General features: G+C 71.3%; 56 protein-coding genes (1 of these 56 running past the window's edge). 31 read left to right on the forward strand and 25 right to left on the reverse strand.

From position 1 onward, the window contains the following. The first annotated feature begins 355 nt into the window (after positions 1-355). On the forward strand, positions 356-883 hold the full coding sequence (locus ACFQS1_RS25510) for a hypothetical protein (protein ID WP_378972854.1): 528 nt from the start codon (positions 356-358) through the stop codon (positions 881-883). Between the two features lie 18 nt (positions 884-901). After that, complete coding sequence (locus ACFQS1_RS25515; RefSeq protein ID WP_378972856.1) at positions 902-1,318, forward strand: hypothetical protein; 417 nt, start codon at positions 902-904, stop codon at positions 1,316-1,318. A gap of 338 nt (positions 1,319-1,656) precedes the next feature. On the opposite strand, the gene ACFQS1_RS25520 is transcribed toward ACFQS1_RS25515, so the two are convergent. After that, positions 1,657-2,871 carry an ISAs1 family transposase gene (locus ACFQS1_RS25520; RefSeq protein WP_378972858.1) on the reverse strand — a complete coding sequence of 405 codons (1,215 nt, stop codon included), beginning with the start codon at positions 2,869-2,871 and terminating at the stop codon, positions 1,657-1,659. Between the two features lie 552 nt (positions 2,872-3,423). On the opposite strand from ACFQS1_RS25520, the gene ACFQS1_RS25525 reads away from it, so the two are divergent. Genes ACFQS1_RS25525 through ACFQS1_RS25540 form a run of 4 tightly spaced genes read left to right on the forward strand, consistent with a single transcriptional unit; the run spans position 3,424 to position 5,592 of the window. Next, a complete protein-coding gene (locus ACFQS1_RS25525; RefSeq protein WP_378972860.1) occupies positions 3,424-3,774 on the forward strand; it encodes a hypothetical protein in 351 nt (116 codons plus the stop codon). 4 nt (positions 3,775-3,778) lie between these two features. After that, complete coding sequence (locus ACFQS1_RS25530) at positions 3,779-4,471, forward strand: hypothetical protein (RefSeq protein WP_378972863.1); 693 nt, start codon at positions 3,779-3,781, stop codon at positions 4,469-4,471. Continuing rightward, the gene (locus ACFQS1_RS25535) at positions 4,468-4,785 is read left to right on the forward strand and encodes a hypothetical protein (RefSeq protein ID WP_378972864.1); all 318 of its coding nucleotides are present in this window, start codon (positions 4,468-4,470) and stop codon (positions 4,783-4,785) included. Before ACFQS1_RS25530 ends, ACFQS1_RS25535 begins: the two co-directional genes overlap by 4 nt. 45 nt (positions 4,786-4,830) lie before the next feature. Beyond that, the gene (locus ACFQS1_RS25540; RefSeq protein ID WP_378972866.1) at positions 4,831-5,592 is read left to right on the forward strand and encodes a hypothetical protein; all 762 of its coding nucleotides are present in this window, start codon (positions 4,831-4,833) and stop codon (positions 5,590-5,592) included. Positions 5,593-5,658: 66 nt separating this feature from the next. Here ACFQS1_RS25540 and ACFQS1_RS25545 read toward each other — a convergent pair whose 3' ends face one another. Continuing rightward, positions 5,659-6,684, reverse strand: coding sequence for a glycosyltransferase (locus ACFQS1_RS25545; protein WP_465263218.1), 1,026 nt, complete (start codon positions 6,682-6,684; stop codon positions 5,659-5,661). 157 nt (positions 6,685-6,841) lie between these two features. Further along, a complete protein-coding gene (locus ACFQS1_RS25550; RefSeq protein WP_378972868.1) occupies positions 6,842-9,889 on the reverse strand; it encodes a glycoside hydrolase family 9 protein in 3,048 nt (1,015 codons plus the stop codon). A 192-nt stretch (positions 9,890-10,081) separates the two neighbouring features. Here ACFQS1_RS25550 and ACFQS1_RS25555 point away from each other — a divergent pair, with 192 nt between their 5' ends. From ACFQS1_RS25555 to ACFQS1_RS25580, 6 genes are all read left to right on the forward strand, one after another. Continuing rightward, positions 10,082-10,303: a heavy-metal-associated domain-containing protein gene (locus tag ACFQS1_RS25555; protein ID WP_378972871.1), complete on the forward strand. Its 222-nt coding sequence runs from the start codon at positions 10,082-10,084 to the stop codon at positions 10,301-10,303. Then, positions 10,300-11,187 (forward strand): hypothetical protein, encoded by an 888-nt coding sequence (locus ACFQS1_RS25560; RefSeq protein ID WP_378972874.1) that lies wholly within the window; start codon positions 10,300-10,302, stop codon positions 11,185-11,187. The genes ACFQS1_RS25555 and ACFQS1_RS25560 overlap by 4 nt, the downstream gene beginning before the upstream one ends. Next, complete coding sequence (locus tag ACFQS1_RS25565) at positions 11,184-13,424, forward strand: heavy metal translocating P-type ATPase (protein WP_378972876.1); 2,241 nt, start codon at positions 11,184-11,186, stop codon at positions 13,422-13,424. The genes ACFQS1_RS25560 and ACFQS1_RS25565 overlap by 4 nt, the downstream gene beginning before the upstream one ends. A 274-nt stretch (positions 13,425-13,698) precedes the next feature. Beyond that, positions 13,699-15,510, forward strand: coding sequence for a serine/threonine-protein kinase (locus ACFQS1_RS25570; protein WP_378972879.1), 1,812 nt, complete (start codon positions 13,699-13,701; stop codon positions 15,508-15,510). An 89-nt stretch (positions 15,511-15,599) separates the two neighbouring features. Then, positions 15,600-16,448 carry an alpha/beta fold hydrolase gene (locus tag ACFQS1_RS25575; RefSeq protein ID WP_378972882.1) on the forward strand — a complete coding sequence of 283 codons (849 nt, stop codon included), beginning with the start codon at positions 15,600-15,602 and terminating at the stop codon, positions 16,446-16,448. 66 nt (positions 16,449-16,514) lie between these two features. Continuing rightward, positions 16,515-16,826 (forward strand): hypothetical protein, encoded by a 312-nt coding sequence (locus ACFQS1_RS25580; protein WP_378972884.1) that lies wholly within the window; start codon positions 16,515-16,517, stop codon positions 16,824-16,826. Here the strand turns inward: ACFQS1_RS25580 and ACFQS1_RS25585 are convergent. Next, positions 16,814-17,602: an isocitrate lyase/PEP mutase family protein gene (locus ACFQS1_RS25585; protein WP_378972886.1), complete on the reverse strand. Its 789-nt coding sequence runs from the start codon at positions 17,600-17,602 to the stop codon at positions 16,814-16,816. The two genes, ACFQS1_RS25580 and ACFQS1_RS25585, sit on opposite strands and share 13 nt — an antisense overlap. A 70-nt stretch (positions 17,603-17,672) precedes the next feature. On the opposite strand from ACFQS1_RS25585, the gene ACFQS1_RS25590 reads away from it, so the two are divergent. Beyond that, positions 17,673-18,617, forward strand: a complete 945-nt coding sequence (locus ACFQS1_RS25590; protein ID WP_378972888.1) for an ArsR/SmtB family transcription factor — start codon at positions 17,673-17,675, stop codon at positions 18,615-18,617. Positions 18,618-18,663: 46 nt separating this feature from the next. On the opposite strand, the gene ACFQS1_RS25595 is transcribed toward ACFQS1_RS25590, so the two are convergent. From ACFQS1_RS25595 to ACFQS1_RS25605, 3 genes are all read right to left on the reverse strand, one after another. After that, positions 18,664-20,814, reverse strand: coding sequence for a serine/threonine-protein kinase (locus ACFQS1_RS25595; protein ID WP_378972890.1), 2,151 nt, complete (start codon positions 20,812-20,814; stop codon positions 18,664-18,666). Between the two features lie 106 nt (positions 20,815-20,920). Further along, positions 20,921-21,226: a nuclear transport factor 2 family protein gene (locus ACFQS1_RS25600; protein WP_378973098.1), complete on the reverse strand. Its 306-nt coding sequence runs from the start codon at positions 21,224-21,226 to the stop codon at positions 20,921-20,923. Continuing rightward, entirely contained in the window at positions 21,223-22,416 is a 1,194-nt protein-coding gene (locus ACFQS1_RS25605) for a serine hydrolase domain-containing protein (protein WP_378972893.1), read from the reverse strand. Before ACFQS1_RS25605 ends, ACFQS1_RS25600 begins: the two co-directional genes overlap by 4 nt. Before the next feature lie 65 nt (positions 22,417-22,481). Between ACFQS1_RS25605 and ACFQS1_RS25610 the strand changes: the two genes are divergently transcribed. Beyond that, complete coding sequence (locus ACFQS1_RS25610) at positions 22,482-22,955, forward strand: hypothetical protein (protein WP_378972895.1); 474 nt, start codon at positions 22,482-22,484, stop codon at positions 22,953-22,955. Between the two features lie 13 nt (positions 22,956-22,968). On the opposite strand, the gene ACFQS1_RS25615 is transcribed toward ACFQS1_RS25610, so the two are convergent. From ACFQS1_RS25615 to ACFQS1_RS25625, 3 genes are all read right to left on the reverse strand, one after another. Continuing rightward, positions 22,969-23,385, reverse strand: a complete 417-nt coding sequence (locus ACFQS1_RS25615; protein WP_378972898.1) for a VanZ family protein — start codon at positions 23,383-23,385, stop codon at positions 22,969-22,971. A 135-nt stretch (positions 23,386-23,520) separates the two neighbouring features. After that, positions 23,521-23,856, reverse strand: coding sequence for a YnfA family protein (locus tag ACFQS1_RS25620; protein ID WP_378972900.1), 336 nt, complete (start codon positions 23,854-23,856; stop codon positions 23,521-23,523). A 106-nt stretch (positions 23,857-23,962) separates the two neighbouring features. Further along, positions 23,963-24,319, reverse strand: a complete 357-nt coding sequence (locus ACFQS1_RS25625; protein ID WP_378972901.1) for an STAS domain-containing protein — start codon at positions 24,317-24,319, stop codon at positions 23,963-23,965. Positions 24,320-24,607: 288 nt separating this feature from the next. Between ACFQS1_RS25625 and ACFQS1_RS25630 the strand changes: the two genes are divergently transcribed. Continuing rightward, on the forward strand, positions 24,608-25,612 hold the full coding sequence (locus tag ACFQS1_RS25630; protein ID WP_378972904.1) for an AraC family transcriptional regulator: 1,005 nt from the start codon (positions 24,608-24,610) through the stop codon (positions 25,610-25,612). A gap of 61 nt (positions 25,613-25,673) precedes the next feature. Here ACFQS1_RS25630 and ACFQS1_RS25635 read toward each other — a convergent pair whose 3' ends face one another. Next, the gene (locus ACFQS1_RS25635) at positions 25,674-26,039 is read right to left on the reverse strand and encodes a hypothetical protein (RefSeq protein ID WP_378972907.1); all 366 of its coding nucleotides are present in this window, start codon (positions 26,037-26,039) and stop codon (positions 25,674-25,676) included. Between the two features lie 243 nt (positions 26,040-26,282). Between ACFQS1_RS25635 and ACFQS1_RS25640 the strand changes: the two genes are divergently transcribed. The 3 genes from ACFQS1_RS25640 to ACFQS1_RS25650 all read left to right on the forward strand — a co-directional run bounded on the left by ACFQS1_RS25640 (position 26,283) and on the right by ACFQS1_RS25650 (position 28,415). Next, the gene (locus ACFQS1_RS25640; protein WP_378972909.1) at positions 26,283-26,573 is read left to right on the forward strand and encodes a hypothetical protein; all 291 of its coding nucleotides are present in this window, start codon (positions 26,283-26,285) and stop codon (positions 26,571-26,573) included. Between the two features lie 82 nt (positions 26,574-26,655). Then, positions 26,656-27,168: a SigE family RNA polymerase sigma factor gene (locus tag ACFQS1_RS25645; protein WP_378972910.1), complete on the forward strand. Its 513-nt coding sequence runs from the start codon at positions 26,656-26,658 to the stop codon at positions 27,166-27,168. Then, complete coding sequence (locus ACFQS1_RS25650) at positions 27,165-28,415, forward strand: hypothetical protein (RefSeq protein ID WP_378972913.1); 1,251 nt, start codon at positions 27,165-27,167, stop codon at positions 28,413-28,415. The genes ACFQS1_RS25645 and ACFQS1_RS25650 overlap by 4 nt, the downstream gene beginning before the upstream one ends. Here the strand turns inward: ACFQS1_RS25650 and ACFQS1_RS25655 are convergent. After that, on the reverse strand, positions 28,396-29,301 hold the full coding sequence (locus tag ACFQS1_RS25655; protein WP_378972916.1) for a Gfo/Idh/MocA family protein: 906 nt from the start codon (positions 29,299-29,301) through the stop codon (positions 28,396-28,398). The two genes, ACFQS1_RS25650 and ACFQS1_RS25655, sit on opposite strands and share 20 nt — an antisense overlap. A gap of 45 nt (positions 29,302-29,346) precedes the next feature. On the opposite strand from ACFQS1_RS25655, the gene ACFQS1_RS25660 reads away from it, so the two are divergent. From ACFQS1_RS25660 to ACFQS1_RS25670, 3 genes are all read left to right on the forward strand, one after another. Further along, complete coding sequence (locus tag ACFQS1_RS25660) at positions 29,347-29,712, forward strand: hypothetical protein (RefSeq protein ID WP_378972918.1); 366 nt, start codon at positions 29,347-29,349, stop codon at positions 29,710-29,712. Continuing rightward, the gene (locus tag ACFQS1_RS25665) at positions 29,705-30,157 is read left to right on the forward strand and encodes a hypothetical protein (protein WP_378972920.1); all 453 of its coding nucleotides are present in this window, start codon (positions 29,705-29,707) and stop codon (positions 30,155-30,157) included. Before ACFQS1_RS25660 ends, ACFQS1_RS25665 begins: the two co-directional genes overlap by 8 nt. Positions 30,158-30,320: 163 nt before the next feature. Continuing rightward, positions 30,321-30,785 (forward strand): hypothetical protein, encoded by a 465-nt coding sequence (locus tag ACFQS1_RS25670; protein ID WP_378972922.1) that lies wholly within the window; start codon positions 30,321-30,323, stop codon positions 30,783-30,785. A 55-nt stretch (positions 30,786-30,840) separates the two neighbouring features. On the opposite strand, the gene ACFQS1_RS25675 is transcribed toward ACFQS1_RS25670, so the two are convergent. The 4 genes from ACFQS1_RS25675 to ACFQS1_RS25690 are packed head-to-tail and all read right to left on the reverse strand — an operon-like array spanning position 30,841 to position 35,207. Further along, the gene (locus ACFQS1_RS25675) at positions 30,841-32,304 is read right to left on the reverse strand and encodes a glutathionylspermidine synthase family protein (protein ID WP_378972924.1); all 1,464 of its coding nucleotides are present in this window, start codon (positions 32,302-32,304) and stop codon (positions 30,841-30,843) included. A 2-nt stretch (positions 32,305-32,306) separates the two neighbouring features. After that, positions 32,307-32,714: a hypothetical protein gene (locus ACFQS1_RS25680; protein ID WP_378972927.1), complete on the reverse strand. Its 408-nt coding sequence runs from the start codon at positions 32,712-32,714 to the stop codon at positions 32,307-32,309. 42 nt (positions 32,715-32,756) lie between these two features. Further along, the gene (gene fabG / locus ACFQS1_RS25685; RefSeq protein ID WP_378972929.1) at positions 32,757-33,521 is read right to left on the reverse strand and encodes a 3-oxoacyl-ACP reductase FabG; all 765 of its coding nucleotides are present in this window, start codon (positions 33,519-33,521) and stop codon (positions 32,757-32,759) included. 48 nt (positions 33,522-33,569) lie between these two features. Then, a complete protein-coding gene (locus tag ACFQS1_RS25690) occupies positions 33,570-35,207 on the reverse strand; it encodes an alpha-amylase family protein (RefSeq protein WP_378972932.1) in 1,638 nt (545 codons plus the stop codon). 64 nt (positions 35,208-35,271) lie between these two features. On the opposite strand from ACFQS1_RS25690, the gene ACFQS1_RS25695 reads away from it, so the two are divergent. After that, entirely contained in the window at positions 35,272-35,955 is a 684-nt protein-coding gene (locus ACFQS1_RS25695) for a DedA family protein (RefSeq protein WP_378972934.1), read from the forward strand. Here ACFQS1_RS25695 and ACFQS1_RS25700 read toward each other — a convergent pair. The 5 genes from ACFQS1_RS25700 to ACFQS1_RS25720 form a co-directional block, all read right to left on the reverse strand. Then, positions 35,930-37,123, reverse strand: a complete 1,194-nt coding sequence (locus ACFQS1_RS25700; protein ID WP_378972937.1) for a chitinase — start codon at positions 37,121-37,123, stop codon at positions 35,930-35,932. The two genes, ACFQS1_RS25695 and ACFQS1_RS25700, sit on opposite strands and share 26 nt — an antisense overlap. A 29-nt stretch (positions 37,124-37,152) precedes the next feature. Next, the gene (locus ACFQS1_RS25705) at positions 37,153-38,373 is read right to left on the reverse strand and encodes a chitinase (protein ID WP_378972939.1); all 1,221 of its coding nucleotides are present in this window, start codon (positions 38,371-38,373) and stop codon (positions 37,153-37,155) included. A gap of 158 nt (positions 38,374-38,531) precedes the next feature. Further along, positions 38,532-39,941: a carbohydrate-binding protein gene (locus ACFQS1_RS25710; protein WP_378972941.1), complete on the reverse strand. Its 1,410-nt coding sequence runs from the start codon at positions 39,939-39,941 to the stop codon at positions 38,532-38,534. Positions 39,942-40,035: 94 nt separating this feature from the next. Further along, positions 40,036-40,710, reverse strand: coding sequence for a YidC/Oxa1 family membrane protein insertase (locus tag ACFQS1_RS25715; protein ID WP_378972943.1), 675 nt, complete (start codon positions 40,708-40,710; stop codon positions 40,036-40,038). A gap of 84 nt (positions 40,711-40,794) precedes the next feature. Continuing rightward, a complete protein-coding gene (locus tag ACFQS1_RS25720; protein WP_378972945.1) occupies positions 40,795-41,070 on the reverse strand; it encodes a DUF6412 domain-containing protein in 276 nt (91 codons plus the stop codon). 44 nt (positions 41,071-41,114) lie between these two features. Here ACFQS1_RS25720 and ACFQS1_RS25725 point away from each other — a divergent pair, with 44 nt between their 5' ends. The 3 genes from ACFQS1_RS25725 to ACFQS1_RS25735 all read left to right on the forward strand — a co-directional run bounded on the left by ACFQS1_RS25725 (position 41,115) and on the right by ACFQS1_RS25735 (position 46,112). Further along, entirely contained in the window at positions 41,115-42,281 is a 1,167-nt protein-coding gene (locus ACFQS1_RS25725; RefSeq protein WP_378972948.1) for a carboxylate-amine ligase, read from the forward strand. Positions 42,282-43,117: 836 nt separating this feature from the next. Further along, positions 43,118-44,485, forward strand: coding sequence for an FAD-dependent oxidoreductase (locus ACFQS1_RS25730; RefSeq protein WP_378972950.1), 1,368 nt, complete (start codon positions 43,118-43,120; stop codon positions 44,483-44,485). Positions 44,486-44,621: 136 nt separating this feature from the next. Then, on the forward strand, positions 44,622-46,112 hold the full coding sequence (locus tag ACFQS1_RS25735; protein WP_378972953.1) for a polysaccharide deacetylase family protein: 1,491 nt from the start codon (positions 44,622-44,624) through the stop codon (positions 46,110-46,112). Positions 46,113-46,265: 153 nt separating this feature from the next. Here ACFQS1_RS25735 and ACFQS1_RS25740 read toward each other — a convergent pair whose 3' ends face one another. Continuing rightward, positions 46,266-47,078 (reverse strand): Fpg/Nei family DNA glycosylase, encoded by an 813-nt coding sequence (locus ACFQS1_RS25740; protein ID WP_378972955.1) that lies wholly within the window; start codon positions 47,076-47,078, stop codon positions 46,266-46,268. A 92-nt stretch (positions 47,079-47,170) separates the two neighbouring features. Between ACFQS1_RS25740 and ACFQS1_RS25745 the strand changes: the two genes are divergently transcribed. The 4 genes from ACFQS1_RS25745 (at position 47,171) to rocD (ending at position 50,698) form a co-directional block, all read left to right on the forward strand. Beyond that, entirely contained in the window at positions 47,171-47,773 is a 603-nt protein-coding gene (locus ACFQS1_RS25745) for an ATP-dependent Clp protease proteolytic subunit (protein ID WP_378972958.1), read from the forward strand. Between the two features lie 151 nt (positions 47,774-47,924). Then, the gene (locus ACFQS1_RS25750) at positions 47,925-48,560 is read left to right on the forward strand and encodes a hypothetical protein (RefSeq protein WP_378972961.1); all 636 of its coding nucleotides are present in this window, start codon (positions 47,925-47,927) and stop codon (positions 48,558-48,560) included. A gap of 141 nt (positions 48,561-48,701) precedes the next feature. Next, the gene (ddaH, locus tag ACFQS1_RS25755; protein WP_378972964.1) at positions 48,702-49,490 is read left to right on the forward strand and encodes a dimethylargininase; all 789 of its coding nucleotides are present in this window, start codon (positions 48,702-48,704) and stop codon (positions 49,488-49,490) included. Next, the gene (rocD, locus tag ACFQS1_RS25760; RefSeq protein WP_378972967.1) at positions 49,487-50,698 is read left to right on the forward strand and encodes an ornithine--oxo-acid transaminase; all 1,212 of its coding nucleotides are present in this window, start codon (positions 49,487-49,489) and stop codon (positions 50,696-50,698) included. The genes ddaH and rocD overlap by 4 nt, the downstream gene beginning before the upstream one ends. 1 nt (position 50,699) lies before the next feature. On the opposite strand, the gene ACFQS1_RS25765 is transcribed toward rocD, so the two are convergent. Continuing rightward, positions 50,700-51,854, reverse strand: a complete 1,155-nt coding sequence (locus ACFQS1_RS25765; protein WP_378972969.1) for an FHA domain-containing protein — start codon at positions 51,852-51,854, stop codon at positions 50,700-50,702. Between the two features lie 114 nt (positions 51,855-51,968). On the opposite strand from ACFQS1_RS25765, the gene ACFQS1_RS25770 reads away from it, so the two are divergent. After that, complete coding sequence (locus ACFQS1_RS25770; protein ID WP_378972972.1) at positions 51,969-52,760, forward strand: LolA-like protein; 792 nt, start codon at positions 51,969-51,971, stop codon at positions 52,758-52,760. On the opposite strand, the gene ACFQS1_RS25775 is transcribed toward ACFQS1_RS25770, so the two are convergent. After that, positions 52,739-53,821, reverse strand: a complete 1,083-nt coding sequence (locus ACFQS1_RS25775; protein ID WP_378972975.1) for a 1-acyl-sn-glycerol-3-phosphate acyltransferase — start codon at positions 53,819-53,821, stop codon at positions 52,739-52,741. The two genes, ACFQS1_RS25770 and ACFQS1_RS25775, sit on opposite strands and share 22 nt — an antisense overlap. Continuing rightward, positions 53,821-54,669, reverse strand: a complete 849-nt coding sequence (locus ACFQS1_RS25780; protein WP_378972977.1) for a patatin-like phospholipase family protein — start codon at positions 54,667-54,669, stop codon at positions 53,821-53,823. The genes ACFQS1_RS25775 and ACFQS1_RS25780 overlap by 1 nt, the downstream gene beginning before the upstream one ends. Before the next feature lie 55 nt (positions 54,670-54,724). On the opposite strand from ACFQS1_RS25780, the gene ACFQS1_RS25785 reads away from it, so the two are divergent. Next, positions 54,725-55,028, forward strand: the beginning of a protein-coding gene (locus ACFQS1_RS25785) for a serine hydrolase domain-containing protein (protein ID WP_378972979.1). The gene runs 1,013 nt beyond the window's last position; the window shows 304 of its 1,317 coding nt (coding positions 1-304); the start codon lies at positions 54,725-54,727; its stop codon lies beyond the right edge, outside the window.

Raw genomic sequence — 55,028 nt, forward strand, 5'->3', positions numbered from 1 at the left:
GGGGCCGGGCGTCCGGATCAGGGCTCTCGCTGGGGTTCGACGTCATGCTGATGATCTCTCCTCGTGACCGTCCAGGAAGAGTATCCCCTGGTCAACGGGCTGTCTCATCTAAGCGTGACAGGGAGGGGGCCCCCGCGAAGGCTCCAACCTGCCTCCTTGGTGGGACGAACGACTACCCTGCTGATAACGACCCAGCGGACTAACTCTACGACTCCAGGAGATGCCGTCGCCCGAGGCGAGCACTGAGTGGGTTCGGCGGCTCCACTCGTGGTGCCAGCGCGTTGCTCAGCGCGTAGACCGCGGTCAGATCTGAAAATGGCTGGCCGTTCTGCGCGTTGGCGGTTCAGGGTGAGTCGTGATCACCATCCAGCGGGTACGTGTGCGGTGGAGTGCGGCAGCACCTGGCGCGTCGCAAGCAGATGCACGCCGTGGCCTGTGTCGCCCGGAGCGGCTTCCGACGGCTATGCCGACCGATGATGTGGTCATCCATGAGGTGCTCGCTGACGAAGCGGCCCGGTACGCGCGTCATGACGATGTCGTCACCGGTGGCCTTGATCGAGCTCGCGACCTCGACCTGTGGTTGTCGGTGGAGGGTTCGGCGCTGGTCGTCGACCGGTTGCCGGGCTGGGCCGCCTACCCACGGCAGCGTGGCCCTGGCCGTCTTTTCATGCTCACGCCAGGTCAGGTCGGCCGGTACCGGGCGAACTTCCGGTACACCGTCACCACGTGTGCGTGTAATCCGAGCTGGTACTACGAGGACTGGCTGACGCTTGTCGCCCATGGCGAGGTGAAGGCAGACGGGTTCATCTCCCGCGACCCGGACTACGACGTTGACCAGCGAGTCCACCTCTATGGCGGATTGAGACGGCCGGGCAGGCAGTAGCTGACTACCCTGCCGATCATGGTGCAACGGCCGACAGCAGGGTGGCGCGAGCAGGTAGACGACGAGGCGGCGCAGATCGCGGCGGGCGCCCTCGACCTCGACGACGCGTTTGCGGCCGGCCTGTTTCCTCCGGAGATGCTCGCCCAGACGGACGAGGTTCTGACACGATTCGAGCAGGACGTCGCTGAACTGGTCAGCCATCGCTGGGAACCGGCGACCGACACGGACATCTTCGCGGTCATCGAACGAACCGTGAAGGCGCTCAACGTCGTCAACGCCCGCTTCGGCGGGGCGGCGTACGAGACCGGCGAACGCGAACAGCTCTGCCAGTACCTCGAGGCGACACTGGAGGACGCCGGCCTTGATGTGGACGCGTTCGCCGGCCGCCACCGGATGACCCGCCACGACATCACCGACCAATGGCGTACATGGTAGACAGACGCCGCACGCGAAACCGCCGGCCTCGCCCCTACGGCCGCAGCCGAGGCCACCAGGACGGCCACCTCCACGCCCGCATTGGCAAGCTCGAAAGGCGCTCGACGGCCGACAGTTACGGACAGTACGGGCTGCGGCATGGCTGGTACGCGATAACAGCCGCAGATGAGTTAGCCGCACTGCCAGAGAAATCTGCCTTCGGCGCCGTCTGCCGAAACGAAGATGTAGCCGATTCCGGCATCGCCGAAGTTATGGCCCAAACGGTCGGTCAGCTGTCCGATTAGCTGCCAGCCCGGCCCAGGCGTCTCGTCACCCTGCAGCCCACGGCCGTTTCAACATCATCCGGTGAGGCCGAGGATGGTGAATGGCCTGGTCATGTCGCGGGTGGCCCAGCGGGTGGCTTCGGTGATGTCGGTGCGGCCGGCCAGGCGTAGCGCGTTGATCGCGAGGTTGCGTAGCGAGGCCAGGACGCGGGGTCCGGAGCGGGTGCGGACGCGGGAGTGGTCCTCGCGGTAGCAGGTGTCGCGGATGAAGTGCAGGGTTTCGATGGTCCACTGGCCGCGGTTGAACGCGGCGATCTCGGCTGGTCCGGCGGCTTCGGCGGGGTGGCTGGTGACGCCGAGTTGCGCTGCGGCGGATTGTTTGCCGTCGCTGGTGGTGACGTAGCGTTCGATCAGCCAGACCTGGCTGACGTGCGGGAGCGGCAGGCCGGGCGGTGCGGGCAGGACCCGGATGGTGCGGCGGGTGCTGCGACCGTGCCCTGTCTCGGTGCTCTCGTAGCCGATCGCGGTGGCGGCCCAGGGCAGGGCGTCGAGAGCGGCGAACAGCGCGGGCCGGTTCTCCTTGACCGGCAGCACGAAGTGGCCGCCCTGCTGATGGATGAGCTCGGCGGTGGCCTTCACGGTGTGCAGCGCGTCAGCGGTCACGGTCACGTCGCGTAGATCGAGGGATTCGAGGAGGGCACGGGCGGTTTCTGGTTCGCGGGTCTTGGCGCCATCGGTCGGCGCCTGAGCGATGACGACGGCGGCCGGGTCCGGGCCGGGCGTACCGGCCAGCGCGGACAGCAGATGCAGTTGTTCGCCGTCGGCGTCGACGGCGCCGCGCACGGTCTTCCCGTCCAGGCGTACCTGCGCCGGTGTATCGCTGCTGGTGAGAGCCGGTTCGTTGATGCCGGCGCGCCGGGTGGTGGTCCATTCGGCGATCACCGCGTCCAGGACGTCGCCGTCGGTGTCGGTGCATACCCGCCAGAGCGTGGAGCGTGACGGCCGGCCGGCCGGCCGGGCCTCGACTCGCCGGTACAGGCTGTCGAGGATCTCGGTGGGGACGTCGGCGACCCAGCCACTGATCGCGGTGTAGCCCTTCAACCCCGACACCGTGGCCGCCGCGATCAGAGCCAGCACGACCGCGACCGGATGATCACGGCCTTGGTCGGACCGGCCGTCGCCGACGGCGAGCAGCAAGTCGAGCAGACCGTGACACGAAGGCGTGAACGAGACGTCCTCGGGCAGCGGCGCGGGCGACCGATCAGCAAGGAGAGTGGCAGACTGCGGCACGACGAAGCTCCGTTTGCACCAGATCCGTGGAAAGACCTGGGCTCAACGGAGCTTCGTCCATATCCGACACGCCAACGCGGGCATCGTCACTCACCGCCACCATCGATCATGAAACGGCCGTGCAGTCAGGCCCGGGAGCGGCCATCACAAACGGGCTGCTCGTGCCCTTTCGTCGACATGACCGGGCGCATTGTTCTCGGCAGATCCGGAAACTTGTGAACGGCTAACGGACACAGCCGCCGTGACCGTACGTGACCTCGCGTTTCCCACCACGGACCACCAGCCGCACGCGAGACAGCCGACCGCCGGTCGACCGTCGTGGTCCTGGCGGTATGCGGCCTCGCCGGCCCGGGCTGGACACGACCACAGCCGCGCCTGTGAACACCGCCGGCACAGGGACAAGCAGCACATCCCGCTCCTGCACTTGGGTCTTCCTGCTCGCCGGTCTTGCGCGCTTACGCCTGGTACGACAGGCTGTCCACTCCTGGCTACCGAGAGTGGGGCACGGTGAGATCGGCACCGAGTACGACGCGCACCAGCGGATTCGCTTTGGTGCTGCTGTTCGTGACGGCCCTGATCGAGCTGTTCGTCGTCGCGTTCGCCAGTGCCGGCTTCGACGAGGTCGCGGACGCCTCTCCGTTCGGGCACCCCGGCACCACCGTCGCCGGCCTCGCCATCACTGTGATCGCGCTGGTGGGCGCGCTGGCCGCGTGGCGCGGCCGGACCGGGCCGCTCCGCACCATCGTCGCGGTCGCCGTGTTCACCTCGGTGGGGGTCGTGGCGGTGATGGCTCTGTTCTTCGTGGTCGCCGGGGGGACGCCGATCATCCTGGCGGTCCTGCTGGCCTTGGCAGCAGTGGAGATCGCCATGATCGGGCGAGCAGTCCTTCAGACGGGGAGCTGAGGTCATGCAACCAGACGAGCTTCGGCACCTGACCCGGCTGCAGCGCCAGGCCGCACAGCTCGCCCGAGGTCTCGCCGCCGGCCCGCCGCACCACGCGGAGGGCAGCGACTCGACCGGCACGGTCCACATCCGGCTCGGCCCGAACGGCATACCCGCCGAGATCCGTATTCGGGCCGGCTGGCGGGAACGACTTGAGCCCGGTCGACTCGCCGAGGCCGTCATGGAGGCCAACACCGATGCCGTCCGGCACGCCATGCAAGCGCTCGAGCTCGCTGCAGAGCCCAAGCCTTCCTTCGACCACGAGGAGGAAACGCAGGCGGCCCCTGACATCACCATGCCCGCCGGGCACGTCCGCGACAGCAACCAGCTCGCCGAGGACGCCATCGAGCACCTGAGGGCCGCGCAGGCGCAGTCGGCGGCAGCGCCGCCAACCGTGCAGGGACAGGACGACACCCGACACGTCACCGTCCGGCTCGCGCCGGGCGGGCTGACAGCTTGCACCATCGCGCCAGACTGGGCGAAGCACCACGACGGCCCGGCGATCAGCGCAGCGCTGGCCGCCGCCCTGCACGACGCAGCCGGCAAGCTCCCCGCCGGCCCACCGGCCGCGCTCCACCGGGACGACCTCGTCGGTGATGCCCTCGCCACGCTGATATCCCTGACCGCGACACCTCCCCGGCAAGGCGGCAATCCATGACCCATCCCCCCAGCGGCGAGCAGGTCGCCGTCGCGACCCAGGCCCTGCGCAACGAAGCCACCGAGTGGGACAGCCAAAGCGCCGTACTCGCCGGGCAGAGCAGCACGGTCGCCGGAATGGAATTCGGGCGCCTGGAAGCCGGCCTCTTCCAGCTCATGGTGGGCCCGTACAACGACGTGATCCACGCCGTCGCCGACCGCACCCGGGAAGGCGCCACCGCCATGACCGAGATCGCCGCCACCCTGCGGACCGTGGCCGACACCTACGAGGCCGAGGACAAGGCCGCCGAGCACCGCATCCGCAACATCTACTGACTTCCCGGGGGTCCAATCGTGTTTTCACAGGCACAGTACGAAGCCGTGATCCGCGAGATCGAAACCGGGATCACCACCTTCCAAGGCCAACTCGCCCAGGTCATCCCGGCCGCGAACAGCGCCACCAGTCATTGGTACGTTCCCCCGCCAGTCGCGCAGGGCTTTCGATGGATCGCCGAGAAGACCGTCGAAGTCGGTCAGGCCATCCTCGACTGGATCCTCGACCTGCTCAAAGGCGCCGCCGCCCCGATCTTCATGTTCATCGACTCCTGGAAGTGGATGGACATCAAAGGCGCCACCAACGGCGTCGCCACCGACCTAACCGCCCAAAACCTCGTCGTCGACGACAGCGACTGGTCCGGCAAAGCCCGCGACGCCTACCTCGCCGCCGCCAACGCCCAATCCACCGCCGCCGCCCGCATCGGCTCCATCGCCGGCAACACTTCGCTCAACCTGCTCGCCTGCGCCGGCGCCGGCCTCGCGTTCTATATCGTTCTGGCCGGTGTCCTCGCCAAACTCATCGCCGCCCTCGCCGTGTCGATCGCGGCGATGGGCTCCGGCATCTTCTCCGGACCCGGCATCGCGCTCTTCCTCGAAGAAGCCGGCGTCAACACGGCCATCATCGTCACCGCCGTCTCCACCCTCAGCGCCTTCGTCGCCGCCCAGGTCACCGCCATGATCACCCTGCACGGCGACGCCGTCGACCCCACCGCATTTCCCAAGGGTGCCTGGCCCAAGGCCAACACCGGCGAATACGGCGATGCGTCCGTCAGAGACGGTGATGCGGACTGGTCTCTCAAAAGGTAGACCGACCACCGCCCAGCCCTCCGCCGCACAACGGGATCTGGGCGCTGGCGCACGGGTTGCCGACGTTCAGCGATGCGGCTCCCGACGGCCGGGGCCGAGATCTGATCGCCGAGCGGCTGCGGGCCGAGGCACCCGCTGAGGGCAGGGCCGCGCCGGCCCTGGATGACCGGGACCACCTCGTCCCGCGACCCGCGCGACAGGCCGGGCGGGCAGCACCGACTCGTAGGCCGCGAGCTGGGCGGCGGCCACCGCGTCCCAGTCGAGATGGCGCACCGAGTCGGGGCCGGCCGCGCCGAGCCGGGCGCAGCGGGCCGGGTCGTTGGCCAGGGCCAGCATCGCGCCGGCCAAGGCACGTACGTCGAAAGCCTCGACCGGAACCCCCACGCCGGGCCGCACCAGGGCCCGCAGGCACGGGATGTCGAAGGCCACCACCGGCGTGCCTACCGCCAGGGATTCGGCCGCCACCATGCCGAACGTCTCGTAGCAGCTGGGCATGCAGACCAGGCGGGCCGCGGCGAGGATCTCGAAGCGGGCCGGCCCGTCGATCCGGCCCAGCCAGTGCAGCCGGTGGGCGATACCCAGGCTTTCGGCGCGGGCGCGCAGGGCGGCCTCGTCCGGGCCGTCGCCGGCGATGACCAGATCGGATCTCGTGTACGCGGCGATCTGCGCATACGCGTCGAGCAGCAGGTCCATGCCCTTCTGCGCCATCTCCAGCCGGCCCAGGAACAGCATGTGGTCGCCGCGCTGCCGAGGCCGGACGTGCCAGGCCACCGGCTCGAGGCCGTTCGGGACAGCCCGCACGTCGGCGCTCGGGTTGCGTGCCCGCAGCTCGCCCGCCAGGTCCTCGCTGACCGCGACCAGCGTGTCGTGCGCGCCGACGCCAAGCCGCTCGATGTGCTGGAACGGCAGGTGGTACTGCTTGGCCTTGTCGGCCGCGAAGAGCCACTGCACAACCCCGACCACGGGGGTACGCGTCAGATAAGGCACGGCGATGCTGGAGAACGGAGCGGCGAAGTCCTCGACGATGACGTCCGGCTGCCAGCGACGTTCCAGGCGGCGAAGGCCGGTGAGCACCGCGCCGAAATAGGCCATCAGCGACGGGAAGTGCCCGGCGCTCAGCGGCCCGAGCCGCGATGCCGGCCGGACTACGCCGTGGGCAGCGTGCCGCCGACGGGGCTGGGTCGGTAAGGCTGGGTCGGCAGGGCTGGGTGGGGGTCCGGCCGGCCGAGGGCCGGCCGGACCCGTTCGGTCAGGCCTGGGCGCAGGCGGCGCCGTTGAGGGTGATCAGCTCCGGTGCCGGGTTCGGGCCGCCGGGGGTGGTGGCGTTGAAGCCGAAGTACACCGTTGCGCCGGGCTGGATGCGCCGGTTCGTGGCGGTGTTGCGGGCCGTCACCGTGGCACCCGACTGCGTCGCCTCGGCCGACCACGCCTCGCGGAGGTGCTGGCCGCCGAGGAAGGCGAAGCGCACCGTCCAGGCGTCGATCGGCTCGGTGCCGGTGTTGGTGACGGTCAGCTGGGCGGTGAACCCAGTCTTGTCCGCCCAGTCGCCGTAGTTGGTGTAACTGGCCCGGCAGGACACCGCCGCCGGCTCGGCCCTGCCCTGGTCGGCCAGGAAGGACGCCACCCAGGCCAGGGCGGAGTTCCAGTTGATGGCGACCTCGTTCGTCGCGTACGACTCGATGTCGTCGACGTAGCAGAACATCGGCTTGCAGCCGGTGAGCAGATCTTTCGCGTACGGGTCGTCCAGCCCGGCGTTCGCGCCGCCGGCCAGCGATCCGGCCGGCGGGTGCGGAAGACTGGCGTCTTTCTCGTGCGCGTAGATCCGGGTGTGCTGGTTCTCCGACGCCTTCTCGCCCCAGCCGGTGACGTAGGACTGGTTCAGCGCGTTGCGGCCGAAGATGTAGTCGACGCCCTGCAGCGCGCCGTCGCGGTACTTCGCCGCGCCGGTCAGGTCGAACGCGGTCGCCAGCACCTGCACGTTGTTCAGGATGTTGCTGTTGCCGCCCCAGAAGTAGCTTCCCGCGTTGCCCGGCATCGGCAACCCGTACGCCTGGGCGGTCAGGGTAGCCAGATAGTTGTCCGCGGCAGTGACCACCGACTGGCGGACCCGCTGCCGGTCGGCGGCCGGCAGGGCGCTGGGCACCGTGGCCAGGTCGAGCCGGCCCAGCGCCGCCGTGCTGGCCCAGCCGAAGCCGGTGGCGGCGAATACGTCGGCGGTGTGGTGCCGGGACGCGGTCACATCGGTCAGGAACGCCGCCTCGCCGGTGGTCAGGTACAGCTCGGCCGCGGCCCAGTAGAACTCGTCGGAGACGTCGTCGTCACCGTACCCGCCACCGCCGCCGCCCAGGTCCTGCGCGATCTTGGCCGGGTTGGCCTTGGCCGCGGCGTACGCGGTGCGGGCCGCGGTCAGCAGCTTGGCCGAGAACGCCGCGTCGTACGGCGCGAACAGCCGCGCGCCCTGAGCGGCGGTGGCCGCCAGGTTGAGCGTTGCCGCGGTCGACGGCGGCTGCAGCTCGCGCTGCTCGGGGTCGTCCTCGGGCTGCATCGGCAGGCCGGTCCAGTTGGCGTCGTGGATCTTGTGGTGGGCCATCCCGGCGAACGGCTTGCCGGCCGGCACCTGCATGCGCATCAGGAACTCGAGCTCCCAGCGCGCCTCGTCGAGGATGTCGGGAACGTCGTTGCCCCGCTCCGGCACCCGCAGCGTGCTGTCCGCCAGCCCGGCGCCGTGCGCGGCGGTGACGGCGGTCTTCGTGCGTTCGAAGCTGCTCAGCAGTTGCTGGACGGCGATACCGCCGTTGACCACGTACTTGCCGTGGTCGCCGGCGTCGTACCAGCCGCCGCGCACGTCGAGCCGGTAGTCGCAGGAGTTGGCCCGGCACGGCACGTCGGTGTCGCCCTTGTTCGGGGCCACGCCCAGGTGCCCGGCCGGGCGGGCGTACTGCTCGCCGACCAGGTCGCCGTCGATCGCGATGCCGCTGCGCTGGATGTAGAAGAACTGCAGGGCGTCCGACCGCAGTTGCTGGTAGACGGTGCTGGAGATGTCGAACGGGTGGCTGGTCTCGCCGTCGGCGACGAGCGTGTAGCCGGTCCCCGCGGTGGCGTAGCCGGAGAAGTCGATGGTGTGGACGTTCTGGCCCGAGGCGGCGTCCACCCCGCGCGGCGTGCTCCGGCCCGACTTGACCACGTCACCGGCGGCGTTCTTGAGCTGCCAGTCCAGTGCGTCGGTGGCGTCGGTGACCAGGGTGGCGTTCTTCGGCCCGCCCGGCAGGTAACCGACCTGGTTCACCCGGACCCGCGGCCCGGTCTCCGGCACGTACGGCGGCTCCGGCTCGCCGCCGATCAGCGACACGTTGTCCAGGCACAGCCGGTACTCCGCGGCGGCCCCGCCGACCTGGAAGGCGACCTGGCCCGCGGTGGTGTCCTCGGACGCGGTGAACGTGAATTCCAGGTGCTGCGAGGTGGCGGTCAGCGCGACGTCGCGGCTGAAGTACGACGTGTACGGCTCGGCCCCGAGCTGGACGGCGGCCCGCACGGTGGCGCCCGGGGTGGCCGTGGCGTCGAACGAGAAGGTGTACGACGCTCCGGCGGTCAACCTGACGTTGTTCTGCCCGATGCCGGCGTCCCAGGGATTGGCCAGCCCCGCGGGCACGGTGGCGCACAGCTGCCCGTCCTCGACCCCGGTCGCCGTGGTGCCGTAGGTGTACCAGCCCGAGGCGCCGTCGGCGAAGTCGCCGTTCTCCACCTGCTCGACGCCGGTCGGCGGTGCGGCGACGTCGCTGGTCAGCGAGACGTCGTCGAGGCAGAAGACGAACGCCTCGGCACCCCCGCCGAGCTGGAACGTCAGCGTGCCGTTGGCCGAGTCCAGGTTGCCGGTGAAGGCGTACTCGAAGGTCTGCGCCTCGGTGGTCAGCGCCACCGCGCGGGACAACGCCGTGGTGTACGGATCCTCGTTGAGCTGCACGTTGGCCCGGACTGTCACCGGCGTACTGGCGTGCGCGCGGAAGCTCAGTGAGTAGGCCGCGCCGGTGACGAGCGGGATGTCGTTGTGGCCGAGGCTGACGTCCCAGGCGTTGGTGGTGCCGGCCGGAACTTCGGCGCAGAGCTCCCCGCCGGTGGCGGAAATCGGCGCGTTCTCGGTGGACCACCAACCGGTCGTCCCGGTCGTGAAGTCGCCGTTGGGAATGTGCTGTGTCGGTTCGGCGGACGCCGGTTGGACGGTCAAGGACATCAGCGCCAGCGTGGCCGCCGCGGCGGCCGCGGTCAGCACGGTGACCCGTCTACGCAGGTATGGAGTCACGGGGGTTCCTTCCCAAGTTTCGCGACGCGGTGGAATCAGTGATGGGAGCGCTCCCAAGAGCCGGTTCATTGTTACCAATGGGTTACCGCTAGTCAATCGACCGGCTTGAATGATCGGTTGCGCAATACCCCGGGAGGGTATAGCTTCTCGGTACGGATACCCGGTTGGGGTATTTCTCCTGGGAGGTTTGCGATGAGCGTCAGCGAGTTTCGGGTGTCGGGGATGACCTGCGCGCACTGCGAGATGTCGGTCCGGGAAGAGGTTGGGCGGGTGCCGGGCGTGGACGCGGTCGAGGTGAGCGCGGCGGCCGGGCGGCTCGTGGTGACCGGCACGGACGCGGGCGCGGTGGTGGACGACCGGCTGGTGCTCGCGGCCGTGGAGGAGGCCGGCTACTCGGCGGAGCGGGTCTCATGAACGCGGCGGGGAAGCTGAGTCTGTTCGCGGCGGGGGTCGCGGTGGTGTTCGGGGCGTCGTTCGCGGTGGGAGCCGTGGTGGTGCCGGACGGCGCGGTCGCGGCGCGGGAAGCGAAGACCGGCAGTGCGGGTCATGACGGCATGGCGGCGGACGGCGAGATGGCAGCGGCGGAGGACGTCCGCGGGCTCGGGGTGGCGGCCGACGGGCTGGTGTTGTCGCCGGTGGAGGCGCCGGCGAAAACGGGCGTGGACGGCGAGCTGTCGTTGCGGATCGTGGACGCGGGCGGCGCGCCGGTGACGGGGTTCGCCACGTCGCACGAGAAGCAGCTGCATCTGATCGTGGTGCGGGCCGACGGCGCGGAATTCCGGCATGTGCATCCGCGGATGGACGCCGCGGGGACGTGGACGGTGCCCTGGCGGTGGACGGCGGCGGGGACGTACCGGGTGTTCGCGGACTTCGTGCCGGCCGGGCGGGCGGACGCCGGCAGCATCACGCTGACCCGGACGCTGCAGATCGGCGGCGCCTATGCCCCGGTCACCCCGCGGCCGCACGCGACCGACGACGTCGACGGCTTCCACGTGGCGATCGACGGTGATCTCACCGCGGGCGCCACGAGCGAGCTGACCGTCACGATCACCCGGGACGGCAAGCCGGTGACGGCGCTGGAGCCGTACCTGGGCTCGTTCGGGCACCTCGTCGCGCTGCGCGAGGGCGACCTCGGTTACTTGCACGTCCACGCGGAGACCGGCGCGACGTCCGGGCCGGCCATCAGGTTCGGTGCGGAGGTTCCGACCGCCGGCCGATACCTGCTCTATCTGGACTTCAAGATCGGCGGAAAGGTGCGCACCGCCGATTTCGTCCTCGACGGAAGGAACGCCCGATGACGCGCGACGGAGGGACTCCGATGCGAACGGCCCAGTTCGTCGAGCTGGAGATCGGCGGGATGACCTGCGCGTCCTGCGCGATGCGGATCGAGAAGAAGCTGAACAAGCTGGACGGGGTCACCGCCACGGTCAACTACGCGACCGAGAAGGCGAAGGTGACGGTGCCGGACGGCTACGACCCGGCGACGCTGATCGCCACGGTGGAGAAGACCGGCTACACCGCCGCGCTCCCGGCCCCGAAAGCTCCAGAGGCGCCCGAGACCCCCGCGGCCGGGGACGGCGAGCTGAGGGACCTGCGGGAGAGGCTGATCGCCGCGGTGGTGCTGAGCGTTCCGGTGATCGCGATGGCGATGATCCCGGCGCTGCAATTCACCTACTGGCAGTGGGCGTCGCTCACGCTGGCCGCGCCGGTGATCGTGTGGGCGGCGTGGCCGTTCCACCGGGCCGCGTGGACCAACCTGCGGCACGGCGCGGCCACGATGGACACGCTGATCTCGATGGGCACGCTGAGCGCGTTCGCCTGCTCCGTGTACGCGCTGTTCCTCGGCACCGCCGGGGAGCCGGGCATGAAGCACCCGTTCGAGCTGACGCTCGCGCCCTCCGACGGCGCCGCGAACCTGTATCTCGAGGTGGCCACCGGGGTGACGATGTTCATCCTGGCCGGGCGCTATTTCGAGAAGCGGTCCAAGCGGCAGGCCGGCGCGGCCCTGCGAGCGCTGCTGGAGCTGGGCGCCAAGGAGGTGTCGGTGCTGCGCGCCGGCGCCGAGACGAAGATCGCGATCGAGGATCTCGCCGTCGGTGACCGGTTCGTGGTGCGGCCCGGCGAGAAGATCGCCACCGACGGGCTGGTCGTCACCGGCACGTCGGCGGTGGACGCGTCGATGCTGACCGGCGAGTCGGTGCCGGTCGAGGTCGGCCCCGGCGATCCGGTCACCGGGGCCACCGTCAACGCCGGCGGCCGCCTCGTCGTCGAGGCCACCCGGGTGGGCGCCGGCACCCAGCTCGCGCAGATGGCCAAGCTGGTCGAGGACGCCCAGACCGGCAAGGCCGAGGTGCAGCGCCTGGCCGACCGGATCTCCGGCGTGTTCGTCCCGATCGTCATCGCGATCGCGGTGGCCGCGCTCGGCGCCTGGCTGGGCGCCGGGTTCCCGGCCGGTGCCGCGTTCACCGCCGCCGTGGCCGTCCTGGTGATCGCCTGCCCGTGCGCGCTCGGCCTGGCCACCCCGACCGCGCTGCTGGTCGGCACCGGCCGGGGCGCCCAGCTGGGCATCTTGATCAAGGGTCCCGAGGTGCTCGAATCGACCCGCGAGGTGGACACCGTGGTGCTCGACAAGACCGGCACCGTGACCACCGGCCGGATGGCCCTCACCGCGGCGCTGCCCGTGCCCGGCACCAGCCGGGACGAGTTGCTGCGCCTGGCCGGCGCCGTCGAGAACGCCTCCGAGCACCCGATCGCCCAGGCCATCGCGAAGGCCGCCACCGGCGCCCTCCCGGCCGTGCACGACTTCGCCAACCTCGAAGGCCGGGGCGTGCGTGGCACCGTCGACGGGCACGAGGTGCTCGTCGGGCGGGAGTCATTGCTGGCCCGGCCGCTGCCGCCCGAGCTCGCCGCGGCCAAGGCGCGGGCCGAGAGCGAGGGCCGGACGGTGGTCGTGGCCGGCTGGGACGGCGCGGCCCGCGGGCTGCTCGTCGTCGCCGACACGGTCAAGCCGACCAGTGCCGAGGCCGTGGCCGGCCTCAACCGCCTCGGGCTGACCCCGGTCCTGCTCACCGGCGACAACAAGGCCGTCGCCGAGCGGATCGCCGCCGAGGTCGGCATCGACCAGGTGATCGCCGAGGTGCTGCCGGGCGACAAGGCCGACGTGATCCGCCGGCTGCAGGCCGAGGGCCGGACCGTCGCGATGGTCGGCGACGGCGTCAACGACGCGCCCGCCCTCGCCCAGGCCGACCTCGGCCTGGCCATGGGCACCGGCACCGACGTCGCGATCGAGGCCGCCGGCATCACGCTGGTCCGCGGCGACCTGCGCGCCGCCGTGGACGCGATCCGGCTGTCCCGCCGCACTCTCGCGACGATCCGGACGAACCTGTTCTGGGCCTTCGCCTACAACGTCGCCGCGCTGCCCGTCGCCGCGCTTGGCCTGCTCAACCCGATGCTCGCGGGCGCTGCCATGGCCTTCTCCAGCGTCTTCGTCGTCGGCAACAGCCTGCGTCTGCGCGGGTTCACCAGCATCACCTGAGGGTTGCGGGTGTTGCGAACGCCACATCGGCCGGGGACGGCCCGCGACAAGCCGTCAAATGCCTCATAGCCTGCCGAATCCGCGCGATTACGCTCTGTGTTGTCGGTCGGGAACATGCCAAAACCGGTGAGTAACAAGAAGACTGTGCAAAATGGTGGCTGTCACGTGGGCGCATGCGTGATTTCCGGTCGTAAGATCGGGGACCGTCCCGATCCGGAAGCCGTCACCTTGAGTGACTGTCCATCATGACCCATACGTCCCGAGAGCGCATCCCATGACGACTAGGCCCCTGCGGCCGGGCGACCCACGACGGCTCGGCGATTACCGCCTGCTCGGCCGGCTCGGCGAGGGCGGCATGGGCACGGTCTTCCTCGGCCGCGACCCGGAGGGCCGGCCCGTCGCGGTGAAGGCGATCCGGCCGGAGCACGCCAACAACTCCGAGTTCCGGGCCCGGTTCCGCAGCGAGGTGGAACGCGCCCGGCAGGTGCCGTCGTTCTGCACGGCCGCGGTCCTGGACGCCGGGACCGACGAGGTCACGCCGTATCTGGTCGTGGAGTACGTGGAGGGACCCAGCCTGCAGGAGGTCGTCGAGGAGCGGGGCCCGATGGCGCCGGGCGACCTGCACAGCGTCGCGGTCGGCGTGGCGGCGGCGTTGACCGCGATCCACGGCGCCGGTGTCATCCATCGCGACCTGAAGCCGAGCAACGTGCTGCTGTCGCTCGGCCTGCCCAAGGTGATCGACTTCGGCATCGCCCGGGCCCTCGAGGCGACCACCAAGCACACCCGGCCCGGCCGGTGGGTGGGCACGGTCGATTACATGGCGCCCGAGCGGCTCGACCCCGACGTCGGCCCGATCACGCCCGCGGCCGACATCTTCGCGTGGGGCGGCGTGATCGTCTTCGCCGGCACCGGGCGCAACCCGTTCTACGGCGACACGCCGGTGGCGACCGCCGCGCAGATCCTCACCAAGGCGCCCGAGCTGCGCGGCGTGCCCGCGTCGCTGGTCGAGCTGGTCAGTCAGGCGTTCGCCAAGGACCCGGGCGACCGGCCGACCGCCAACGAGCTACTGCAGAAACTGCTCGCGGTGAACGTCCCGCACACCGGCCCCAAGCCGAGGCGTACGGGCGGCCGGTTCGACTCGCGCGAGCTGCTCGAGCACGTGATCGCCGAGGGCCCGCAGCCGGCGCCCGCCACGCTCATCGGCCCGGCGCACTTCAACGGCTCGGCGGACTACAACGGCCGGGACCAATTCCATAACCCGGCGGAATACAACGGGTCGGCGAAAGCCAACGCATCGGCGAAGGCCGGCGGTCGATCACCGAGCCGGAGCGACCGGGCGCCAAGGCGTGGCGACCGGTCGCCGAAGAGGCGCGCGACCTCGGCCACCCGCCTGGTGACCCGCCCCTTGACGTACGCGATCGGCGCTTTGATGCTGGCGTCGGTCGCCGTCGCGACCGTCGCCTATGCCCGGACGAACGGCGACCAGGAGCCGGCCAAGGACCCCGGCCCGCAGACCAAGGTCGCCACCGCGACCACCTCGGCCCTGCGCGGCCCGTCCTTCGCCGACCCGCTGACCGCGCCGGGCCGGTTCCGGGAGACCGTCGCCGAGTCCGGCAGTTGCACCTATCGCGGCGGTCAACTACGCGCCCACGTCAAGGGCAGGTCGACCTTCCAGTGCCCGGGGCCGGAGGACGCGTTCACCGGCAACCAGTCGATTTCCGTACGCGTGGAACTGGCCTCCGCCGACGCCTGCGCGATGGTCTGGTTCCGCTATCACGGGGACCGGGGGTATCAGCTGACCGCCTGCGCCGACCACGTGGAGCTGGAGGAGCTGAACGGGGCCCTGCTGAACTCGCTGGGCCGGACCTCGTCCACCGCCCTGACGCCAGGCACGCCGCACGATCTCGACATCGTCATCTCCAACCAGCACGCCGTCGTCAGCGTCGACGGGAACGGCGGCCTCGTGGAGGGCGCCGTGACCGACCCCGACCTCGCCACCGGCCGCATCCAGCTCGGCGTCACCAATACCGGCGCGGGCAGCGCCGCCGAGGTCTCGTTCGCGAACATCGAAGCCCGCACCGGCTGAGCCGGGCGTCGTTCACCGCGAAAGGACTCCGAAACTATCGGAAAGTCGTCGCAAGTTTGCGTTGACTAACTTCACGGTGTGTATCGACAATGGGACTCGCCCGGGCGGCGCGGCAGTGGGTGGCCGCGCCGCCCGAGCCGCAAAGACGCGACTGGCCGTTGCCGGACCCGCCGCCGGCGCGGAGCGTCGAGGGCATGGAGATTCTGCTCATTCACGGCCACCCGTTCGACCACACGCTCTGGGAGCCGCAGGCGGCGGCGCTGCGCGCGGCCGGCCACGACGTCATCACTCCCGACCTGCGCGGCTATGGCGCCGCACCACCCATCGGCGAGATAACGTATTTGTCCGATTTCGCGGCGGACCTCGCGGCGACGCTGCGGACGGATCGGGCGATCATCGGCGGCGTCTCGATGGGCGGCCAGATCGCCATGGAGTTCTACCGCCAGTACCCCGACCGCGTCGCCGGCCTCATCCTCTCCGACACCTCACCCGTCGCCGAGACCGAGGAGGGCAAGAAATCCCGCCGCGACCTCGCCGACCGGCTGCTGGCCGAGGGCATGGCGGGTTACGCCGACGAGGTCCTCGACAAGATGATCACGCCGGCCCACGTCGAGGAGCTGCCCGAGGTCGCCGCCCACGTCCGGCGGATGATGCTCGCGACCTCGCCCCGGGGTGCGGCGGCGGCGCTGCGCGGACGGGCCGAACGGCCCGACTACCAAAAAGACCTTTCCCGCGTACGGGTACCGACGCTGATCCTGGTCGGCGCCGAGGACGCCTACACGCCCATCGCCGACGCCGAGCTGATCCGGGATCTCATCCCCGGCAGCGAGCTCATGATCTTCGAGAAGACCGGCCACCTGCCCGGCCTGGAACGCTCCGCCGAGGTCAACGCGGCCCTGCTGACGTTCGTCTCCGCACACTTCCCGGCCCCGGCGTGATCGACGTCATCGTGGTAGACCAGGACGGGCGGGGTATCGCAGCGTCCGACGCGAAAGGACAGCGACATGGCTAGAGACGATCTCACCACCGAAGCGGCCGAGGGCAGCCGCGACCGCCGGTTCCACGGCGGCTCGCCCGACCGCCTGGACGACGACGAGCTGGCCCGCCGTACCGGGGCCGAGCGGGCGGAAGCCGGGTCCGCCGACTACGACCCCGACGACGTGCCGCCCGCCACCGACGACCCGGTCCCGTTCGACCCGGCGTTCGACCAGGTCGAGCAGGACATCGAGAGCGTCGCCGCCCGCCAGGAGGCGGAGGGCGAGACGACCCCGCTGAGCGAGGACAACCCGTTCCCGCCTACGCGTTATGCGGAGTGACTGAGCAGACCGTTCAGCTCGCCGTAGGGGATGGAGTCGGCGATTGACGCGTACGTGCCGGAGGTGAGCGCCTCCCGCACGGCGCGCCGCACCACGGCGTAGGCCGCCTCGGCGATGCCCGAGCCCAGACTCACCCGGGCCACGCCGAGCGCGGCCAGCTCGGCCACCGTCGGCGCGCCCGGCCAGACCAGGATGTTCACCGGCGCCGGGATCTTGGCGACCAGCGCGCCGATGACCTCCGGGTCGATCGCGCCGGGCACGAAGATGCCGTCCGCCCCGGCCGCCAGGTACGCCTCGGCACGGGCCACCGTGTCGGCGAAGTCGGGGTTGCCGCGCAGGTAGTTGTCGATCCGCGCGTTGATGAACAGATCGTCGCGGGGCGCCGCCTCGCGGGCCGCGGCCAGGCGGGCGACCATCTCGTCAACGGGGCGCACGGAGTCCTCGAGATTCACCCCCGCGGCGCCGGCCGCGACCACGCCGCGGATCGTCGCGGCGACGCCCCCCGGGTCGTCGCCGAAGCCCGACTCGATGTCGGCGGTCACCGGCACGGAGACGGCGGCGGCCACGCGCCGGACCGCGGCGACCGCTCCCTCCCGGTCGAGGACGTCGCCATCCGGGGCGCCCAGGCTCCAGGCGACGCCGGCGCTGGTGGTGGCGACGACCGGGGCGCCCGCCGCCTCGGCGACGCGGGCACTGGCCACGTCCCAGGCGTTGGCAAGCACCAGTGGCGAGCCCGGGACGTGCAGGGAACGAAGAAGTGCGGCGTGTTCGGTCACGGCATCAGTCTTCGCGATGGATCCGCCGGAGCGTAAGGTTTCAGCTCGGGCTAAATCCACGGAGGCGGCATTGGCCACGATCGGCCTGTCGGCGGCGGCCGCGACCCGCATCCGTTTCGCCGTGAGCTGCCTGTGGGAGGTGCTGGCGAGCGTCCGCATCCTCCGCGACCCCGGGGTGCCCGAGGTGCATCGGCGCTGGGCCGCGCGGGCCCGGGCCGGCGTCGACGAGGGCGGCCTGCTGTGGAGCCTGGTGGCGCCGAGCGGCGGTTACACGCCGGACTTCCTGACCCCGCCGCCCAGCGGGCTGGCCGGCGACCTCGAACGCGAGCTGGCCGGCCTGCGCGTCACGCCGCCGTCGGTCGTCCGCGCCCAGCTCGAGCTGGCCGGTGTCGAGAGCCCGCTGCGCGACGACCCCGCGGCCGGCCTGCGCCGCCTGGCCGACGAGATCGCCGCCTACTGGTCGGTGGCGATCGCGCCCGATTGGCCCCGCATGCGCGCCGTGCTGGACGCCGAGGTCCAGCGCCGGGCCCGCCGCCTGGCCGAGACCGGCAGCGCCGCCGTCCTCGACGACCTGCACCCGAGCGTGACCTGGCGGAACGGCGAGCTGACCATCGACCAGCCGCATTGCCGGGCCGACGACGTCCCGGACGGCGCCGGCCTGATCCTGATCCCGTCGGTCTTCGTCTGGCCCGCGGTGCTCACGGTCACGGCCGGCGAGATCCCGCAGCTCGCCTATCCCGCGCGCGGCGTGGCCACGCTGTGGGAGCGCTCGTCCCGCGAGCCGGACGCGCTGACGGCGCTGCTGGGCCGGGGCCGGGCCCGCCTGCTGACCGAGCTGGCGACGCCGCTGTCCACCACGGAGCTGTCGCGCCGCACCGGCATCACTGCTGGCGGGGTCTCGCAGCACCTGACGACGTTGCGGGCGGCCGGCCTGGTGGTGACCCACCGGCAGGGTCGCTCGCTGCTGAACACCCGCACCGCGGTCGCCGAAGCCCTGCTGTCCGCCGCGTCATAGCGGCCCGGCTGTCCGCCGCCTCATAGCGGCCCGGCTGTCCGCCGCCTCATAGCGGCAGCACCACCGGGGTCGGTGTGCCGGCCACGCAGGTGACGGTCATGCGATACCGGGTCGGCGTGCCCCGGAACGCGACCGAGGCGGTGAGCGCCGGCCCCGGCTCGACGTTCTCGGCCGTGAAGCCCGGCTTCGCCGCCCAGTGTGTCAGCGTCGCCTTGCCCCCGCCGCAGGTCGCCAGCACGAAGCCGCCCGGCGAGTCGAGCCGCTTGCCCTCGGGAGCGGCCGAGCCCGCGGCGGACGGGCTGGGTTCCGCGCCGGGGTCGTCGCCCGCGCCGGGCGCCGACCCGGCCGGCGAGCCGCCCGGGCTCACCGAGGCGCTCGGCTCCGTGGCCATCGACGGGCGCACCGGCACGCCGGCCGCGGCGGAGTGCGTGACGCCGCCGCCGTCGATCGCCGCGGGCGCCCCCAAACCGCTGCTCACGCTGGGTGCCGCCGATGCCGTCCCGGCCGCAGTGGGCGTCGAGCCCTCCCGTCGCGATGGCCCGCCCAGCGCCATCCCGATCAGCGCCGCGATCACCACGGCCAGGATGGCCGCGATCAGCAACACCCGCCCACGCTGCCCCAAGAACCCCGGCATGCCGCCGGCATCGTCGTGGTCGTCCTCCCCATCCGGTACGCCCGGAGCACCACGTCCCCACTTCGCCGGGGAATCCCATCGCGCCCCCGGCACGGTCTCGCCGAGCGTCCCCACCCGCAGGTTCCCGGACGTACGCGCCGGCCCGATCGCCCGCCCCGCGTTCCGCCGCGGGCCGACGCCGGCCGCGGCGCCGCCAAGGTCGCCCGCCCCACCGCGGGCACCCGCCGGTCCCGCGTGGCCGCCTGCTCCCGATCCCGCACCGCCGCGGGCGCCCGGGCCTTCGTTGACGCCGCGCTCACCCTCGCGGGAACTCCCCGCGCCCGCCAGCAGCTCGGTCCGGGCGTTGACCGGCCGCCGCCCCGCAGCGGCCTTTCCCTCGGCATCCTCCGCCATGCCGCCACCGGCCGACGCATCGCCGGAAGCCGCCCCACCCGAAGCCGCCGCACCCGAAGCCGCCGCACCCGAAGCCGCCCCACCCGAAGCCGCCCCACCCGCCCCGCCCGGAGCGGCCCCGCCCGAAGCCGCACCCGCGGCCGCCCCGCCCGCGGCCGCCCCGCGCGAGGCCGTTTCGCCGGTCCCCTTGTCGCGGCGAGACCACACCGACGTCTCGGCGTCGAGGTCATCGGGAGCGTCGGGGTCGTCGGGGTCGTCGGGTCCGTCGAGGTCGTCGGGAGCGTCGGCTCGGCGTTCGGCCGGCGACGGGACCCGCGGCGGCGGAGTGCCCGCTCCCCCGCGTACGGAATCGGAAAAATCCGCGGCCTCGGCCGCGTCCGCCAGAATGGACGAAACCTCGCTCGCGCTCGGCCGGGCCTCGGGATCCTTGCCGAGACACCGGTCGATCAGGTCGCGCACCGGTCGCGGCACGCCCGGCACCGGCGGCAACGGCGCCGGATCGAGATAGACGTGGGCGCGCAACATCTGGGTCGTGCTCTCCACCGACCACGGCGACTCGCCGGCGAGCAGGCGGTAGAGCAGCACGCCCAGCGCGTACACGTCGGACGCCGGCACGATCAGCTCGCCGGTCAGGCGCTCGGGCGCGAGGTACGCCGGGGTCCCGACCAGCATCTCCTCGGGCGACGCCGGACCGGCCGCGGCCGCGATGCCGAAGTCCACGACCTTCGCGCCGGCCGGCGTGACCATGATGTTGGCCATCTTGATGTCGCGGTGCACCAGGCCACGGTCGTGGGCGGCGGCCAGCGCGGCGGCCACCTCGCCGCAGATGCGGAAGACCGTGCGCGGGGGCAGCTTGCCGGCCGAGACCCGCTGCTGCAGGGTCGGGCCGTTGACCAGCTCCATCACCACGTAGGGCGTGCCCGTGTCGACGGCTTCGCCGTAGTCGTAGACCTGCGCGATGTTCGGATGCGACAGCGTCGCGGCCGCGCGCGCCTCGTCCCGGATGCGGGCGCGCGACTGCGGATCGCCGGCGTAGCGCCCGGCGAGGAGCTTGACAGCAACCGGCCGCCCGAGCACTTCGTCCCGGGCGCGCCACACCACCGCCATGCCACCGCTGCCGAGTTCATCGAGCAATTTGTAGCGGCCGCCGAGCGTTTGCCGAACCTCCACCGTGGCAGTGTGCCCGTCCGGCCGCGAAATCGCACATCGCCACCACTCGAATGCCATTCACATTCATCGCGGATTACGCCCACGCGGCACCGGGCCGGCGACGATCTCAGGCGGGGTGCTGCATCCACCATTCCGTGAATTGCCGGGCCTGGCCGAGATTGTCGAGCCGCAGCACCCACAGGTTGCTGAACGTCTTATCCGGATATCTCGTGGTGGCCCCGATGATCGCCAGATCCTCGGTGATGATCAGCGGATGCCACTCGAACGTGGTGGCGCCGGGTTTGTCGCCGTGGGCCCGCCAGCCCTCGACAATCGCCTCGCGCCCCACCCACGGGGTCGCGAACGGCTCGGTGAAATACGCGGCGTCCTCGGCGAAAAGATCGGCTATGTCGTGCGGATCATTGAGGGTTATTCATCGCGTGCCCTCCCAGGGTCGTGATCACGATATGCCAGGCGGTTGAACTCGGTCAGCGCCCCGTTCCACAGCAGGTCGCTCACCTGGCTCAGGACGATCGAGACGAGCCGCTCGCGCGGATCGTTGAACCAGGCCGTCCCGTAGCCGCCGGCCCACCCGTACCGCCCGGCCGCGGACACCTCGTCGTCGGCGACCGTCACTGCCAGGCCGTAACCCCAGCCGCTGCCGCCAAGGATGAAGCCGCCGCTCTCGATCTGGGCGGGTGTCAGATGGTTGCCGGTCATCGAGGCCACGGCCTGCGCCGACAACAGCCGGGTGCCGCCGTGCACGCCGCCGTCGAGCAGCATGCGGGCGAAGGCCAGGAAGTCGTCGGCCGTCGACACGAGCCCGCCCGACCCGGACGGGAACGCCGGCGGCCGGCTCCACACCTCGGGGCCGGTGCTGGTGCGCTCGCTCAGCACGCCGGTCGCCGGGTCGGTCATGTACTGCCCGGGCAGCGCGGCGGCGCGATCGGGCGGCAGCCAGAAGCCGGTCTGTGTCATGCCGAGCGGCGCGAACACCCGGTCGTACAGAATCTCGGCGAGCGGGCGGTCGTCGGCCCGGGCCAGCAGGGCGCCGAGGATGATCGTGCCGGCGTTGTACATCCACTTGTCGCCGGGCTGGTGGATCAGCGGGAGCGACCCGAAACGGCGGACCCACTCGTCGGGACCGTGCGGGGTGCGCGGCTCGGGCTCGGCCAGCGCCAGGCCCAGCTCGCGCCACGCCTCGACGATCGGCCACGGCGGGTCGATCGTGTCGCCGTCGAGGATGAAGCCGAAGCCGAGCGTGAAGGTGAGCAGATCTTCGACCGTGACCGGGCGGGCGGCCTCGACCGTGTCGTCGAGCGGGCCGTCGGGGCGGCGCAGCACGCGCTGGCCGGCGAGCTCGGGCAGCAGCTTGGCGACCGGCTCCTCGAGGTCGAGGCGGTCGTCCTCGGCGAGCATGAGCGCGGCCGCGGCCATCACCGGTTTGGTCATCGACGTGATGCGGAACGGCGTGTCGCGCCGCATCGGGACGTCGCCGCCGAACCGGGTGACGCCGACGGTGTGCACCGTGACGTCGTCGTCGCGGGCGACCAGCGCGACCACACCGGGGAACTCGCCGCGCCCGACCCGGGCGGCGATCGCATCGCGGAGAGGTGAGCTCATGGGGACAGCCTGCCAGCACCCACCGACATTTTCCCGGGGCGAAGGCCGGGCCTAGGGTCACCGGCATGGATCAGAACTGGCGGCATCTCCCGTCCCCGGCCCGGCCGATCGCGTCCGCCACGACCGCCGCCGTCGACGCGGCCCAGCGTCGCGACGAGGAGGCCCTGACCGGCGCCGTGGACGACCTGGCCGGGCTCGATCCGGCACCGACCGGGCTGGTGCTGGGCACGCTCATCCGGTTGCTGCTGGAGCAGACCCATCCCGACGGCCTCGACGGCGAGGCGGTTCGCGCCGTGCTCGAGCATGCCGTCCGCGAGTCCGCGGCGTGGCAGCCCGAGGTCGACCCGCACGTGGTGTTGCTGCTGCTGGCGGGCGCGCTGGGGGTCACCGGCGAGGACGACGGCGCTCCCCCGCCCAAGCCCGGGGTGCTGGCCCGCCACGCCGCGCTGCTGGCCGCCGACCTGCTCGGCCCGCGCCCGGTCGCGCCGCAGCTCACGGCCGCCTTCACCGAGATCCAGCGCGCGCAGCTCAACGACTGAGCACGCCGACTGCTCACGGGCGGCTGGGCGGCCCGGGCCGCGCGAGCCGCAGCAGACCGAACCCCAGCACCCCGCCCACGGCATTGGCGACCAGGTCGTTGACGTCGACCGTACGCAGGCCGTCGAGCGTGAGATTGATGATCAGCTGGGCGGTCTCGATGCTCAGGCTGGCGGCGACCGAGCACGCCAGCACCCGCCAGAACGAGCCCACCCGCGGCACGCAGACCGGCAGCAACACCCCGAACGGCACGAACATCACCACGTTGAGCAGGAAGCTCGGCGCGTCCACCGCGAACGGCACGAGCTGCAGCGGCGTCCAGGCGGACTCGCCCAGATAATCCGTGGGATCGGGCGAGAAATCGGGCGGAATCGTCAGGGCGAGGACACCCAGGACGTACCCGATGAGCAGGGGTGTCGCGAAGCGCCGCACGTCTCCAACCTAGCCAGAGCCGCAGTAACCCCGGTCACCGGACGAGCGACTCCGCAAGCATCGCGCGCCGGTCCTCGCGGCCCTGCGGGCGTCCACACCGTCCCCGCCGCCCGAAGTCAGCGCGGCGAGACCTGGTCACGCGCCGCGCGGCGCGTACATGATGACGGCCACCCCGGCCAGGCACAGAACCGCCCCGATCAGGTCATAGCGGTCCGGCCGGAATCGGTCGGCGACCATCCCCCAGACGAGTGAACCCGCCACGAACACCCCGCCGTACGCGGCAAGGATCCGCCCGAAGTGCGGGTCGGGCTGCAGCGTCGCGACGAAGCCGTAGGCGCCGAGCGCGACCACCCCGGCCCCCGCGAACAGCAGCCCACGATGCTCCCGCACACCCTGCCAGACCAGCCAGGCCCCGCCGATCTCGGCGAGCGCGGCCAGCACGAACAGCCCGATGGAACGCAGCACGGTCACGTGCCGCATTCAACACGAAAGCCGGCCTCAGGCGGGCACAGCCCCATCCGCGCGGGCGCGGAGCCACCTGGGGCGGGCGCAGGCACCCGGAGACGTGGCCGCTCGCTCAGGAGGGGCGCAGGCCCACCGAGGTGCGCGGCTGCGGCGGCTCGGCGCAGCCCAGGAGGCCCACCAGGCCCGAGACCCACAGTTGGCGGTACACCGTCGGGCTGGGGTGGCTGACCACCAGCTTGACGCCGCTGGCGGCCGCCGTGTGGAAGCAGGCGACGAGGATGCCGATCCCGATGCTGTCGATCAGCATCACCCTATGCAGGTCGAGGCAGATCTTGCCCGGCGTGCTGCTGGTCAGGACGTCATTCACGGCGTCCCGCATCACGTGGGCGTTGTCCAAGTCGATCTCTCCGCTGGGCGCGATCTCGACGGTGCCATCGGCCAACTGGCGGGTGGTGATCGGCAGATACACGGCTGCCCTCTTCCTGGCGTCGAGCGGGCCGACGCCGAACCCTACCGCGTGGAGGCGCACACCGGCCCGAAACGCCCAGACCTGACGTCGGACGAATCGCCCGTGCGCCGCTTCTCCCACCGCGTTCCTACAACAATCCGCTGGTCTGCAAGTTACGCCACGTAGGCGCGGAACGCCAGAGTAGTTCATATGGCCTGAATGTGCTGGAACGGTCAGCGCCCAGCGGCAACGTTGACGAGCCCGGTGGCGGGCCGAATACTCACAGTATGCGATGGAGTGCGCTTCGGTATGGATGACTTCTATTCGAGATCCGGCCCGGCGTACTCCGAAGTGCCCGACATTGTCCACTTCAGCAGCGTCGATATCGACCAGGCCCGCTCGGTGCTCAATCGTTTCTACTACCCGGTGGCGGTCGGCACGCCGGAGGGCGCCGAGGGTTTCGGCCTGGGCGTCGAAGTGATCCAACTCGGACCCCTGACGGTCGGACAAATCAGCTTCGCGGGGCCGGTCAGCCTGGTGGTGGCCGAGCTGGACGCCTATCACGTGAGCATGCCCACCACGGGACGCATGCAGGCCCGGCACGCCGGGCACGAGGTGGTGGCCGGCCCGTCCACCGGGGTCGTCTTCGGACCCGGCAACCCGGTCTACACCATGCACGACGCGAACTCGGCCGAGCTCGCCGTGAAGATCGAACGGGACGCGCTCGAGCAGGAGCTGGCCGGCCTGCTGGGCCGGCCGGTACGGGGTCCGATCGACCTGCCGCCGGCCATCGACCTGTCCGGCGGCCTCGGGCACAGCTGGAGCCGTCTCGTGCGCCTGATGCGCGACGAGCTCGAGCACACCGAAAGCCTGATCTATCAGCCGCTGATCGCCGAGCAGCTGCGCAGCAGCGTGCTGAGCGGCCTGCTGCTGAGCGTCCCGCACCGCTACCACGACGAGCTGACCGGCCCGGTCGGAGCGGGCCCGCCGCGGGCCATCCGGCGCGTGGTGGACGCCATCCACGACGAGCCGGAGAAGCCGTTCACGGTGGCCGACCTGGCCGCCATCGCCGGGATGAGCGTGCGGTCGCTGCAGGAGGGCTTCCGGCGGCACATCGGGTGCACGCCGATGGCATACCTCCAGAGCGTCCGGCTGCTCCGGGCGCACGAGACGCTGCGCCGCGCCGACCCGCTGCGCATGACGGTGGCCGCGGTCGCGCACCGCTGGGGCTTCGCCCACCTCGGCCGCTTCGCGTCCGCCTACCGCACCCGCTTCGGCGAGGCCCCGTCGGACACCCTGCGACGCTGCGGCTGACCGATCCGCCTGCCGCTCGGGGGCCGGCTGCCGCTCGGGGCCGCCTGCCGCTCGGGGCCGGCTACTCGCCGGGGTCGCTACGGCGGGGCTGGGGCACGCCGTCCGCCCGCGGCACGCTGGGGGTCGCCCCGAACAGGTGACCACGCGACGGCGTCCACTCGCGCCACGGCCCGAGCCGGCGGGGCACCGCGACCAACTCGCCGTCCCCGGCAGCGCGCTGCTCGCGCAGATAGGCCACCACCCGGGCGGACGCGGCGCCCGCGTCCTCGGCGATGCTCAGCAGCAGCCGGCGCGCCTCCTCGGCCGCCGGATCGTACGGATCCAGGCCGGGCACCTCGCCGGCCGGCCGCCGCAGCACCGCCGCCATCCCGGCCAGTGCCTGCATCACGTCACATGCGTCCCGTTCCGCGTCGGACAGGCTCGTCACGCGTCTCCCCCTCACCCAACACGACTGGCCGGTCGCGGCGGGGTGCGTCCCCGCCCGGTCCGTCCTCACACGTGCCAGCGAAAATGTATTCGGCTCGCTACTGAGCGTCCATCCGTAACGCGCAAGTCCTGTCCAGTTAGCGCTCAGTTTGACCCACCGACGAGTCGATCGTCCGATTCCGTCGCATGGTCACGCCGCGCCCGACGGGGTATGAGATGGAAGAGGCCAACCATGGAGGATGAGATGACCGACGAGATTCGCCCGCCGCTCGAGGAGACCGAGGAGGTGGCGGACGCGATCGAGGACGACGTGGCCGTGGACGCCTTCATCACCGGCGGCGGCGCCGACCGGGACAACCCCGACTTCCTGCAGCCGGGCGAGGAGCCCAACTGGCGCACCGGCGCCGACCAGCAGTGGGATCCCGAGGACGTGGCCGTCGCCGAGGGCCGCGACCCGACGCCCGAGAACGTCGAGCGCGCCCGCAAGGAGATCGAGCGCGACGGCCCCGCGACCATCGAACGCATCGTGCCATAGAAAAATCGTGCCGTAGAAATTCGCCTACAACCGGTTCCGCCCGAACCCCGTCTACTGGGAAGACCACTGACGGAGGCGGGGGATGGCGAGCGGAACCGATGAGGCGTACCTGGCGTACGTCAACGGCCGGACCGGCGCGCTGCGCCGGATGGCGTTCCTGCTCTGCGGCAACGAGCACCAGGCCGACGACCTCGTGCAGGAAACCATCACCAAGCTGTACGCGCGCTGGCCGCGCATCTCCGCGGTGGAGAACCTCGACGCGTACGTGCACACCATGATGGTGCGCGCCTTCCTGGACGAGAAGCGCCGCGGCTGGTGGCGGGTGTTGCTCGGCTCGCCGCCGGACCGCGCGGCGCCGGTCGCCGGCGCCGCCGAGGACCGCACCGTCCTGCGCGCCGCCCTCGCCAAAGTGCCCCCGCGCCAGCAGGCCGTCCTGGTGCTGCGCTTCCTCTGCGACCTCGCGGTGTCCGAGGTGGCCGAGATCCTCGGCTGCTCGGAGGGCACGGTCAAGAGCCAGACCTCGCACGGTCTCACCGCTCTCCGCAAGATCCTCGGTGAGCGGGTTCCCGCGCCCCGTCAGGGAGGCGCGCGATGAACCACGACCACGACGGCACGGAGGTGGCGATGAACGACGAGTACGGCGCCCTCCTGCTGGCCCCGCTGAAGACCGAGCCGGCCGGGCCGCCCGCGATCGACGTGCGCCGCGCCATGCTGCGAGGCGCGCGAATGCGCCGGCGCCGCCGGTGGTTCGGCGGCGGCTTCCTCGCCGCGGCCGGCGCGGCCCTGCTCACCGGCGGCCTGCTGCTGGCGCCGGCCAACGACAAGGACAAACCCCCGGTAGTCCTGCCGCCGGATCCGCCCGTGCCGACCTCCTGCACCGTGTCCCGGCTCGACCTGGGTGGCCACCGCAGCGCCGAGATGATGGCCGGCGATCACACCGGGCGCTGGCATGTCGGCACCGCCGACCCCGCGCCCAGCAGCCTCAACGGGGTCCTCGTCTGGCACGACGGCAAGCTGGTCGACGACGTCCCGGCGCCCTCGAAGACGGCCCGCGAGTTCGCTCTCGTGGACGTCAACGCGTCCGGTGTCGCGGTGGGCGCGGCGAACTCGGCGCGGGACCCCGCGTACGCGTACACGGACGGAAAGCTTGTCCCGCTCAAGGGCGGGACCGGGGCCGAAGCGATCGGCATCAACGACGACGGGGTCATCGCCGGCACGATCAAGGTCGGGGACCGGAGCGTCCCCGCCCGCTGGCGGTCGATCGACGCCGAGCCCGAGGAACTGCCCGCGCCGGCCGGCCCGGGTTCCGTGCGGGTCTGGGGCATCAGCCCGGACGGCACGATCGTGGGCGAGATCGGCCCGAGCGGCTACCTCTGGTTCCCCGACGGCAGCGGCCGGCCGATCGGCGCGCCCCCCGGCTCCGCGTCGGTCTCCGGCGCGGCGGGGCCGGCCTCCGCGGCGCCTGGGCCGGCCTCGTTCATGCCGAACGGGTTCGCCTTCGGCTGGGTCTACGGCGAGGCGGTCAACACGAATCCGGGCGGCACCTACCGGTACGAGCCGATGAGCGAGACCTGGCAACTCGTGACCAGAGAGACCGCCCTGGCCCAGCTCGACCCGGGTGGGCGTACGGGATTCAAGTCGATCGCCCAGGACGAGCCCGCCGTCTTCGTCGGTCGAGCGGTGCTCAAGCTGCCGAACGACCCCGAGCTCGGCAAGGCCGGACTGGGCTCGGTCTCCATCAACGCGGTCAGCGACGACGCGCATGTCATCGGTGGCACCGCGATCAGCCCGATCGCCGACAGCAGCAAGCCGTTCGCGCCGGTTATCTACCGCTGCCGATAGCCACCACGCGGCCGGTGGTGATCGCCTCCTGGCAGGCCGCCAGGACGGCGGTCACTTCCGCGCCGAACCGCACGTCGACGTCGGACTTCGGCCCGCCGCCGGCCGCCGCGATCAGCTGGTCGATGGCCCGGCCGAGGGCCTGGTCGGCCCGCCACTGCGCCTCCGGCACGCGGCGCGGATCGCCCTCGCCGAAGAAGATCGCCTCCTGGCGTACGGCGCCGGGCGCGCCGTCCACGCTCAGCGTGAGCATGGTGATCGCGCCGCTGGCGTGGCGCAGCAGCGCGTGCGACATGTCGTGCGGCCCGGCCATCGCGGTCACCTCGGTCACCGGGCCGAGCACCGGCAGCACCAGGGCGAGCGCGTGCGGCCCGACGTCCCAGAGCCCGCCCTTCTCCTTGCGCCACGGCGACTCGCCGAACGGGCTGCCGGTGGTGAAGATCGAGCCCACATGCTCGACGCGCGCCTCCCGCCAGCCGCCGAGCTCGACGGTCTCGGCGAGGAACTCGCCGGTCACCGGCACGAGCCGGCGGGTGAAGAAGACCACCGACGCCAGCCCGCGCTCCTCGGCCGCCGCCGCGATCTCGTCGGCCGCCGCGGGCTCGAACGCCACCGGCTTGTCGAGCAGCAGATGCCGGCCGGCCCGCGCCGCCCGCAGCGCGATCGGCGCCTGCACGTCCGGCGGAAGGGCGATGGCGACGGCGTCGACGTCACCGAGGAGGTCGTCGATCTCGCCGTACGCCTTGGCCCCGTGCTCGGACGCGAGCGCGGCCGCCTTGCCCGGATCGCGCCCCCAGACCCCGACGAACTCCACGTCCCGGTGGTCGGTCAGCGCCGGCGCGTGCGCCAGGCGAGCCCATGGTCCCGTGCCGAACAATCCGAAGCGCATGGTCCGCAAGCTATCAGGCATCCGGCGATCAGTACGCTGTGCCGGGTGAACGGTCCCCTGTCGGTCGCGACGATCGTGGTCGCCCTCGTCCTGGCGGCGTGGTTCCTGCTGCGCGCCGCGCTCAACCGTGCCCCCGGCCGCGCCGAGCTCATCGCCACCGGCGTGCTGGGCGTGCTGGTCGCCGTGCTCGTCGTGGTCGCGGTCGTCGGCCTCTTCGACGGCTCCCGCCCGTCCGAGACGGCCACCTTCGCCGGCTACCTGATCACCACGATCGCGTTCGCCCCGGTCGCCCTCTACCTGGCCAAGATGGAGCCGACCCGCTGGGGCAACCTGATCCTCGGCGTGGCCTGCCTGGTCCTGCCGGTCCTGGTGCTGCGGTTGCAGCAGATCGCGTCGGTGACCGGTGCCTGACTCACCCACCCCCGCGCGCACCCGCCCGGCCGACTCCGCGCTGAACACCGGCTTCGGCCGCGTGCTGCTGTTCGTCTACGCACTGGGCGCCCTCTCGGCCAGCGCCCGCGGGCTGGTCCAGGTGGTCACCCACTTCGACGAGGCCCCGCTGGCCTACCTGCTGTCGGCCTTCGCCGGCCTGGTCTACCTGGTCGCCACGGTCGGCCTGGCGATCGGCGGCGAGCGCGGGCGGCGCATCGCCCTGGTCAGCTGCACCATCGAGCTGATCGGCGTCCTCGTGGTCGGCACCCTGAGCATCACCGACGCGGTCGCCTTCCCCGACGACACGGTCTGGTCCCACTACGGCAGCGGCTACGGCTACGTCCCGCTGATCCTGCCGTTCCTCGGCCTGTGGTGGCTGTGGCGGCACCGCCCCCGCCCCGGCGACCACCCGAGCCAGGGCTGACCGCAGCCAACTCGGCGCAGCCGCTTCCTCTCGGTGAGCAGAGCAAAGGGCCGCGCCGAGTACCTGCTGGCGGGTAGCGAACTTCTCCGGCTGGCCGCAATGCCGCGGCGGGACGAGCGGACGAGCATCGATCCGAGAAGCCGCCTTCGAAGGGACCGGACCGATGACCGATCATGTGATGCACGCGGGCTCCCGAGTGGCCCTGCGCGAAACCACCATGGCGCAGCGCGCGCTCGCCGCGGTGACCGCGGTGCTGCTCGGCGTGGACGCGTACGTCCACCTGCACGACGCCGCCCAGTACGACCAGTTCAAGTCCTCGGTGATGAGTGAGGGCACGCTGTTCCGGATCCAGGGGATCGTGGCCATCGTGGTCGCGCTCGCGGTGCTGATCTGGCCCCGCGTGCTCACCTGGGCGATCTCGCTGCTGGTCTCCGGCAGCGCGGCCGTGGCGGTGTTCCTGTACACGTACGTCAACGTCGGCCAGCTCGGGCCGATCCCCAACCTGTACGAGAACACCTGGCACGAGCCCGGCAAGGTCTTCTCCGCGGTGGCCGAGACCATCGCCGCCCTGATCTCCATCGTCGGCCTGGTGCTCGCAATACGGGCCCGCCGTCGCGCCACCTCCTGACGCGCCACCCACTGACGCGCCACCCACTGACGCGCCACCCACTGACGCGCCAGAGCTACTGGGAAGCCTCCACGGTGTGCGGGAGGAAGTAGCAGCGATCCTTGGTGACCAGGCCGTCCACGCCGAGGCCCTCACGGATGCCCAGTCCGGCCGGCTCGCCGTCGATCAGCCAGGCGCCGAGGACCGGGTGGACCGTTCCCTCCAGGCCGTCGAAGGACGGCAGCTCGCACAGCTCCTGCACCACGAAGAGCCCGTCCGACCCGTACTCGGTGGGGTTGTCGGTGATGGTCTCGCCGTCACGCACCAGCGTGACCGAACCGCCCTCCCGGCCCCACACCGGTTTCTTGGCGTAGGACTTGAGCGCAGCGGCGCCGGACGAGCCCGCGAAATGCGCCGGCAGCAGGAACTTGGACCGCTCGGGGTCGTCGCCGAAGAGCTTCCACAGCACCGGCAGCAGCGCCTTGTTGCCCAGCAAGGCGGCCTTGTACGGCGGCTCGATCCAGACCGTGCCGTGCTTCGACGGGTCGGCCATGTTGCGGAAGAAGCCCTTGCCGCCCTCCTCCTGCCAGAACCACTCCCAGGGATAGAGCATGAAGATGATGTCGATCGGCTGGGCCTTGTCCTCCCGGCCGGGCTCGGGCACGAAGACGACCCGGTCGCCGGCCACGTCCCAGCCGATCTGGCTCATCGCGATCAGCTCGACCGGGTAGCCGGCCTCCTCGGCGGTGGACATCAGGTACGCGACGTTCATCCGGTCCTCGCCGGAGGTCTCGCTCGTCTCGTACGCGAAAAAGATCTTCGGTTTTTCCGGCAGCCACGTGCGGGCCTGGCGCAGCTTGTCGATGTTGCGCCGCCAGGCGCCGGGGTTGGCGGGCTCGCCGTCGGCCGCCTCCCAGCCGACCAGGCGGTCGTGGATCGAGTTCCACTGGCGCCACGGATGCTGCGTGACGCCGGTCTGGTCGACCCAGTGCCACTGGATGACCGCGCTCTCCACCAGCGCGGTCGGCGTCTGGGCGTTGAACTCGAGCAGCTTGGGCGTGCTGCCGGCGCCGTTGTACCAGAGGTCGAAGCGGCCGTAGACGCTCGGCGAGTAGTCCGGCGTCTCCATCGGCAGCCGCATGTCGGGGTCTTTGTCGTAGTGCGTCCAGGTCTCGGCGTCGCCGTCGAACCAGGTACGGATGATCTGCTCGTGCGCGAACTCGGGGATGCCGATCTTGGCGAGGAAGCAGGTCGACGGGTTGCACACCGAGGCGAAGTAGCCCTCGCGGCGGCCCTGGACGGTGTGCCGCGGGCACTGCTTGACCATCCAGTCGCCGGCCTCGAGGCACATCGCGTACAGCGTCGCGGTGGCCGCCTCGAGCTCCTCGATCTCGGCCGCCGTGAAGTCGTAGTACGGACCCTCCTGCCAGTACGAGATCATCGTCCCGTCGGGCAGCTCGGTGTCGTTGTAGGTCAGGCCGAGGCTGTAGTTGGTGAGTTTCCACCCGTCCCGGACCGGTCCGTAGGGAACCCTGCGCACCGTCAGCCGCCCGACCGCTTGCCGCCCGACGAGCCGTACTTGGAGCCGCTGCCGCCCTTGCCGACCACGCTGGTCTTGACCGTGCCGTTGCCGATCTTGCCGGTGGCCGGCAGGCCGTACGAGGTCCGCGCGGCCCGGTCGTTGTATGCGAACTTGCTGCCGCCGGGCGGGAGCTTGCTGCCCACCGGGTAGCCCCGGCCGTAGCCCGCCGAGTGCCAGATGAAGAAGGGAACCAGGCCCGAGGAATAGTGCCGGTCGTCGTCGCAGTAGTCCTCGTCGACGACCACGCCGTTCGCGTCGGCGCAGTAGAAGCCCTCGTCCTGATAGTCGTTGCCGTTGTCGCAGGCCGCCGCCCCGCCGGCGGCCAGCAACAGGAACGTGCCGGTGAGCGAGACGCTACGGGAGCTCATGCGTCTGTTCATCATCTCTTTGTAGCGCCTCTCGACAACGACTCAGTCGCGAGGGCCCCCGGCCACGTAGATGACCTGGCCCGAGACGAAGCCCGCGCCCTCGCTGACGAGGAAGGATACGGTGTTCGCGACATCTTCGGGGCGTCCCGCGCGCCCGACCGGGATCTGGCTCACCGCGGCTTTCTCGAAATCGGCGAAATCCATCCCGACCCGGGCGGCCGTGGCGGCGGTCATGTCGGTGACGATGAAGCCGGGGGCGACCGCGTTGGCGGTGATGCCGAAGCGGCCCAGCTCGATCGCGAGGGTCTTGGTGAAGCCCTGCAGGCCCGCCTTGGCCGCCGCGTAGTTGGCCTGGCCACGGTTGCCCAGCGCCGAGGTGCTGGAGAGGCAGACGATCCGGCCCCAGCCCGCGTCGACCATGTGCTTCTGCACCGCCCGGCTGAACAGGAACGAGCCGCGCAGGTGGACCGCCATCACGGTCTCCCAGTCGTCGTCGGTCATCTTGAACAGCAGGTTGTCGCGCAGCACGCCGGCGTTGTTGACCAGCACGGTGGGCGAGCCCAGCTCGGCGACGACCCGCTCGACCGCCGCCGCGACCTGGGCCGAGTCGGAGACGTCGGCGCCGACCGCGAGCGCGGTGCCGCCGGCGTCGTGGATCGCGGTGACGGTGCTGGCGCACGCTCCCTCGTCGATGTCGACCACCGCGACGGCCATGCCGTCCGCGGCGAGCTTGCGGGCGGTGGCTTCCCCGATGCCGCGTGCGGCACCGGTGACGATGGCGACGCGGGTGGGAACGGACTGCGACATCGAAGACCTCCGGTTGATCTCAACACCGACGGCCGACTGTAACCCGGCTCACGGCCGACGCCGCAGCCGGATCCACCGATAGCCATGCCCGGCGACCGGCACCTCGGCGAACTTGCCCAGGTCGGGGTACTCCCGGTCGGCGAGCATGTCGTTCGGGAACTCGGCCTCGGCATAGACCGAGCTGAGATCGACGACCGCATCCTTTGTGCACAGGTTGTGCAAAAACAGCATAGTACCGGTGACGTCGTCGGCGCGATGGACGAGCACCCCCTCGGGCGCGGGGACGTCGACGTGGGTGCAGGCGCCGGCCCCGATCTCGGGCGCCTCCCGGAGCGTGCGGATCATGCGCTCGAACCAGGACAGCAGCGACCCGGGATCGTGCCGCTGGAGGGTGACGTTGACCTTCTCGTAGCCGAAGTCACCGTCGGCGATGACCGGGCGCACCGGATCGCCGGTGGTGAAGCCGGCGTTGGGCAGGGCGGACCACTGCATCGGCGTACGGATCGAGTCGCGCCCCTCGAGCGCGAGGTCGTCGCCCATGCCGATCTCCTCGCCGTACCGCAGCACCGGGGTGCCGCGCAGGCTGAACTGCAACGAGTACGCGAGCTCGAGCCACCGCCGGTCGTTGCCGAGCATGGACGCGAGCCGGCGACGGATGCCGCGCCCGTACAGCTGCATCTCGGGCTCGGGACCGAACTTCGCGAACACGTCGGCGCGCTGGTCCGCGGTGAGCCGGGAGAGGTCGACCTCGTCGTGGTTGCGCAGGAAGGTGGCCCACTGACCGCCGTCCGGCAGCGCCGGCGTCTCGCGCAGCGCCTCGATGACCGGCTCGGGGTCGGCGCGCGCCAGGGCCAGCATCAGCCGGGCGTTGAGCATGAAGTCGAAGAGCATGTGGATCCGGCCGTTCGCGCCGCCGCCGTCGCCGAAGAACTCCACGAGCTGGTCGGGTTCGACGTTCGCCTCGGCCAGCAGCACCGCGTCGCCCTTGCGCCACTGCACGAACTGCCGCAGGTCACTGAGGAACTCCATGTCCTTCGGCGAGTTCGGGTTGCCCGGCTCGGTCTCCTCGATGATGAACGGCACCGCGTCCATCCGGAACCCGGAGACGCCCAGCTGCAGCCAGAACGCGCAGATCTTCTTGATCTCCGCGCGTACCTCGGGGTTCTTGATGTTCAAATCCGGCTGGAACTTGTAGAACCGGTGGTAGAACCAGGCCTTCGCGGTGCGATCGTAGGTCCAGGTCTCGCGCTGTTCGCCCGGGAAAACCATGCCCTGGCGACGGTCGTCCGGCTCGGTCTCGCTCCAGACATACCAGTTCCGGTACGGCGAATCCGGCGACGACCGCGCGGACTGGAACCACGGATGCTTGTCCGAGGTGTGGTTCACCACCAGGTCGATGATCACCTTGATGCCGAGGTTGCCCGCCTGGTGCAGCAACTCGGCGAAGTCGCCCAGGGTCCCGAAGCGGGGGTCGACGTTGTAGAAGTCGGACACGTCGTACCCGTCGTCCCGGTCGGGCGAGGGATGGATCGGGTTCAGCCACAGGCAGGTGACCCCGAGCCGGGCCAGGTAGTCCAGCCGGCCGATGAGGCCGCGGATGTCACCGACCCCGTCGCCGTTGCTGTCGGCGAAGGTGTCGATGTCGAGGCAGTAGACGACGGCTTTCTTGTACCAGCGGTCACTCATGTCTCAGCTAATTGCCACCTTCGGCGGCGCGTGAAACCGACCGGCCGCCGGGTAAGAGTCGATGATGGGCGAGTTGCAGGGTCTGGCCGGGTGGGTGGCGTCCGTCATCGAGGCGCTGGGCGAGCTGGGCGTGGGTCTGCTCGTCGCGCTGGAAAACCTGGTGCCGCCGATCCCCAGCGAGATCGTGCTCTCGCTGGCCGGCTATCTGGCCGCCGAGGGCCGGGTCAACGTGGTGCTCGTGCTGGTCGCGGCGACCGCCGGCTCGGTCGGTGGCGCGCTGGCCCTCTACTGGCTCGGGTACGCGCTGGGCGAGGAGCGGCTGCGGCGCTGGCTCGACCGGATCCCGCTGGTCGACGCGAGCGACCTGGACAAGGCCGACCGGTGGTTCGAGAAGCACGAGAAGAGCGCCGTGCTGTTCGGGCGCTGTGCTCCGGTCGTACGATCGCTGATCTCGATCCCGGCCGGCGCCAATCGCATGCCGCTCGGCCAGTTCGTGGTCTTCACCGCGCTCGGCAGCGGCGTCTGGAACGCGTTGTTCGTGGTCGGCGGATACCTGCTCGGCGAGCGCTGGCAGGACCTGGAGAAGTACAGCCAATGGTTCGACTACGCGGTCGGCGCGTTCTTCGTGGCGACCGTCGCGTGGTGGATCGTCAAGAAGACGCGCGGCCGCCGGGGCGACCGCGCGTCTCCTGTTGGGGAAGAAGGCTCTAGCAGCCCGGCCCCTAGAAGCCGGCAGAGATCTTCGTGAACGCCCAGTCGGCCTGCGCGATGCCGGAGCAGTTCGAGACCACGCCGCCGCCGGCGCAGCCGCGGTCCCGGTTGACCGCCCAGAAGGTGAAGCGCGACAGGCCCTTGCTCTTGGCGTAGTCGCGGATCCGGGTCCAGGTGTCGGTCGAGGTCAGCTCCTGCTGGTCGGAGAGGCCGTTCATGCCGGAGATGCCCATGTGCGAGTACGCCTGCGCGTCGGTGTACCCGAACGTCGTCTTCAGCAGGTTCTTCAGCGCCTCGGACGCGTTGACCGTGTTGCCGTACATGTCGTTGCCGCCGCCGAAGTCGAACGGCATCTGGGTGAAGATGTCGATGTTCGCGCCCAGCGCCTTGGCCTGCTGCACCAGCCGGGTGCCGTAGTAGGTCGGTCCGCTGGTCGAGGTGCCGAAGGTCAGGATCGTCTTCACCGACGGGTTGTTCTGCTTGATGATCTTCAGCGCGCCGAGGACCCGGTCCTGCACGGCGGTGTTCTCGAACTCGTCGGTGTTCTCGATGTCGATGTCGATCGCCTTCAGGCCGAAGGCGTCGATGATTTTCTGGTACGCCCCGGCGAGCGCGGCCGTGGTCGAGCAGTTCGGGCCGAGCTTGTTGCCGCTGTAGCCGCCGACCGACGGGACGACGTCGCCACCGGCCGCCTTGATCTGCTGGATGTAGCTGGCGTGCACGCCGCCGGTCAGGCCACCCTCGCCGTCCCACGCCGGGTTGCAGCCGTTGCTGGCGAGCACGAACGCCATCGTGAACGCCCGGATGCCGGTGGCGTTCATGACCGTCGAGGGCGCCGGCGGGTTGCCCCAGCCCGGGTAGACGTACGGCGAGGACGCCATCTTGGTGCCGGAGGTCGGCGGGTTCGTGGTCGGGCCGGTGGTCGGCGGCGTGGTCGGGGTGGTGCCGCCGCCGCAGGCGCCGTTGTCGGCCCACACGTCCCACTGGCCGGAGTGGGTGGCCGGCGACTCGTTCTGGGTCCACCACTTCGCGGTGTAGTTGTGGCCGTTCTGCGAGGCCTGGTTGCCGTTGACGTAGATCGCGCTCGACGACCAGGCCGGGGCACAGGCCACGGCCGCGTTCGAGCTGGTCATGGGGATGATCGCGGTGGCCAGGCCGGCGGCCGCGACGGCGCCGAGCACGAGCAGCTTCCTGCGGAGCTTCACGGGGGACTCCTTGCTTGCGGGGGTGGGGATCAGGGGAGGGTGGCGAGGTGCGGCTTGACGGTGTTGCCGAAGGAGTTGCCGTTGGTGACGTCCCAGTTGATCGACCAGGTCATCGCGCCGCGGATGCCCGGGTACGTCGCCGGCGGCCGGAACGAGCCGCAGTTGGTGCCGCGGGCCAGGCAGTCGAGCGCGGCGTTGACGTTCGCCGGCGCCTGGTAGCCGCCGCCGGCCGCGCTTCCGCTGGCCGGCAGGCCGAGCGCGACCTGGTCGGGGCGCAGGCCGTTCTGGGTCTGGATGCACGCCAGCGCGGTCAGGAAGTTCACTGTGCCCTGCGAGTACGCCTGCATCTGGTCGCAGCCGAGCATCGAGCCGGAGTTGTAGTACTGGGTGTGCACCACGGTGAGGATGTCCTTGATGGACAGGGCCAGCGCGAAGTACGACGATCCGGTGCTCTGCATGTCGATGGTCTGCGGCGCCATCGTGATGATCAGGTTGGCGCCCGCCTTGGTGCGCAGGCTGCGCAGGGCCTGGGCCATGTAGGTGGCGTTGAGGCCGTTCTCGAGGTCGATGTCGACGCCGTCGAAGCCGTACGTCGTCATCAGCGCGTAGACGGTGTTGGCGAAGTTGGTGGCCGCGGTGCTGCTGGCGACGCTGACCGTGCCCCTCTCGCCGCCGACCGAGATGACCACCTTCTTGCCGCGCGAGTGCAGGGTGGCGATGTCGGCCCGGAACTGGGCGTCGGTGTAGCCGCCGACCTGGGCCGCGAGGCCGGAGTCGAGGGTGAAGCTGACCGCGCCGGGGGTGCTCGTCGCGTCGGCGAAGGCGACCGCGATCAGGTCGTAGTTGCTCGGAACACTTGCGAGCTTCAGGGCCGCCGCGCCGTTGTAGAAGTTCTGCCAGTAGCCGGTCAGGAAGTGCTTGGGCAGCGTCCCGTTGGACGGCGGCACCGTCGTGGGCGGAGTAGTGGTCGGCTGCGTCGTGGGCGGCGTCGTGCCTCCACAGGCGCCGTTGTCGGCCCAGACGTCCCACTGACCGGAGTGGGTGGCGGGCGATTCGTTCTGGGTCCACCACTTCGCGGTGTAGTTGTGGCCGTTCTGCGAGGCCTGGTTTCCACCGACGTAGACCGCGCTCGACGACCACGCCGGGGCACAGGCCGCCGCCGCGCTCGCGTTCCCGCCGAAGTACACCGCCGCGCCGCCGGCGACGAGCGCCGTCACGGTCGCCAGGATCACCGATCTGGAGCGCTTCATACGCCGTCCCTCCATGCGTCTCGGAGTTGAGATGCATCAATCTTTAGGACTGTTAACAGTGAAGTCCAGAGGGCGGCAACTTAAACATCCTTAAATCTTTCGGATAGCGCGATGCCCCGAAGACCCTGGTCAGGGCTTCGGGGCATCGATAAAACTTATTACCGGCGGAACTGGATCCAGTTGACGTTGACGAAGTCGGCCGGCTGGCCGCTCGAGAACGTCAGGTACACCGTGTGGGTGCCGGACACGTTCGACACGTTGCCCGGGATCGATGTCCAGTTCTGCCAGCCGCCGGTGTTCGCCAGCGCGAAGCTGCCGATCGGCGCGTTGTTCCGGCTGTCGATGCGCACCTGGACCAGGCCGCTCACGCCGCCTCCGGCCCCGGACGCCACCCGCGCCACGAAGTCACGCACGCCGCCGGAACCGAAGTTGACGTTGTTGAACTGCAGCCAGTCGCCGTTGGCGATCCAGCCGACGTCCTGGCCACCCTCGGAGCACGTCTCGGTCTGGGTGCCGGACTGCGCGTTGGCCGACTCGGCCTCGATCCGCGAGTACGCGTCCCGCGTGCCACCGGTGGGCGGGGTGGTAGGCGAGGTGGTCGGCGACGTCGTCGGCGGGGTCGTGGTGCCGCCGCCCGAGGACTGGTAGACCGCGACGTAGTCGACCAGCATCGGCACGCCGGACTGGGTGGCCGAGGTGGGGCCGCCGCCGAACGCGGCCGGGAAACCGCCGCCGATCGCCACGTTGAGGATCACGAACATCCCGTGGTGGGTGGCGTTGTTCCAGGTGGTCGCGTCGACCACGTTGGAGGTCAGGGTGAAGTAGTTGTTGCCGTCCAGATACCACCGCAGCTGCTCGGGTGAGGTGCTGCGGTCGTACTCGATCGCGTACGTGTGGAAGCCGGTCTGGCACCCGGAGCAGGCCCGCTCGCCGCTGCCGAGGCCGGTCGTCTCGTTGCACGGGCCGCCCGGGTTGGAGCCACAGTGCAGCGCCGCGAAGACCGAGGACCGGCCGTTGATGTCCTCCATGATGTCCCACTCGCCGATGCTCGGCCAGTTCGTCGCGCCGACCGGGCGGGCGGCCGCGCCGAGCGCCCAGAACGCCGGCCAGTAGCCGGCCGCCGCCGCGCCGCTGACGTTGGGCTGCTGCAGGCGCGCCTCGATGCGCACCTTGCCGCCGGCCGGGGCCGCGAAGTCGGTGCGCTGGGTCTCGACCCGGCCCGAGGTCCAGTTGCCGGCGCCGTCCCGGATCGGCTTGATCACCAGGTTGCCGTTGCCGTCCTGGTAGACGTTGCTGGTCGAGTCGGTCATGTACTCGATCTCGCCGGTGCCCCAGTTCGAGGCGCCGCCGGCATAGCCGTGACCGATGTCGTAGAGCCAGTTGCCACGGTTGAGCCCGGTGCCGGCCGCGCCGGTGAAGTCGTCGCTGAACACGGTCGTCATCCCGGCCGGCGCCGAGGGGACGGCCGCGTTCGCGTCCATCGTGAAGACCGCGGTGGCCGCGACCGCAATGGCCGCGGTCGATACCGCGAGGAGGGTTCGTAGCCGTCTTCTCGTGCGAGATGCCATCGGAGGAACGCCTTTCCGGAGGGGGGTGAGGAGGCGTGAGAGCGCTCTCACGCCTCATTTCAAGCCCGTTACGGAGGCGTGTCAATATTGGCGGTCAACGATTGCCCGTTGTTACCGCCCGGCGCAGCAAAGCCTGCTCCAGCGCCGTCCAGCCGGTCGAGGTGACGAGATAGAGGCCGCCCGCCAGCGGCATCCACGCCACCGCCAGGATCGACAGATACGGCATGTAGCGCAGGAAGCCGAGCGACGGCGTCCCCGGGGCGGCCGGCTGCGGAGCGATCCGCATCCGGCGCGACGACCACCAGGCCAGGGCCCCGGCCAGCACCAGCAGCACGGCGAACACCGGCAGCCCGGCGGCGAGATGGGCGGTCAGCGGGACGCCCACCAGCGCGCCCTCCGGCGTCCGCAGCGCGACGTGGTACATCAGGATGAAGAACGGCGCCTGGGCCAACCCCGGCAGCAGGGCCGCGAACGGGCTGATCCCATGGGCGCGCTGCAGCTCCAGCGTCTTGGTGGCCAGCGCCATCCGATCCGTGCCGTGTTTCTCGCGCAGTTGGGCGATCTCCGGCGCGAGGGCGGCCTGGCGGTGCTGGGCCCGGACCTGCTGATACGTGAGCGGGCTGATCAACAGCCGGACGAGCATCGTGAAGACGACGATGGCCAGCGCCACCGCGGCGGTTCCGGCGAACGGGACGAACAGGCCGGCAAGCGATTCGATGGCGGAATGGGCGGCGTCGACGACGGCGCCGGGAATCTCGAAAATGGACACGGCGAAGCACCCCTTGCGATCCATGGGAAAAGGACGCGAGGCGGCGGTTTTACGGCGCGAGGATCAAAGAAGGATCGCCGAGCGTCAAACCGCCGCGGGGGCGGACGACGGCGCTCGCGACCGTGGCCGGCCGGCCGCATCGGGGTCGGCCAGGCGGGGGCGGGTGGCGACGCGGGCCCGGCGGGCGAACGCGCGCACCGCGGGCGCGGCGAGCAGGGTGGGCAGCGGCAGAGCGGCGGCCGCGGCGATCAGAAGGACGGCCGCGGCCACCAGGGCCAAGCCGAGCACGAGCTGCCCCGGCGCGCCGGCCCGGGTCGGGTCGAGCAGGGCGGCGAGCGCCCAGAAGCCCTCAAGCAGCATGGGGTCAACGTTAGCGCCGATCGGCAACCGGGTAATCCGGGCGCATGGACACGGCTGCCAGCGAGACCACGATCACCGCCGAGATGGCCGAGGAGGCCGAGGCGCAGGATCTGCTCACGCTCGGGATCGAGGAGGAGTACATCCTGGTCGACGCGGTCGAGCCGCGTGGCGTGGAGGCGGTCGACGAGGTCGTCGGCCAGGTGCCCGAGGAGATGCGCGGCTCGGTGCAGCACGAGTACCTGCGCAGCCAGATCGAGGTGGCCAGCCCGCCGCAGCTCGATCTCGCCGGGCTCTACCAGGCGATGGGCCGGCTGCGCCGGGAGCTGGCCGGCGCGGCCGAGCGGGCCGGGGCGCGGCTGCTGGCCGTCGGCACCGCGCCGGGCGCCGGGCCGGTGGCGCGGATCGTCGACGACCCGCGCTACCGCCGCATGCGGGAGCACTACGGCGACCTCTCCCCGGGCTCGGGGATGTGCGGCACCCACGTACACGTCAGCATCCCGGATGCCGAAACCGGCGTCGCCGTGCTGAACCACCTGCGGCCCTGGCTTCCGGTCTTCCAGGCCGCCACGGCGAACTCGCCGATGTTCGGCGGCCGCGACACCGGATACGCGAGCTGGCGCTCGATGATGTGGGAGCGCTGGCCCACCGTCGGACCGACGCCCTATCTGAAGTCGGTCGACGACTACCACACGCTGGTCGCCGACCTCGAGCAGACCGGGGCCATGCTCGACGAGGGAATGCTCTACTGGTACGCCCGGCTCTCGGCGAACTACCCGACCGTCGAGATCCGGATGGGCGACGTCATGCCCACCCTCGACGACGCGATGCTGCTGGCCGCCCTGGCCCGGGCGCTGGTCGCGACCCTGCTGCGCGACGTTCGCGACGGCGTCCCCGCGCCCCGGGTCCCGCACCCGCTGCTGATGGCCGCGCACTGGCGAGCGGCGCACGACGGCCTGGAGGGCGTGGCGGTCGACCTGGCCACCCGCGAGCCGCGGCCCGCGTGGCGGCTGATGCGGCAGCTCTTCGATCGCGTACGCCCGGAGCTGGAACGCCACGGCGACCTGGAGACGACCACCGTCCTGATGGGACGCCTGCGCGCACACGGCACCGGCGCCGCCCGCCAGCGCGCCATCCTCGCCCAGCGCGGCTCGGTCGCCGACGTCGTCGACTGGCTCGCCAAGGCCACCCGCGGCGACGTGCCGCGCGACTAAGAGACCATTCGGAGTCGGGGTCCGACGCGCCCGCCCGGCCCTCTGTGGACAGCGACGAATTCTTGTCGTACCCACCTGCTCTACTCGGCCCCACCCAAGTGCGGGGGCGGGGGATGGACTGTGGGCGCCACGACTCGTGATCAAAAATGGGGGTTGCGGTGATCGCCGGCGAGGGCTGGGGCTTCCACGGCCCGGAGGCGTGGGTGGGCGGCGCTGGGTACGGCCGGTCGCCAGACCCGCTCCAGGGATCCCACCATCTGGCGGCTGGGTCCAGTCAGCAGGACTCGTTCCCGCATAGTGGCCGGGTGTCGCGGAACATGGGACGACCCGCCCATCACACGGGACGGCCGCCGGGAATACCGGTTATGTCCGACGATAGTTGATCACGGATGGCCAAGGTTGAAGAGTTCCCGTCGGGCCGCAACCGCAGCTCATCAAGATCAGCGCGCCGCGGCACCCGGGACGAGCCGACACCGGAGAACGCAGCCACCACCGGCACGGCGGCGTGCGACCCGGCCGGCACCCCGTCCAACGCCGCGGCGAGCCGCCCGCAACCGCCCGCACCCACGGCGACCACACACGACCCCGGCAACGCCCCGGCAACCCGCGACACCCACGCCGACCACGCACGACCCAAGCAACCGGCGACCACGCGCGACCCCGGCAACCGGCGACCCAGGCAACCGGCGACCACCCGCGACCCAGGCAACCGGCAACCACGCGCGACCCAAGCAACCGGCGACCCAGGCAACCGGCGACCACGCGCGACCCCGGGCCACGACAACGGAAGTGGCGAGAAATCAGACCTCCGCCTCCAAGGGTCTTAGGGTGGGCTGGTGAAGCTGGTGGTGATCGGCGGGGACGCGGCCGGCATGTCGGCGGCGTCGCAGGCTCGCAAGCGGCTCGGAGCGGATCGGCTCGAGATCGTGGCGTTCGAGCGTGGGCACTTCACGTCGTATTCGGCGTGCGGCATCCCGTACTGGATAGGTGGTTTTGTCAAGGAGCGCGAAGCGCTCGTCGCCCGCACGCCGGAGCAGCATCGCCGGGCCGGGATCGACGTGCGGCTGCGGCACGAGGTAGTGGGCATCGACCTCGACCGGCGCGAGGTGGTCGCGCACGATCTGACCGGCGGCGGCGAGGTGCGCGAGAGCTTCGACCATCTCGTGTACGCGACGGGAGCGTCCCCCGTCACGCCGGAATGGGCCCGGATCCCGGCGGCCGGCATCTTCGGCGTGCAGACCCTCGACGACGGCGCGGCGATCCACGACTGGCTCGCCCGCGAGCAGCCCAAGAAGGCCGTGGTGATCGGCGGTGGCTACATCGGGGTGGAGATGGCCGAGGCGATGGTCAAGCGCGGCCTCGACGTGACCCTGCTGGAGAAGTCGCCGGAGCCGATGGCCAAGACGGTCGACCCCGACGTGGGCGCGCTGGTGCGCAAGGCGATCGGCGAGGAGGGCATCGAGGTCGTCACCAACGCGCACGTGTCCGGCATCGAGACGAGCGGCGGCAAGGTCCGGGAAGTGGTCACCCCGGGCGGCGCGCTGGCGGCCGACATCGTGGTCATGGGTTTGGGCGTACGGCCGAACAGTGCGCTCGCCGCAGAGGCGGGGATCCCGGTCGGCGTGACCGGTGGCGTGCGCACCGATCGGCGGATGCGCGCCGAGGGGATCGAGGGGGTGTGGGCGGCGGGCGACTGCGTCGAGACCCGGCACCTGCTGACCGGCGATCCCGTGCACATCCCGCTCGGCACGCACGCCAACAAGCAGGGCCGGGTGGCGGGCATCAACATCGGCGGCGGCTACGCGACGTTCCCCGGGGTGATCGGCACCGCGGTCACGAAGGTCTGCAACCTCGAAGTGGCCCGCACCGGCCTCACCGAAAAGGAAGCGCGCCGGGCCGGCTTCGCCTTCGTCACCGCCACCGTCGAGTCGACCAGCCGGGCCGGCTACTACCCGGGCGCCGAGCTGATGACGATCAAGCTGATCGCCGAGAAGCGCACCGGGACGCTGCTCGGGGCGCAGATCGTGGGCCGCACCGAGGCGGCGAAGCGGATCGACGCGCTGGCCGTGGCGGTGTGGAACCGGATGACGGTCGAGGAGATGACGGCGCTCGATCTCAGCTACGCCCCGCCGTTCGCCCCGGTGTGGGATCCGGTGCTGATCGCGTCCCGCAAGGCGACCGACGCTGTCCACAATGCTATGTGATGGGAACGGTTCGGAGGATCCGGCCGAATTTGTGAATCGGTAGTCACGGAGCGCCAGCAGCCGTTACTACTCATCGTAACGGTGGAATCACCGGATCGATCTCGCGCCGGGCCATGTCGCACGGTAGAGATGCACCATGTCGCCGCGACCCCTCCGTTACCCGAGCCCGGCGTCCGGCGACGTCACCGAGGCCGGCGGGCGGCATCGCCGGCCTGAGTCGCTGGCTTCCGCACCCTCGTCCGCGTCCTTCCGGGTGAGCACGCTCCTCGAGGACGACACCTGGGTTCCGGGGCCGCGGTCGGCGCGTCATCAGCGCTCGGCATCTTCTTCTCTTTCTTCCGCCCGCTCTGCTTCTTCCGTTTCTTCGGCCCGCTCTGCTTCTTCGGCCCGGCATTCCGCTTCGTCGGCGCGCACCACCACCCGGTCGGCCGCCCGGCGGGCCGCCGCGCATCGTGCCGCCCCGGTCCGGCCCCCGGTCACCGGCAGCCACCGCGCGCCCGGCACCCTGCCGATCGAGTCCTGGCTGCTGATGGGCAAGAAGCGGCAGCAGGTGATGCTGGCCTCGCTGGTCGCGGTCGGCCTGCTGCTGGTCGCGTTCCCCGGTGCCCGCGGCGGCGGGGACAGCATCGACGCGGTCAACGCCGCGGCCGCGGCCCGCGCCGCCGGCAACCACGCGGCACAGAAGTCCAAGGGCAACGGCTCCGGCGACAAGCGCGACCCGGGCACCGAGCCGGCGAAGGTGATCCCGGCGGACTCCGCCCCGGCTGGCGACGGGCACACCCCCGAGGCGACCGCAACCATCCGGCCGGGCGCCAAGAAGACCGGGCCGGGCCACTCGCTGCGCACCACCGGCTCGAACGTCGTCGCGCTGACCTTCGACGACGGGCCCGACCCCGCGCAGACGCCGCGGATCCTCGCGCTGCTCGCTCAGTACGACGTGAAGGCGACCTTCTGCCTGGTCGGCCAGCAGGCCGAGAAGCACCCCGACATGGTGCGACAGATCGTGGCCGCCGGGCACACGCTCTGCAACCACACCTGGAACCACAGCCTCACCATCGGTAAGGACAAGCCCGAGCAGATCCAGGCCGACCTCGCGCGCACCAACGCCGCGATCCGGGCGGCCGTGCCGGACGCGACGATCCCGTTCTTCCGGGCGCCCGGCGGCAACTTCACCGACCGGCTGGTCGGCCTGGCCGCGGACGACGGGATGACCTCGCTCTACTGGCAGGTCGACCCGGCCGACTGGAACCACAAGGCCGGCGAGACCGACGCCGCGCACACCGCCCGGGTGGTCGCCGAGATCAAGAAGCACGTCCGGCCCGGCTCGATCGTGCTGTCCCACGACTTCAACCAGCCCGACACGATCGCCGCCTACCAGGAGTTGCTGCCCTGGCTGAAGGCCAACTTCACCCTCGGCATCCCCGGCGACCCGGACCCGGCCCCGGCCGCGACCACCCCGCCGACCGCCTCCCCGGCCCCCACCGAGACCCCGGCGCCCCCCGACCCGTCGACCCCCGCCGCACCGGCCGACCCGGGTGCGGGCGCAGCCGCGGGCCCGAAGGCAGCCGAGCACCCGGCCGCCGGCAAGGGCGCGGGCACCGGCAAGGGCGCGCAGGCGGCCGACTGACGGATCGCGGGCGCCTTGGAACGCGCGCGGGCGCCTTCGAACGCGCGAGCGCGTCGGCGAGGGCGCGCAGGCGGTCAAGGATGATGAGTCCCTGCTTGCATCGCACCGGAAGCCTTCAAGGTCGCCTCGCCGCATGCTCGGGCGGCGTGCGCGTCAGGTGCTTGGCTGGCATTTCGGGCACCAGTACAGGTTGCGGCCGGCGAGCGGGCCCCGGGCCACCGCCGTGCCGCACACCAGGCACGGCTGACCGGGGCGGCGGTAGACGTACACCTCGCCGCCGTGCCGGTCGACCCGCGGCGCCCGCTGCATCGCCTCGGGCGTGTGCTGGGTGTGCACCGTGTCGATGCGCCCGCGGGCCACGCCCTCCTTCATCAGCGCCCGCAGGTCGGTCCAGAGCTCGTCCCACTGCTCGGCGCCGATCAGCCGGCCCGGCGTGGTCGGCGCGAGCCCGGCCCGGAACAGCACCTCGTTCGCGTAGATCAGCCCGCACCCGGCCACGATCGCCTGGTCCAGCAGCAGCGCGAAGACCGGCTTGGTGCTGGCGCGCAGCTTCCGGCCGGCCGGGGACGGGTCGGCGTCGTCGCGCAGCGGGTCGGCGCCCAGCCGGTCGCGCAGCGCCTGGGCCTGCGCCGGGTCGAGCACCTCGCACGCGGTCGGCCCGCGCAGGTCGAGCCAGTGCGCGCCGCCGGTCACCCGCATGCGCACCTGCCCGACCGGCTCGGGCACGGGCGGCTCGCCGTCGCTGAACTTTCCGTAGAGTCCCAGGTGGACATGGACGCTCAGCTCGCCGTCGTAATGGTGCAGCAGATGCTTCCCGTACGCCTCGGTGTCGCGCAGCGTGCGCCCGTCGACCAGCTTGGCCCCGGCCGCGAAGCGTCCCTGCGGGCTGCCGACGGCCAGCCGCCGCCCGGCGAAGAGCTCCCGGTGCCGCGCGGCGAGTCGATGAATGGTGTGTCCCTCTGGCACGGGGAGCAACGGTATCCGCCCCCGGCGTGGCCCGGTTATGCCTACAGGAGAATCGCTGGGTGTCCGGCCTGTGCTGAGGAAAGCTGGTGAGCATGAGTGTTGACGAGTTGACGATGCGCGGGGGCGGCGCATCCTTCGACGACCAGGTCTTCGAGCGGCTTCTGCGGGAGCGCATCATCTTCCTGGGCAGCGAGGTGAACGATGAGGTCACCAACCGCATCTGCGCCCAGATGCTGCTGCTCGCCTCGAACGACAGCGAGAAGGACATCGCGCTGTACATCAACTCGCCGGGCGGCTCGATCAGCGCCGGCATGGCGGTGTACGACACAATGCAGTACATCAAGAACGACGTGGCCACGATCGCGATGGGCATGGCCGCCTCGATGGGCCAGTTCCTGCTCTGCGCGGGCACGCCCGGCAAGCGGTACGCGCTGCCGCACGCGCGGATCATGATGCACCAGCTGTCCGGCGGCATCGGCGGCACCGCGGCCGACATCGCCATCCAGGCCGAGAGCATGCTGCACATCAAGAACGTGATGAACGAGCGGATCGCCTTCCACACCGGGCACACCGCGGAGGAGATCGAGCGGGACGCCGACCGCGACCGCTGGTTCACCGCGCGCGAGGCCAAGGACTACGGCATCGTCGACCACGTGATCAGCAAGGCCAGCGACGTGGTGTCGCTGCCGGCCTGACATCGCTCGAAGGGCGCGCGACCCGCGGGGTCCGCGCCCTTCGCCGTGCCCGGGGGCGCAATCCGGGCCGGCCGCGGGCACGTTGGTGTGCGCGGAGGCAGTTCGGGGTACAGGACGGTGATCCCCCGAAATCCTCAAGGAGGTGCTGGACGTGAGAATCCCGACGTTCTCCCGCCAGACCGAGCCCGAGCCCCCGGATGCGGAGCGCCCGACGCCGTCGGGCACCGCCACCACGACCGACACCCGCACCACGCCGGTCCAGCCGCGTCGCGACGAGCGGCGCGACGTGCGGCACGACGCTCGTGATCAGCGGCCCGACGACGAGCCGAAGACGGCCGAGCTGCCGCCCGCGCCGGCGCGCGCCGACCGTACGACGCCGCCTCCCCCACCGTCGACCGTCTCCCGGCCGGTCTTCCCCAAGGACGACGCGGACACCGAGCAGACCCCGGTGGTGGCCGGGCCGAAGCCGCGCGCGAGCCTGCTCGCCACGCTCGGCCTGATCCTCGGCGTGGCCTCGGTGCTGCTGGTCCTGTCCGGGCCGCTGCTCGGCTGGGGCATCGGCGTGGCCGGCGTGGCACTGGTCCTGTCGCTGGGCGGCATCCGCGCCACCTCGAAGCGGCACGTCGCCGGCAAGACCGACGCGCTGATCGGCATGGTGCTGGCCCTCGGCGCGATCGTGCTGGGCGTGCTGGCGCTGACCGGCTCGCTCACCTGGCTGGGCACCGACACCAACAACGTCCCGGCGCTGCGGGACTGGCTGGACACGAACACCGTCAACCGTTTCTGATCCGCGTTGATCAAGGGGTGGCCCGGTTCGGGCCGCCCCTTAACGTTTCGCCGCCCGGCGGCTTGAGCACGCAAGAATCGAACGCGGCACGCACGGTTGAGCCCTGGGTTGCCACCGCAGGTGCGACCTAGCGTTGCAGTCATGCGCCGATACCTCATGTGCCGCCCCACCCACTTCGCGGTCACGTACCGGATCAACCCGTGGATGGATCCCACGGCGCCCTACGACAACGCGCTCGCCGTCGCGCAGTGGGAAGCGCTCCGGCAGACATATCTCGACCTCGGCCACACCGTCGAGCTGATCGATCCCCTGCCCGGCCTGCCCGACATGGTCTTCGCCGCCAACGGCGCCACCGTGGTCGACGGCCGGGTGCTGGCCGTGCAGTTCCGCGACGCCGAGCGGGCCGACGAGGCCCCGGCGTACGCCGCCTGGTTCCGCGAGCGCGGCTTCGCGGTGACCGAGCCGAAGCACACCAACGAGGGCGAGGGCGACATCCTGCTGGCCGGCGACATCCTGCTGGCCGGCACCGGCTTCCGCACCTCGCACGCCTCGCACGCGGAGACCCAGGAGGTTCTGCAGCGGCCGGTGATCTCGCTGCAGCTGGTCGACCCGGCCTATTACCACCTCGACACGGCGCTGTGCGTGCTCGACGACACCAACGTCGCGTACTACCCGCCGGCCTTCTCCCCCGGCTCGCAGGCCGTCCTGCGCCAGCTGTACCCGCACGCGATCGTCGCGAACGCGGAGGACGCCGCGGTGCTGGGCCTCAACGCGGTCAGCGACGGCCGTACCGTGGTGCTGCCGGTGCAGGCCACCCACCTGGCCGACGAGCTGCGCTCGGCCGGCTACCAGACCGTCACGGTCGACGTCTCCGAGCTCCGCAAGGCCGGCGGCGGACCGAAGTGCTGCACGCTGGAGGTGCGCTCATGACAAGCGTGGACATGCGTACGCCGGAAGCGCTGGCCGACGCCGAGCGCTGGACGGCACACAACTACCACCCGCTGCCCGTGGTCATCGCCGAGGCCGAGGGCGCCTGGGTCACCGACGTCGACGGCCGCCGCTACCTGGACTTCCTGGCCGGCTACTCGGCGCTGAACTTCGGGCACCGGCACCCGGGCCTGATCGCGGCCGCGCACGCCCAGCTCGACCGGGTCACCCTGACCAGCCGGGCCTTCGTGCACGACCAGTTCGCCGAGTTCTGCCACTCGCTGGCCGCGCTGTGCGGCAAAGACCTGGTGCTGCCGATGAACACCGGCGCCGAGGCGGTCGAGACGGCGATCAAGGTGGCCCGCAAGTGGGGCTACCGGGTGAAGGGCGTCGAGGCCGAGCGGGCCGAGATCGTCGTGGCGGCGGACAACTTCCACGGCCGCACGACGACGATCGTCAGCTTCTCCACCGATCCCGACGCGCGGGACGACTTCGGCCCGTACACCCCGGGGTTTGTGATCGTCCCCTACGGCGACCTGGCCGCGCTCGCCGACGCGATCACGCCGAACACGGTGGCCGTGCTGATGGAGCCGATCCAGGGCGAGGCGGGCGTGCTGGTGCCGCCGGCCGGTTACTTCGCCGGGGTGCGGGCGCTCTGCGACGACCACAACGTGCTGTTCGTCGCCGACGAGATCCAGTCGGGGCTGGGCCGGACCGGCCAGACGTTCGCCATCGCGCATGAAAACGTCATTCCCGACATGTACGTGCTGGGCAAGGCGCTCGGCGGCGGCATCGTCCCGGTCTCGGCCGTGGCCGCCAACCGCGACGTGCTCGGGGTGCTCAAGCCCGGCGAGCACGGCTCGACGTTCGGCGGCAACCCGCTCGCGTGCGCGGTCGGCGTCGAGGTGGTCCGCCTGCTCGAGACCGGCGAGTTCCAGCGCCGCTCGGCCGAGCTGGGCGAGCGCCTGCACGCCGGGCTGCGCGCGCTGATCGGCAAGGGCGTGGTCGCGGTGCGCGGCCGCGGCCTCTGGGCCGGCATCGACATCGACCCGGCGCTGATGACCGGCCGCGAGGCCTGCGAGCGCTTGGCCGAGCGCGGCGTCCTCGCGAAGGACACCCACGGCTCGACCATCCGCCTGGCCCCGCCGCTGGTGGTCACGGCCGACGAGCTGGACCACGCGGTGGCCCAGCTGGCCGCGATCCTGACCTGACCTACCTCTCGAACTTCCGGAGGGCCATCGTCGGCGCCTCGCCCATCACCGACTGGGGTTGGACGACGCCGCCGGTGGCCCACAGCTTCGACCGGCCCACGTTCACCCCGGCGTAGAGCTCGACCACGTCGTTCGCGGCAAGCGGGCGGGACTCGTTGCGGTTCAGCGTGAGCCGGTCGTCGTCGTCCGGCGAGCCGCCCGGGCGGATGCCAGTGCCGTTCGTGCTCACGTCCTGGGCCAGCAGCGTGCCGTCGGTGCGCAGGGTGAACTGCACGTGGCCGCGGCTGATCCACTTCCGGGCGTCCTCGGTGAGCCACTGGCCCAGCATGACGCCCTTGCCGCCCTCGGGGGCGCGGCCCACCACCACCGGCGCCTCGGTGGAGACCACGAAACGCTGCCGGACCACCCCGTCGATGCGTACCGAAAGCACCTCGACCGCCGGGCGAGGACCGGCGTCCTTGAGCTTCGTGCCGTGCCGCGGGCAGGCCGGCGCCCCGGCGCGGACCGCCGGCGGCGGCTGCGCCACCGGGCTGGTGAACGTGCGCATGTCGGCGAACGGGCTGTCCGCGTCCGCCCCGGTGCCGAAGCTCGTGCAGTTCGACTCGGGGCAGCTCCACACCCGCGTCAGCAGCCGCTCACCCATCGGCGAGCGCTCGGGCTGCCGGGCCGGATCGCCGCGGCCCACCCGGGAGACCAGCACCGGCGTGCCGCCCTCGCCGGCGATCGCGGCGAGCAGCCGGCCCGGCTCGTCGATCCACTGCCGCCGGCCGCGGAACTGCTCGCCCCGGGTGCGGGTGAGCACCGGCAGGCCCAGCAGCTCGGCCACCTCGAAGACGCGGTCGTCGAGCACCGGCACCACCTCGACCTTGCCGTCGTCGGCCCAGCGGCGGATCACCATCCGCTCGTTGGAGGTCAGGTCGGTGTCGGAGAGCAGGCCGCGCGGCGAGATCACGTACACCGGCACGTTCTCCTCGGCCAGATAGCGGCTGAGCGCGTCGACGACCAGGCCGAGGCGCACCGAGCTGGCCGGCCGGCCACCGTCGAGGTCGGCGTAGCGCACGATCTCGGACAGGTCGACCACGGCGCGGACCAGCGCCGGGTCGGTGGACAGCCGCGCCTCGATGGCGTCGAGGACCTTGCTGACCTCGAATCTCACGAGTCCTCCAGGTGTTTGCCTCCCGCTATGATGCCGCGTCGGCCGGAACCGTTTGCCCACCGGGGCCGTCGGGAATTGATGTCTGTCACCTGGAAAAGGACAGGAAGGACGGACATGCGGACACCACGGCTAGCCGGGCTGGGTCTCGCGACGATGGCCACGGTTGCCTTCGCGATGGCCGGCTGCGGAGATAACACCCCCACCACAACCCCCACGACCTCTCCGAGCGCCCCGGCCGGATCGCCCGCCGCGACGAGCTCCGCCGACCCCGCGGCGGTCTCGAAGCTCTCGGCGGCGGTCGACCAGCTCGACAGCACCAGCTTCACGCTCACGGCGACGTCGGGGTCCGGCTTCCGGACGACCGCCGAGATCGATGCGCCCGGCGGCAAGGCCACCGCGCAGCTCACGGCGAGCGGCCCGAACGCCGAGCTCAACGTCAAGACGCTGCTCATCGGCGACGATCTGTACGCCCAGGTGCCCGGGATCACCAAGGCCGGCACCTGGACCCACGTGGACGGCTCGCGGCTGCCCGAGGGCGCCAACATCGGCCTGCGTCCCGGCCAGATCGACCCGGTGAACACGGCCAACCTGCTCAAGGCCACCACCGACGTGAAGGCGACCAGCGACACCACCTACACCGGTTCGGTGGACCTGTCGAAGGCGGCCGGGGTCGCCGGGCTGGGCCAGATCACCGTCGCGGCATCCGGCGCGCCGGTGCAGAACGTGCCGTTCACGGCCACCCTCGACGCGCAGGGGCGGCTCTCCACCCTGACCGTCGACCTGCCCCAGGCCGAACCGCTGCAGGTGAAATACGAGAACTACGGCCGGCCGGTGAACGTCGCCGCCCCGGCCGCCAACGAGATCACCGAGGCTCCGGACAGCTTCTACAGCTCGCTCGGCTCCTGAGGCGGACGAGCTTGCCGCCGGCGGGCGGTCCAGTCCGTGCTCAGCGGGCGGGCCGCCGGCCGGTGCTCCTCGATCCACGAGTCGATCCGGGCCCACCAGTCGTAGAGCCAGACCACCCGCTCCTGTTCGCCGGCCGGCACCTCCTCCGGCGGCACGCTCCAGAACCGCATGATGAGCTGCTTGTCCATCGGCAACTGGCGCCACACGTCGGCGATCGTCAGCATCCGGTCGAGCCCGGTGTGCGCCACGAAGATCACCCCGGCGTCGGGCGCCGCGTCGATCGCCGCCGAGAGGCCGCCCGGCTTCGGCGGCAGCAGGTTGCGCAGGTTCTCGGCGCGGTCGGCCATGTCGGCCAGGCCGCGGGAGCGCAGCCGGGCGATCGCCCTGACCCGGCGGCGGGGGGTGAAGTTGCCGCCTTCGGGAAAGATCACGAAGGCATCGTTGTCGTCCAGGCCGTCGGCCAGCTCGCCGACCTCCTGCTCGAGGTTCTTCGCCGGCGACCGGCCCGGCGAGATGAACCGGCTGGGCAGGCGGTTGAGCAGCACGTCGATCGCCGGATCCCACTGCAGGGTCGCCTTCAGCACGATCCGCGGCTCGCGGTCGAACCAGTTGACCAGCCCGTGGATCAGGATGAACGAGTCGCCCGGACCGGCGTGCCGGCTGACCACGATCTCGGGGCGGCCGGGGATCGCGGTGTCGGGGTCGGTGCCGACCACGTCCACGGTCAGGTGCAGCGACCAGCGGGCCAGCCAGAACAGGACGCCCAGGAACCGGCCGGTCAGCACGTAATGCGCCCGCTGGAAGGCCGGCGAGCGGATCTTCCACCCGAAGCCGGAGACGACCCAGAGGACGGCCAGCGACACCAGGGCGGCGGCGTCCCAGACCACGTACACGATCGCCAGGAAGACCAGGCGTGGCACCCGCAGATGACCGGGGACCAGCGGGGACGCCGCCAAGGCCAGGAGCAGCCAGACCGGGAGGGTGGTGAGCAGGACGATCGCGAGCAGCACGACCGCCGGCCCGAAGAGCAGGCGGCGGACCCAGACCGGGGGCGGCGACATCAGCGCCCGCCCGGCAGCGGATGCACGTTCGCGTGCAGATATCGGCGGGACGCGGTGTACGCGCGGCTGATCCGCCGCCCCACGGCGGCCATGTCCCGGTACGCCCACGGGCTGTCGTCGCGACCCTCGCCGCCGCCGCTGGGGAGGACGTGCACCCGGACATCGTCGGGCAACGATGCGAGCTCGCGCGCGAACCGGTGGCGGCGGGCGATCTCGAACGCCACCTGAGCCACCTCCCACGGCCGCCGGGGCACGCTGAGCGGGCGCTCGACCCGCCCCACCTGGAGCACGAAGATCAATTTGGCACCGACCCGGACGGCCTCGCCGATCGGGATCGAATTGACGATGCCACCGTCCACATAATGCTCTCCCCCGATCTCCATCGGCGGCAGCAGGCCCGGCACCGCCGAGGAGGCGACCACCGCGTCGACCAGCGGACCGCTGTCGAACCAGTGCTCGGCGGCGCGCTCGATGCTGGCCGCGCAACAGCGGAACGGGACCTTCAAATCGGCGAAGGTGGTGTGCTCGCCCAGCTCGCCCTCGAGCAGGCGGCGCAGCGGGCGCGGGGAGTGCAAGTGGGTACGCGCGGCGAAGCGGCGCATCTGGCGGCCGATCGAGTCGCCGTAGACGGCGGCGGCCTCCGGCGACGTCCAGAGGCGCACCAGGCGGTCGGTGACGGCCTCGCTGGGGTCGGCGGCGACCAGGGCGCCGTTCACCGCGCCGATCGAGGTGCCGACCACGAGATCGGGGCGGAAGCCGGCTCGGAACAGCGCGCGGAGCATGCCCACCTCGACGGCTCCGAGGACGCCGCCGCCGCCCAGCACGAACGCCACCGGATTGTTGACCATGCAGTCATCCTGGCACGCGACGACAGAAGCACTCCGGCATGTCATGATCGGCGCCGTGACTCTTCCGCGCCGCGCCGTGCTGGGCACCGGCATCGCCGCCACCGCCGCCCTGCTCACCGGGTGCGGGCGGTCGTCCGCGTCGCCGGCGACATGGGCCGAGCCGGTGGCCACCGCCACGCCGTTGCCCGACCGCTCGGGTGTCGCGCGCGCCGCGCAGTCATCGCAAGCGCCGGTCGCGGCCGCCTCCGCCGCCCCGGACAAGGTCACCGCGATCCTGACCAAATACCTCAAACCCACAAAAGACAACCCCAAACATCCCGGGTACGCCGGAGCCGTCGCCCTCGTGTCGCAGGACGGCC

Source organism: Paractinoplanes rhizophilus (assembly GCF_042664765.1).
Classification (GTDB): domain Bacteria; phylum Actinomycetota; class Actinomycetes; order Mycobacteriales; family Micromonosporaceae; genus Actinoplanes; species Actinoplanes rhizophilus.

Excerpts from the sequence above, each read along its gene's own strand:
- ACFQS1_RS25630 (WP_378972904.1), top strand. The coding sequence starts at position 24,608 with ATGGATGACTTCTATTCGAGATCCGGCCCGGCGTACTCCGAAGTGCCC.
- ddaH (WP_378972964.1), top strand. The coding sequence starts at position 48,702 with ATGCGCCGATACCTCATGTGCCGCCCCACCCACTTCGCGGTCACGTAC.
- ACFQS1_RS25710 (WP_378972941.1), bottom strand. The coding sequence starts at position 39,941 with ATGGCATCTCGCACGAGAAGACGGCTACGAACCCTCCTCGCGGTATCG.
- ACFQS1_RS25670 (WP_378972922.1), top strand. The coding sequence starts at position 30,321 with ATGACCGATCATGTGATGCACGCGGGCTCCCGAGTGGCCCTGCGCGAA.
- ACFQS1_RS25725 (WP_378972948.1), top strand. The coding sequence starts at position 41,115 with ATGGACACGGCTGCCAGCGAGACCACGATCACCGCCGAGATGGCCGAG.
- ACFQS1_RS25515 (WP_378972856.1), top strand. The coding sequence starts at position 902 with ATGGTGCAACGGCCGACAGCAGGGTGGCGCGAGCAGGTAGACGACGAG.
- ACFQS1_RS25770 (WP_378972972.1), top strand. The coding sequence starts at position 51,969 with ATGCGGACACCACGGCTAGCCGGGCTGGGTCTCGCGACGATGGCCACG.
- ACFQS1_RS25775 (WP_378972975.1), bottom strand. The coding sequence starts at position 53,821 with ATGTCGCCGCCCCCGGTCTGGGTCCGCCGCCTGCTCTTCGGGCCGGCG.
- ACFQS1_RS25645 (WP_378972910.1), top strand. The coding sequence starts at position 26,656 with ATGGCGAGCGGAACCGATGAGGCGTACCTGGCGTACGTCAACGGCCGG.
- ACFQS1_RS25575 (WP_378972882.1), top strand. The coding sequence starts at position 15,600 with ATGGGACTCGCCCGGGCGGCGCGGCAGTGGGTGGCCGCGCCGCCCGAG.
- ACFQS1_RS25780 (WP_378972977.1), bottom strand. The coding sequence starts at position 54,669 with ATGGTCAACAATCCGGTGGCGTTCGTGCTGGGCGGCGGCGGCGTCCTC.
- ACFQS1_RS25545 (WP_465263218.1), bottom strand. The coding sequence starts at position 6,684 with ATGGCCTATTTCGGCGCGGTGCTCACCGGCCTTCGCCGCCTGGAACGT.
- ACFQS1_RS25650 (WP_378972913.1), top strand. The coding sequence starts at position 27,165 with ATGAACCACGACCACGACGGCACGGAGGTGGCGATGAACGACGAGTAC.
- ACFQS1_RS25610 (WP_378972895.1), top strand. The coding sequence starts at position 22,482 with ATGGATCAGAACTGGCGGCATCTCCCGTCCCCGGCCCGGCCGATCGCG.
- ACFQS1_RS25570 (WP_378972879.1), top strand. The coding sequence starts at position 13,699 with ATGACGACTAGGCCCCTGCGGCCGGGCGACCCACGACGGCTCGGCGAT.
- ACFQS1_RS25735 (WP_378972953.1), top strand. The coding sequence starts at position 44,622 with ATGTCGCCGCGACCCCTCCGTTACCCGAGCCCGGCGTCCGGCGACGTC.
- ACFQS1_RS25555 (WP_378972871.1), top strand. The coding sequence starts at position 10,082 with ATGAGCGTCAGCGAGTTTCGGGTGTCGGGGATGACCTGCGCGCACTGC.
- ACFQS1_RS25655 (WP_378972916.1), bottom strand. The coding sequence starts at position 29,301 with ATGCGCTTCGGATTGTTCGGCACGGGACCATGGGCTCGCCTGGCGCAC.
- ACFQS1_RS25605 (WP_378972893.1), bottom strand. The coding sequence starts at position 22,416 with ATGAGCTCACCTCTCCGCGATGCGATCGCCGCCCGGGTCGGGCGCGGC.
- rocD (WP_378972967.1), top strand. The coding sequence starts at position 49,487 with ATGACAAGCGTGGACATGCGTACGCCGGAAGCGCTGGCCGACGCCGAG.
- ACFQS1_RS25705 (WP_378972939.1), bottom strand. The coding sequence starts at position 38,373 with ATGAAGCGCTCCAGATCGGTGATCCTGGCGACCGTGACGGCGCTCGTC.
- ACFQS1_RS25565 (WP_378972876.1), top strand. The coding sequence starts at position 11,184 with ATGACGCGCGACGGAGGGACTCCGATGCGAACGGCCCAGTTCGTCGAG.
- ACFQS1_RS25640 (WP_378972909.1), top strand. The coding sequence starts at position 26,283 with ATGACCGACGAGATTCGCCCGCCGCTCGAGGAGACCGAGGAGGTGGCG.
- ACFQS1_RS25695 (WP_378972934.1), top strand. The coding sequence starts at position 35,272 with ATGGGCGAGTTGCAGGGTCTGGCCGGGTGGGTGGCGTCCGTCATCGAG.
- ACFQS1_RS25680 (WP_378972927.1), bottom strand. The coding sequence starts at position 32,714 with ATGAGCTCCCGTAGCGTCTCGCTCACCGGCACGTTCCTGTTGCTGGCC.
- ACFQS1_RS25560 (WP_378972874.1), top strand. The coding sequence starts at position 10,300 with ATGAACGCGGCGGGGAAGCTGAGTCTGTTCGCGGCGGGGGTCGCGGTG.
- ACFQS1_RS25720 (WP_378972945.1), bottom strand. The coding sequence starts at position 41,070 with ATGCTGCTTGAGGGCTTCTGGGCGCTCGCCGCCCTGCTCGACCCGACC.
- ACFQS1_RS25580 (WP_378972884.1), top strand. The coding sequence starts at position 16,515 with ATGGCTAGAGACGATCTCACCACCGAAGCGGCCGAGGGCAGCCGCGAC.
- ACFQS1_RS25690 (WP_378972932.1), bottom strand. The coding sequence starts at position 35,207 with ATGAGTGACCGCTGGTACAAGAAAGCCGTCGTCTACTGCCTCGACATC.
- fabG (WP_378972929.1), bottom strand. The coding sequence starts at position 33,521 with ATGTCGCAGTCCGTTCCCACCCGCGTCGCCATCGTCACCGGTGCCGCA.
- ACFQS1_RS25535 (WP_378972864.1), top strand. The coding sequence starts at position 4,468 with ATGACCCATCCCCCCAGCGGCGAGCAGGTCGCCGTCGCGACCCAGGCC.
- ACFQS1_RS25745 (WP_378972958.1), top strand. The coding sequence starts at position 47,171 with ATGAGTGTTGACGAGTTGACGATGCGCGGGGGCGGCGCATCCTTCGAC.
- ACFQS1_RS25530 (WP_378972863.1), top strand. The coding sequence starts at position 3,779 with ATGCAACCAGACGAGCTTCGGCACCTGACCCGGCTGCAGCGCCAGGCC.